The 57671-nt window shown below is 74.5% G+C and carries 45 protein-coding genes (1 of these 45 cut by a window edge); 19 read left to right on the top strand and 26 right to left on the bottom strand.

Annotated features, from left to right (window positions below; translation table 11 throughout):
- Both EYB28_RS19425 and EYB28_RS19420 read right to left on the bottom strand, forming a co-directional pair.
- On the bottom strand, positions 1-2601 hold the 5' portion of the coding sequence (locus EYB28_RS19425; protein ID WP_240930666.1) for an FAD-binding and (Fe-S)-binding domain-containing protein. Its footprint begins 504 nt before the window's first position; 2601 of the gene's 3105 nt are visible here — the first part of the coding sequence; the start codon lies at positions 2599-2601; the stop codon falls past the left edge of the window.
- Positions 2588-4402 carry a thiamine pyrophosphate-requiring protein gene (locus EYB28_RS19420; protein ID WP_166851411.1) on the bottom strand — a complete coding sequence of 605 codons (1815 nt, stop codon included), beginning with the start codon at positions 4400-4402 and terminating at the stop codon, positions 2588-2590. The genes EYB28_RS19425 and EYB28_RS19420 overlap by 14 nt, the downstream gene beginning before the upstream one ends.
- 207 nt (positions 4403-4609) lie before the next feature.
- Here EYB28_RS19420 and EYB28_RS19415 point away from each other — a divergent pair, with 207 nt between their 5' ends.
- Positions 4610-5401 (top strand): hypothetical protein, encoded by a 792-nt coding sequence (locus EYB28_RS19415; RefSeq protein WP_166851408.1) that lies wholly within the window; start codon positions 4610-4612, stop codon positions 5399-5401.
- A 9-nt stretch (positions 5402-5410) separates the two neighbouring features.
- On the opposite strand, the gene EYB28_RS19410 is transcribed toward EYB28_RS19415, so the two are convergent.
- The 12 genes from EYB28_RS19410 to hemE form a co-directional block, all read right to left on the bottom strand.
- The gene (locus tag EYB28_RS19410; RefSeq protein ID WP_166851405.1) at positions 5411-5989 is read right to left on the bottom strand and encodes a hypothetical protein; all 579 of its coding nucleotides are present in this window, start codon (positions 5987-5989) and stop codon (positions 5411-5413) included.
- Positions 5986-6552: a hypothetical protein gene (locus EYB28_RS19405; RefSeq protein ID WP_166851402.1), complete on the bottom strand. Its 567-nt coding sequence runs from the start codon at positions 6550-6552 to the stop codon at positions 5986-5988. Before EYB28_RS19405 ends, EYB28_RS19410 begins: the two co-directional genes overlap by 4 nt.
- A complete protein-coding gene (locus tag EYB28_RS19400) occupies positions 6549-7217 on the bottom strand; it encodes a hypothetical protein (RefSeq protein WP_166851398.1) in 669 nt (222 codons plus the stop codon). Before EYB28_RS19400 ends, EYB28_RS19405 begins: the two co-directional genes overlap by 4 nt.
- On the bottom strand, positions 7214-7798 hold the full coding sequence (locus EYB28_RS19395; protein ID WP_166851396.1) for a hypothetical protein: 585 nt from the start codon (positions 7796-7798) through the stop codon (positions 7214-7216). The genes EYB28_RS19400 and EYB28_RS19395 overlap by 4 nt, the downstream gene beginning before the upstream one ends.
- Positions 7795-9039 (bottom strand): hypothetical protein, encoded by a 1245-nt coding sequence (locus tag EYB28_RS19390; protein ID WP_166851393.1) that lies wholly within the window; start codon positions 9037-9039, stop codon positions 7795-7797. The genes EYB28_RS19395 and EYB28_RS19390 overlap by 4 nt, the downstream gene beginning before the upstream one ends.
- A gap of 185 nt (positions 9040-9224) precedes the next feature.
- The gene (locus EYB28_RS19385; RefSeq protein ID WP_166851390.1) at positions 9225-9515 is read right to left on the bottom strand and encodes a hypothetical protein; all 291 of its coding nucleotides are present in this window, start codon (positions 9513-9515) and stop codon (positions 9225-9227) included.
- A gap of 95 nt (positions 9516-9610) precedes the next feature.
- The gene (hemL, locus tag EYB28_RS19380; RefSeq protein ID WP_166851387.1) at positions 9611-10930 is read right to left on the bottom strand and encodes a glutamate-1-semialdehyde 2,1-aminomutase; all 1320 of its coding nucleotides are present in this window, start codon (positions 10928-10930) and stop codon (positions 9611-9613) included.
- A 58-nt stretch (positions 10931-10988) separates the two neighbouring features.
- A complete protein-coding gene (gene hemB, locus EYB28_RS19375; protein ID WP_166851385.1) occupies positions 10989-11993 on the bottom strand; it encodes a porphobilinogen synthase in 1005 nt (334 codons plus the stop codon).
- Complete coding sequence (locus tag EYB28_RS19370) at positions 11990-12820, bottom strand: uroporphyrinogen-III synthase (protein WP_166851382.1); 831 nt, start codon at positions 12818-12820, stop codon at positions 11990-11992. Before EYB28_RS19370 ends, hemB begins: the two co-directional genes overlap by 4 nt.
- Positions 12817-13917: a hydroxymethylbilane synthase gene (gene hemC, locus EYB28_RS19365; protein ID WP_240930665.1), complete on the bottom strand. Its 1101-nt coding sequence runs from the start codon at positions 13915-13917 to the stop codon at positions 12817-12819. Before hemC ends, EYB28_RS19370 begins: the two co-directional genes overlap by 4 nt.
- Before the next feature lie 163 nt (positions 13918-14080).
- Positions 14081-15586 (bottom strand): NAD(P)/FAD-dependent oxidoreductase, encoded by a 1506-nt coding sequence (locus EYB28_RS19360; RefSeq protein WP_166851379.1) that lies wholly within the window; start codon positions 15584-15586, stop codon positions 14081-14083.
- Positions 15583-16764 (bottom strand): uroporphyrinogen decarboxylase, encoded by a 1182-nt coding sequence (gene hemE / locus EYB28_RS19355; protein ID WP_166851376.1) that lies wholly within the window; start codon positions 16762-16764, stop codon positions 15583-15585. Before hemE ends, EYB28_RS19360 begins: the two co-directional genes overlap by 4 nt.
- A 49-nt stretch (positions 16765-16813) precedes the next feature.
- Between hemE and EYB28_RS19350 the strand changes: the two genes are divergently transcribed.
- From EYB28_RS19350 to EYB28_RS19340, 3 genes are all read left to right on the top strand, one after another.
- A complete protein-coding gene (locus EYB28_RS19350; protein WP_166851373.1) occupies positions 16814-18247 on the top strand; it encodes a glutamyl-tRNA reductase in 1434 nt (477 codons plus the stop codon).
- A 183-nt stretch (positions 18248-18430) separates the two neighbouring features.
- A complete protein-coding gene (locus tag EYB28_RS19345) occupies positions 18431-18811 on the top strand; it encodes an SHOCT domain-containing protein (RefSeq protein ID WP_166851369.1) in 381 nt (126 codons plus the stop codon).
- A 157-nt stretch (positions 18812-18968) separates the two neighbouring features.
- A complete protein-coding gene (locus EYB28_RS19340) occupies positions 18969-19895 on the top strand; it encodes a Ppx/GppA family phosphatase (RefSeq protein ID WP_166851366.1) in 927 nt (308 codons plus the stop codon).
- A 132-nt stretch (positions 19896-20027) separates the two neighbouring features.
- Here EYB28_RS19340 and EYB28_RS19335 read toward each other — a convergent pair whose 3' ends face one another.
- From EYB28_RS19335 to EYB28_RS19320, 4 genes are all read right to left on the bottom strand, one after another.
- Positions 20028-24179, bottom strand: coding sequence for a hypothetical protein (locus tag EYB28_RS19335; RefSeq protein ID WP_166851363.1), 4152 nt, complete (start codon positions 24177-24179; stop codon positions 20028-20030).
- Complete coding sequence (locus tag EYB28_RS19330; protein WP_166851360.1) at positions 24176-25264, bottom strand: choice-of-anchor G family protein; 1089 nt, start codon at positions 25262-25264, stop codon at positions 24176-24178. The genes EYB28_RS19335 and EYB28_RS19330 overlap by 4 nt, the downstream gene beginning before the upstream one ends.
- Before the next feature lie 422 nt (positions 25265-25686).
- Positions 25687-27081: a CoA transferase gene (locus EYB28_RS19325; RefSeq protein WP_166851357.1), complete on the bottom strand. Its 1395-nt coding sequence runs from the start codon at positions 27079-27081 to the stop codon at positions 25687-25689.
- 319 nt (positions 27082-27400) lie between these two features.
- On the bottom strand, positions 27401-28000 hold the full coding sequence (locus tag EYB28_RS19320) for a hypothetical protein (RefSeq protein ID WP_166851354.1): 600 nt from the start codon (positions 27998-28000) through the stop codon (positions 27401-27403).
- A gap of 119 nt (positions 28001-28119) precedes the next feature.
- Here EYB28_RS19320 and EYB28_RS19315 point away from each other — a divergent pair, with 119 nt between their 5' ends.
- Positions 28120-28320, top strand: a complete 201-nt coding sequence (locus tag EYB28_RS19315) for a hypothetical protein (RefSeq protein ID WP_166851351.1) — start codon at positions 28120-28122, stop codon at positions 28318-28320.
- A 61-nt stretch (positions 28321-28381) separates the two neighbouring features.
- Here the strand turns inward: EYB28_RS19315 and EYB28_RS19310 are convergent, their stop codons facing one another.
- Positions 28382-29659, bottom strand: coding sequence for an ATP-binding protein (locus EYB28_RS19310; RefSeq protein WP_166851348.1), 1278 nt, complete (start codon positions 29657-29659; stop codon positions 28382-28384).
- Between the two features lie 273 nt (positions 29660-29932).
- Here EYB28_RS19310 and EYB28_RS19305 point away from each other — a divergent pair, with 273 nt between their 5' ends.
- The 10 genes from EYB28_RS19305 to EYB28_RS19260 all read left to right on the top strand — a co-directional run bounded on the left by EYB28_RS19305 (position 29933) and on the right by EYB28_RS19260 (position 40840).
- Complete coding sequence (locus EYB28_RS19305; protein WP_166851344.1) at positions 29933-30694, top strand: GntR family transcriptional regulator; 762 nt, start codon at positions 29933-29935, stop codon at positions 30692-30694.
- Positions 30691-31674, top strand: a complete 984-nt coding sequence (locus EYB28_RS19300; protein WP_166851341.1) for an N-acetylglucosamine kinase — start codon at positions 30691-30693, stop codon at positions 31672-31674. The genes EYB28_RS19305 and EYB28_RS19300 overlap by 4 nt, the downstream gene beginning before the upstream one ends.
- Entirely contained in the window at positions 31671-32639 is a 969-nt protein-coding gene (murQ, locus tag EYB28_RS19295; RefSeq protein WP_166851338.1) for an N-acetylmuramic acid 6-phosphate etherase, read from the top strand. The genes EYB28_RS19300 and murQ overlap by 4 nt, the downstream gene beginning before the upstream one ends.
- Positions 32636-33814: an anhydro-N-acetylmuramic acid kinase gene (locus EYB28_RS19290; RefSeq protein ID WP_166851335.1), complete on the top strand. Its 1179-nt coding sequence runs from the start codon at positions 32636-32638 to the stop codon at positions 33812-33814. The genes murQ and EYB28_RS19290 overlap by 4 nt, the downstream gene beginning before the upstream one ends.
- Positions 33815-33905: 91 nt before the next feature.
- Positions 33906-35405, top strand: coding sequence for a sodium:solute symporter (locus tag EYB28_RS19285; RefSeq protein WP_166851332.1), 1500 nt, complete (start codon positions 33906-33908; stop codon positions 35403-35405).
- 10 nt (positions 35406-35415) lie between these two features.
- Positions 35416-36246: a DUF5926 family protein gene (locus EYB28_RS19280; RefSeq protein WP_166851330.1), complete on the top strand. Its 831-nt coding sequence runs from the start codon at positions 35416-35418 to the stop codon at positions 36244-36246.
- Positions 36247-36581: 335 nt separating this feature from the next.
- Complete coding sequence (locus tag EYB28_RS19275) at positions 36582-37376, top strand: glycosyltransferase family 2 protein (protein ID WP_370459519.1); 795 nt, start codon at positions 36582-36584, stop codon at positions 37374-37376.
- 151 nt (positions 37377-37527) lie between these two features.
- Positions 37528-38502 carry an ROK family protein gene (locus tag EYB28_RS19270; RefSeq protein ID WP_166851326.1) on the top strand — a complete coding sequence of 325 codons (975 nt, stop codon included), beginning with the start codon at positions 37528-37530 and terminating at the stop codon, positions 38500-38502.
- Positions 38499-39449, top strand: coding sequence for a polysaccharide deacetylase family protein (locus EYB28_RS19265; protein WP_166851325.1), 951 nt, complete (start codon positions 38499-38501; stop codon positions 39447-39449). The genes EYB28_RS19270 and EYB28_RS19265 overlap by 4 nt, the downstream gene beginning before the upstream one ends.
- Entirely contained in the window at positions 39446-40840 is a 1395-nt protein-coding gene (locus tag EYB28_RS19260; RefSeq protein ID WP_240930664.1) for an MFS transporter, read from the top strand. The genes EYB28_RS19265 and EYB28_RS19260 overlap by 4 nt, the downstream gene beginning before the upstream one ends.
- 31 nt (positions 40841-40871) lie before the next feature.
- Here the strand turns inward: EYB28_RS19260 and EYB28_RS19255 are convergent, their stop codons facing one another.
- The 4 genes from EYB28_RS19255 to EYB28_RS19240 form a co-directional block, all read right to left on the bottom strand.
- On the bottom strand, positions 40872-42581 hold the full coding sequence (locus EYB28_RS19255; protein ID WP_166851323.1) for a glycoside hydrolase family 13 protein: 1710 nt from the start codon (positions 42579-42581) through the stop codon (positions 40872-40874).
- A gap of 66 nt (positions 42582-42647) precedes the next feature.
- Positions 42648-43559, bottom strand: a complete 912-nt coding sequence (locus tag EYB28_RS19250; RefSeq protein WP_166851321.1) for a carbohydrate ABC transporter permease — start codon at positions 43557-43559, stop codon at positions 42648-42650.
- Entirely contained in the window at positions 43556-44467 is a 912-nt protein-coding gene (locus tag EYB28_RS19245) for a carbohydrate ABC transporter permease (RefSeq protein ID WP_166851319.1), read from the bottom strand. Before EYB28_RS19245 ends, EYB28_RS19250 begins: the two co-directional genes overlap by 4 nt.
- A 22-nt stretch (positions 44468-44489) precedes the next feature.
- Positions 44490-45806: an ABC transporter substrate-binding protein gene (locus EYB28_RS19240; RefSeq protein WP_166851317.1), complete on the bottom strand. Its 1317-nt coding sequence runs from the start codon at positions 45804-45806 to the stop codon at positions 44490-44492.
- 108 nt (positions 45807-45914) lie between these two features.
- Here EYB28_RS19240 and EYB28_RS19235 point away from each other — a divergent pair, with 108 nt between their 5' ends.
- Entirely contained in the window at positions 45915-47138 is a 1224-nt protein-coding gene (locus EYB28_RS19235; RefSeq protein ID WP_166851314.1) for an ROK family protein, read from the top strand.
- A 128-nt stretch (positions 47139-47266) separates the two neighbouring features.
- Here the strand turns inward: EYB28_RS19235 and EYB28_RS19230 are convergent, their stop codons facing one another.
- Positions 47267-47647: a MerR family transcriptional regulator gene (locus EYB28_RS19230; RefSeq protein ID WP_166851311.1), complete on the bottom strand. Its 381-nt coding sequence runs from the start codon at positions 47645-47647 to the stop codon at positions 47267-47269.
- A 246-nt stretch (positions 47648-47893) separates the two neighbouring features.
- On the opposite strand from EYB28_RS19230, the gene EYB28_RS19225 reads away from it, so the two are divergent.
- Complete coding sequence (locus tag EYB28_RS19225) at positions 47894-49450, top strand: SulP family inorganic anion transporter (RefSeq protein WP_370459500.1); 1557 nt, start codon at positions 47894-47896, stop codon at positions 49448-49450.
- Between the two features lie 35 nt (positions 49451-49485).
- Here EYB28_RS19225 and EYB28_RS19220 read toward each other — a convergent pair whose 3' ends face one another.
- Together EYB28_RS19220 and EYB28_RS19215 are read right to left on the bottom strand one after the other, a co-directional pair.
- Positions 49486-54090 (bottom strand): hypothetical protein, encoded by a 4605-nt coding sequence (locus EYB28_RS19220; protein ID WP_166851308.1) that lies wholly within the window; start codon positions 54088-54090, stop codon positions 49486-49488.
- 147 nt (positions 54091-54237) lie between these two features.
- Positions 54238-55329 carry a diacylglycerol kinase family protein gene (locus tag EYB28_RS19215; protein WP_166851305.1) on the bottom strand — a complete coding sequence of 364 codons (1092 nt, stop codon included), beginning with the start codon at positions 55327-55329 and terminating at the stop codon, positions 54238-54240.
- A 105-nt stretch (positions 55330-55434) separates the two neighbouring features.
- On the opposite strand from EYB28_RS19215, the gene serS reads away from it, so the two are divergent.
- Complete coding sequence (gene serS / locus EYB28_RS19210; RefSeq protein ID WP_166851302.1) at positions 55435-56703, top strand: serine--tRNA ligase; 1269 nt, start codon at positions 55435-55437, stop codon at positions 56701-56703.
- Positions 56700-57560 (top strand): HAD family hydrolase, encoded by an 861-nt coding sequence (locus EYB28_RS19205; RefSeq protein ID WP_370459499.1) that lies wholly within the window; start codon positions 56700-56702, stop codon positions 57558-57560. The genes serS and EYB28_RS19205 overlap by 4 nt, the downstream gene beginning before the upstream one ends.
- Positions 57561-57671: the final 111 nt, after the last annotated feature.

Below are 57671 nucleotides of genomic sequence, written 5' to 3'. Positions count from 1 at the left end.
CGTGCGCGTCGCGTCGCGCAGGCGCGCCACGTCGTGGTCGTGGGGGAGCAGCTCCGGAGCGTCCGAGCGCAGCACGGCCGTGCAGCTCGGCTCCAGCCCCACCACGGGGACGCCGGCGCGGACGGCCGGGGCGAGGTGGGCGGCGGCGCGCCGCAGCGCGCGCTTCGCGACGCCGAGCTGGCCCGTGGAGATCCACGTCAGCCCGCAGCACACGGTCCGCGGCGGCACGCGCACGCGGTACCCCGCGTCCTCGAGCACCTCGACCGCCGCCTCGGCGACGTGCGGGTGCAGCGAGTTGGTGAACGTGTCGGGGAACAGCACCACGTCGCCGTGCCGGCCCGGCGGGCCCGGAGCATCGGCGCGGCGCGGGGCGCGGGCGAAGGCGTCGCTGAAGCGCTCGCCGGCGAAGTAGGGCACGGGACGGTCGGGCTCAACGCCGGCCAGCCGTTGGCCCAGGCGGGTCAGCGGCCCGGCGTGGGCCGCCGCGTTGACCGCCCGCGGGGCGACGGCGGCCAGGCGCGCCCACACGGGGAGCCAGCCCATCGCGTAGTGGGCCGGAGGACGGAGCCGCCCCCGGTAGTGCTGGTGCAGGAACTCCGCCTTGTAGGTGGCCATGTCGACGTCGACCGGGCAGTCGCTCTTGCAGCCCTTGCACGCCAGGCACAGGTCGAGCGCGTCGCGCACCTCGGTGGAGCGCCAGCCGTCCTGGACCGGGCTGTCGGGGTGGTTGGTCATCATCTCGAACAGCAGGCGGGAGCGACCCCGGGTGGAGTGCTCCTCCTCGCCCGTGGCCCGGTACGACGGGCACATCACACCGCCCTCGTGGCTGCGGCAGGAGCCCACGCCGACGCAGCGCAGCACGGCCCGGTCGAACCCGCCACCGTCGTCCGGGTAGGCGAAGCCGAGCCGCCCGGGGAGCGTGGGCGCGAAGTCGGCGCCCAGGCGCAGGTCCTCCGTGACGCCGTGCGGGTCCACGACCTTCCCGGGGTTCATCCGGGCGTCGGGGTCGAAGATCCGCTTGAGGGTGCGGAAGGCCTCGACGACCCGGTCGCCGAACATCACCGGCAGCAGCTCTCCCCGGGCCTGCCCGTCGCCGTGCTCGCCGGACAGCGACCCGCCGTAGCCGGCCACCAGGCGGGCGGCGCGGCCGACGAACTCGCGGAAGTCGGCCACCCCCTCGGCGCGGACGAGGTCGAACGGCACCCGCAGGTGCAGGCAGCCCTCCCCGAAGTGCCCGTAGCGCGAGGCCTTGCCGTAGCCGTACTCGTCGAGGAGCTCACCGAGGTCGGCCAGGTAGTCGCCGAGGCGCTCCGGCGGCACGGCCGAGTCCTCCCACCCCGGCCACGTGTCGTCCATGTCGGGCACGCGGGAGGTGGCCCCCAGACCCGACTCGCGCACCTGCCAGATCTCGTCCTGGTGCGCCTCGTCCTCGAACACCCGGGCGGTCGGGGCGTCCTGGCGGCCGTCGGCGCACACGTCGTCGAGCAGGGCCTTCGCGCGCCGGTCGGCCTCGTCGGTGTCCGTGCCCCCGAACTCGACGAGCAGCCAGCCCTCGCCCTCCGGCAGCAGGTGCAGCGCGGACGCGTTCAGCGCCTTCTCCCGCTCGAAGTGCACGAGGCGCTCGTCCATGCCCTCCAGGACCACCGGGGCGTGCGCCGCGACGCGCGGCACGTCCCGGGCGGCGTCGACGATCGTCGGGTAGCCGAGCACGACGAAGGCCCGCTCCGGCACGACGGGCACGAGCGAGAGCTCCGCCCGCAGGATCGTCACGAGGGTGCCCTCCGACCCGACGAGGGCGCGGGCCACGTCGAAGCCGTGCTCGGGCAGCAGCGAGTCCAGGTCGTAGCCGGAGACGCGGCGCGGGATGTCCGGGAAACGGGCGCGCACGTCGTCCCCGTACTCGGCGACGAGGTCCCGCAGCCCGGCGTAGATCTCCGCACGCCGCCCCCCGGCGGCAAGGATCTCCGCCAGCTCGTCCTCGGACGTCGGCCCCACCCAGGTCCGCAGGCCGTCGTAGGTGAGCACCTCCAGGCGGACCACGTTGTCGACGGTCTTGCCGAACGCCTGCGCGGTGGCACCGCACGAGTTGTTGCCCAGCATGCCCCCGAGCGTGCAGCGGCTGTGGGTGGACGGCCGCGGCCCGTACATCAGCCCGTGCTCGGCCAGCCGGGCGTTCAGGTCGTCGAGCACCACGCCCGGCTCGACGACGACGGTGCGCGCCCCGGGGTCCACGGACGTCACCCGGTGGCAGTACTTCGACCAGTCCAGGACCACGGCCACGTTGCAGGACTGGCCGGCCAGGCTGGTCCCGCCGCCCCGGGAGACGACGGGGACGCCGCGGGCCGCGCAGACCGCGACCGCCGCCGCGCCGTCGTCGACCGTCCGCGGGACCACCACCCCGAGCGGGACCTGGCGGTAGTTCGACGCGTCGGTCGCGTACGTCCCGCGCGAGCCCGCGTCGAAGCGCACCTCGCCGTCCACCGCGTCGGTCAGCGCCCGCTCGAGCTCGCGCAGGTCGAGCCCGGCCAGGTCGGGCCCCGTGCGGCGCACCGGGTCGGGGAGCGCCACGCTCGTCCGGCCGCCCACCTCAGGAGTCGCCACGGCCGAGGGCGTGCTTGGCCTGCGCGAACAGCTGGGCCGCGACCGCCCGCGCGGAGTTCCGGATCACCGACCCCTGGGCCGGGTCGCCCTTGGCGAGCGTCTCGAGGAACGCCGTCGCCTCCTCCCGCGACACGTGCGCCGGCAGCGGCGGCACGTTCGGGTCGGTGTGCACGTCGAGCACGACGGGCCGGTCGGCGGCGAACGCCTGGTCCCAGGCGTCGCCCACCTGCTCCGGACGGTCGACGCGGATGCCGCGCAGACCGAGCAGCTCGGCGTACCCCGCGTAGTCCATGTCCTCCAGGAGCTGCGAGGTGTCGTACCGGGGGTCGCCGGCCTCGCGCATCTCCCAGGAGACCTGCGTCAGGTCGTCGTTGTGCAGCACCAGCACGACGAACCGCGGGTCGGTCCACTCCTGCCAGTGCCGCTTCACGGTGAGCAGCTCGTTCATGCCGAGCATCTGGAACGCGCCGTCCCCGATGGTGCACACCACCGGCCGGTCGGAGTACGCGAACTTGGCCGACAGCGCGTACGGCATGGCGGCCAGCATCGACGCGAGCATGCCGGACAGGTTCCCGCGCATGTCGCGCCCGAGCCGGAGGTGGTGGCCGTACCAGTCCGCCGTCGAGCCGGCGTCGGCCGTGACGATGCAGTTCCGCGGCAGGCGCTCGTTGAGGCGGTGGTACACCAGGCGCGGGTTGACCGGGTCCGCCTCCGCCAGGGCCTGCTTCTCGATGACGTCGTCCCAGACGCGCATGCCCTCGACGACGCCCTCCTGCCAGGTGCGGTCGTCGTGGTGCGCGAGGTACGGCAGCAGTGCCGCGAGGGTGGCGCGCGCGTCGCCCGCGAGGTTGACCTCCATCGGGTACCGCAGGCTGAGGTTGCGGGGGACGAGGTCGATCTGCACGCCGCGGGCCTGCCCCGTGGCGGGCAGGAACTCCGAGTAGGGGTAGTTGCTCCCGGCGACGAGCAGGGTGTCGCAGTCCTGCATCATGTCGTAGGCGGGCTTCGAGCCCAGCAGGCCGAGCTGCTGCACATGGTGCGGCACGTCCCCGGGCACCACGTCCTTGCCGAGCAGCGCGGTCGTGATGCCGGCGCCGAGCCGGTCCGCCACCTCGAGCACCTCGTCGGTGGCGCCGCGGGCGCCCTCGCCGACGAGCATGGCGACCTTCGACCCGGCGTTGAGCACCTCGGCGGCCCGCCGGAGCTCGTCCTCCGGGGGCGTCAGCGCGGTCGAGGAGTGGCCGACGCCGGTGCGCGACACCCAGTGCTCGACGGCGGGCACCTCCATCTCCAGGTCCTGCACGTCGGCCGGCAGGACCACGGCGACGGGGCAGCGCTCGGCGTGCGCGACCCGGACGGCCCGGTCCACGACGAGCTGCGCCTGCATGGGGGTGTTGACGGTCTGCACGTACCCGGCGACGTCGTCGAACGCCCGCTCGAGGTTCAGCACCTGCTGCCCGTCGCTGCCCAGCGCGACGCGGCCCTGCTGGCCCACGACGGCGACCACCGGCTGGTGGTCCATCTTCGCGTCGTACAGGCCGTTGAGCAGGTGGATCGCGCCCGGCCCGGACGTGGCGACGCAGACGCCGACCTCCCCGGTGAACTTGGCGTGGGCAGTCGCCATGAAGGCGGCCACCTCCTCGTGGGTGGGGCGCAGGTAGCGGAAGTCCTTGCCGTCGGACTCGGCGCGCTCCAGGGCGCCGTCGAAGCCCCCGATGCCGTCGCCGGGGAACCCGTACCAGGTGTGCAGGTCCCACTCGATGAGGCGGTCGATGACGAAGTCGCTGACGGTCGTGCTCATGGGCGTGCCTCGCTTCCGGTGCGTGACTCTGCGGTACCTCCACCCCTACACCGGATGCGCTCCGCTCGACACCGCGGGGCTCGCGCCGCGCAGCCCGCGGGTGAAGACGGCGGGCCGCGGGGTGAAGTCGACCGGCGGCGGCCCGGATGCGGCTCGCGCGGGGCTACTGTGCGGGAGCCGACCCGGGCAGGACTCCTCGGAGGAGACATGAAGAAACGATCGTTCGTGGCGTCCGCCCTCGCCGCCGTCCTCACCGTCGGTGTCGTCGCTGCACCCGCCGTCGCCGGCAGCGGGTCGACGTCGGACAGCGACGGCGACCGATCCGCCACGATGACCGTGACGACGCCGAAGTACGTCACCATCCAGCGCGACGGCTACACCAAGATCCCGGTGACGGCGACGCTGTCGTTCCCGGACGGCGGTCGCTTCACGGGCTGGTGGGCCGGTGACGCGGGATGGGCGACGGCGGAGTCCATCAACGGACCCTGGCAGTACACGTACGCGGACTTCACGAACACGGTCGCGAAGACCAAGAAGGTCACGCTCACCTTCCGCAAGTACGACCATCTGGTCCCGCAGCGACTCGCCGTCGGCGCCCAGCTCGCTCCGGAGGTGAGCGGGTCGTGGCTGTACCCGTCGAAGGACCACCTCACCACCGTCTACCTGCGCAACAAGCGCACGGTCGTGGGCGAGAACGCCTACCGCAAGGCCGGCTCGCGCGCCTACGTGCGGATCCGCGGGACGGTGAAGGAGAACGTCTGGACGTCCTCCTGGTCGGACACCGGCACGTGGAAGGGCAAGAAGGGCGTGCGCGTCACGATCCGATTCAACCCGACCGGTCCGAAGACGTGGCGCACCGTCAAGCACGTCACCACGGGTGCCGGGGGCAAGGTCGCGACGCGGGTGAAGAGCTCGAAGGCAGGGACCTACCAGATCGTGGTCCCGGCGACGACTCGGACGACGGGCGCCAGCGGCAAGGACGGCGTCTCCGCCCGCTGACGTCGGCGCTCAGCCCGGCCGGGACCCGGCGTCGTCGGTGAGCGCGGCGAAGGCGTCGTCCGGGTGGGTCCGCCAGGTGTGCGGAACGAGAGCGCTCCGGTCCCCCTGCCATCGCCCGGCGCTGACGAGCGTCAGCACGCCGAGCGCGGCGACGGACGCCCAGCCGACCGCCGACCAGGCGTCGCCGGTTCCGACGTACAGCAGCACGACCGCGGCCCACAGGACGCTGTGGCCGAGCCCTGCGACGGTGATGACGAGGTGCCCGCCGAAGCTCGCGACGACCTGGCCGTCGTCGAAGGGAAGAGTCCCTGGACGACGGCGCGGTCGCAGGGGAACGATCGCCGCATGGGCGACGAGCGCCCCGTACAGCAGGACGCTGATCCAGGGCACGACCGCGAGGCCGAGCGTGCGTGGCGTCCCGCCCTGGAACGTGTGGAACCCGGCGGCGAACAGCAGGTAGACCACCGGCAGAAGCCACCCGGCGAGCGCCATGCCGGTGAAGAAGGTGAGCCCGTCGAGGACCCGGCGCTGGCGAGCGCGGAACCCGTCGGTATCGAGCGCGGGGCCGGGCTCCGTGGGTGCCATCATGCCGCATCCGCCAGGCTGATCGACGCGGCGAACTGATCGAGGACCGGCAGCACCGTGTCGAGGAGCACCAGGTTGGACGTGCCGTACATGACGACCACGTCGCTGCCGCCGGTGCGCCAGGCCCAGTTGACCGACACCACGATGTCGCCGCCCAGGTCGTCGGCACGGGTGTGGCGGACCGCGCGACGGCCCTCGCCGAGGCCACCGGTGACGGAGGTGATCTCGGGATCGCGGGTCATGGCGGGGTCGGGCAGTCCGAGCAGCCGGTCCATGTCGGTGTCGCCGTCGGTGGGGGTCTCCAGGACCTGCACCATCTCGAGCGACCCGTCGGGTGCGCCGAGCAGGGCGAACCGGTGGATGTCCGGGGTCATGCGCGGGTAGGCGAGGAGCTGGCGCAGGAAGTGCTCGAGCTGGTCCGTGGCATCCTCCCCGTACTCGAACGCCTCGGATGCGAGCCGCGAGACCGTCGCGACCCACTCGTCCGCCGTCTCATAGCCGTTCCACGGGAAGTCGCGGGGGACGTAGACCCAGCGGTCGGTGTCGAAGTCCACGCGGAGAGTCATCGAGTTTCCTCCGGATCGGCATCGTGGGGGTCGGTGCTGTTCGGTGGGGCGTCGCGCCAGCGCAGCGAGGCCATCATGGTGTCGCCGAGCTCGGTCAGCTGGTCGACGAGGGGTGCCAGCTCCGGGTCCGCCGACCCGGAGACCGTGAACGTGCCCACCAGCGCCTGGACGTCGGTCGACGGCGGGTCCCAGACGTGGTGCACGGTGCGTAGCGCGCCCCCGGGGGACTCGCCCGGCAGCTCGACGTCCGGCGCCTGCGGGGAACCGTCGTCGTGCTCGACGATCTCCCGGCGGGCCTCGCCCGCCCGGGTGCGGACCGTCGTCGAACCGGGGCCGGCCGCCGGCGCACCACCCTGGCCGGCCGGGGCGAACGCGAGGGCCAGGGACACCGGGGCACGCCACGGGACGCCGAGTGGCAGCACCACATCGACGACGCCACGGTCGCGCGCGGAGTCGACCGTCGCGACCAGCGACCGCTCCAGGCGGCGCACCTGCCCCCGGTTCCGGTCGTCGAGCCGGTCGCGGTAGTGACGCCGGACCACCTCCCGGACGTCGGCCTCGACGTCGCCCTGCGCCGGGATGAGGACGAACCCGGGCGGCAGGACGAGCGCGTACCCCGGGGTGCTCGCGCCGCTCCGAGAGGTGCTCCCAGGGACGGAGGTCATCGAGGACCGTCCGTGTTCGTGGGCCGCGCGGGCGCGAACCTCTGGTCCGGCAGGTCGATCACGCCGTCGTTCGGTGCCTGCGCCGGTGGGACACGCCAGGAGCGGGGGAGAAGCCGCAGGGTGCCCAAGATGATGCGCAAGATGAGCGCACCGATGGCGATCAGCATGACGTAGACGACCCAAACGGTCGACCCAGGGATGGGAGCCCCTTCGGGCAACAGCGAGGCCGCGTGTCCCCACACGCTGAGAAAAAGGAGACCACCGAAGAAGAGCAGCATCCCTCTCCCCATGGGGGGAACCTGAGATCTATCGCTGGGCAACCGCTGCATGTCGCGCCGCCGAAGTCGGGGCAGCGGGAAGCACAAAACCACTGCAGCCACGTAGACGAGCACAGGGCCCCAGGCGAGCCAACGCCATGCCGTGGCGAAGGGGCCAAATGATCCGTAGTTCTCCCTTCCGATTCCGAGCACGACGAACATCTGGACGACGTAGATCAACATCTCGGCGCAGAAGCAGAGCGCGACGATGAACATCAACTTGCCGACTCGCTTCCATGCTCGAGACACCGACTCGAATGTCATGACGATCTCCCTGCCGGATCCCAGTTACCGACGACGTCGAATGTTCCCCCGTCAACCTCGCTCCACCAGTCGCTGTACTGGCCGAGGGCGCGGCCGACCTGGCCGGGAACCTCTCGCATATCAGGAGTGATTCCGAGAATGCCGCCGTTGATGAAGTCGTCGTGCCAGCTGACCGCGGCGTCGGCGACGCCGATGATGTTGTTGGTGAACGCCATGTCTCGCATGGACTGGCCCCCGTAAAGGATGGCGTCGTCGATCATTCCCCCGCTGCCGAGCCGAGCATGCTTCGCGATCGAGGCAAAAGCCGCGCCGTCTGTCCCGCCACCGCGGAACACCTTCCAGACGTCCTCGAGGCTGCGGTAGACCGGACGACCTGCGAGCTCGGCGCCGTTCCTCAGCACCATCCCCTCCGGGAGTGCCCGGGCGAGGTCGTCACCGACCCGGGCGGACGCGGAACCGAACTGCCGGACGGCCCGTGCCGGCCGCGACAGTGCCTTGAGGATGCCGGGCTGCTTGGCTGTCCTCCATGCGAGACGGGACGCACGCGTGGCCTTGAGGGCCCGGACGCCGATCTTGACACCGGAGCCCAGGACAGAGCCGACGCCGAGCGTCGCGAGAGCCACGAAGTCGAGCCCGACGTCGAGCCACGATCCATTCCCCGTGGCCGCCAACGTGCTGCTCGTGACGAGGGTGGCAAGGGCGAAGGCCGCGGCGAAGGGGAGTAGCAGGGGGAAGAAGATGGAGAGCACGCCGAGGGCCGTCGCGATGATCGACAAGGCGTCCTTGAGCACCTTGATCCAGCCCATGTTGTCGGTGACCCAGCTCTTGAAGCTGTCCCATGCCGAGTCGGAGAGGCCGTCGGCGTCGACCGCCTCGGTGATGCGCCGCTCGGCGGCGTCGCCGGCCTCGTGGACGGCGGTGAGCGCCTGGTCGTACGAGGACTGCGCCTGGAGCAGCGAGGTGGTCATCGGCTCCACCGCGTTCTCAAGGCGCACGAGCTCGTCGCGGTACTCCTCGATCTGGTCGGCCGGTGCCCACTGCATCGAGTGCTGGGTCTCGCTGATCTGGGCGTCGTAGGTCGCGATCGTGCCGGACGTGGACTCCCGGACTTCGATCGCCGACGACACGTCCGACTGCGCCCAGTCGAGGACCTCGGCGAACGTGGCGAGGGCCGACCCGGCCGTCTCGTAGCGGTCCTGGATCTGCGCGAGCCGGGGGAGCACCTCGTCGGCCTGGCCCACGAGCTCCGTCATCGCCTCGGACTCGTGCGCCTCGGCGTCGGCGATGGTGCGCCGAAGCTCGGCGACCGCGGTCCCGACATCCTCCGCGACCCGGGTGTAGCGGGAGGCGTGGCGGCGGATGCCGTCGGGGTCTCCCTCGAGAGGCATCATCGAGGACGCCGCCTGCAGCGCTTCGGCACGCCCCGTCACCGGTCGCCCTCCACCGCGGCGGCGAGCTTGCCGTCGACGTCCTCGAAGGTCTGCGCCACGCCGTCCGTGGCCTGGTGCAGGCCGTCGAGCTTCTCGACCAGCGCGGTGCGCGCGACGTCCCAGTCCTTGCCGAACGTCGCCACGGCGTCGGCCAGCCCCCGGTGGGGGATCATGCCCGCCAGCTCGTCGGCCGCCGCCTCGGCGTCGTCCAGGTTGCGCCGGATGCTGCCCAGGCGGGTGGCGGTGTCCCGCACGGCGTCGAGGTCGAGTCGCAGCCGCTCGCCCACGGTAGTCCTTTCGTCGTGCCGTCGATGCGTGCCCGACGATATCGGTGCCGAGCCGCGGGCCGCCGACGTCGTCCACAGCCCCCGGACGAGCGGGCTCAGGCGGTGGCGGCCGCCGCGGCCCGCGCCCCGGCGGGCAGGGCGTCGAGGATGCGCTGCACCGCGGCCTCGTCGTGCGCCGCGGAGACGAACCAGGCCTCGAAGACGGACGGCGGGAGGTTCACGCCCGCCTCCAGCAGGGCGTGGAACAGTGCCCGGTAGCGGAACGCCTCCTGCCCCTGCGCCTGCGCGTAGTCACGCACCCCGTGGGCCGCGGCGTCGGGGCCGAAGAACACGGAGAACAGCGAGCCGGCGCGCTGCACGCGGTGCTCCACGCCCGCGGCGGACAGGGCGTCGCCGAGCGCGGTGGCCAGGGTGTCGGCGACCGCGTCCACCCGCGCGTACACGGCGTCGTCGGCCAGCCGCAGCGTCGTCAGCCCCGCCGCGACGGCGACCGGGTTCCCGGACAGCGTGCCCGCCTGGTACACGGGCCCGGTCGGCGCGAGCTGGTCCATGAGGGCCGCCGGGCCGCCGAGCGCGGCCACCGGCATGCCCCCGCCCACGACCTTGCCGAACGTCAGCAGGTCGGGCTCGTACCCCTCGCCGTCCGAGGCGTTCTCGACGCCCCACCAGCCCGACGGGCCCACGCGGAACCCGGTGAGCACCTCGTCCATGATCATCAGGGCGCCGTGCTCGCGCGTGATCCGCCGCAGGCCCGCGTTGAACCCCGGCTCCGGCGGCACGACACCCATGTTCGCCGGGCTCGCCTCGGTGATCACGGCGGCGATGCGGTCGCCGTGCGCGGCGAACGCGGCCTCGACGGCTGCCAGGTCGTTGTACGGCAGGACGAGGGTCTCGGCCGCGGACGCCTCGGTCACCCCGGCGGTGCCCGGCATGGCGAGGGTCGCGACGCCGGAGCCCGCGTCGGCCAGTAGTGCGTCGACGTGCCCGTGGTAGCAGCCGGCGAACTTCACGACGAGCGGCCGCCCGGTCGCGCCGCGCGCCAGGCGCACCGCCGTCATCGTCGCCTCGGTGCCGGTGGACACCATCCGCACCCGCTCCGCGAGCGGCACGCGGCGGCGGATCTCCTCCGCCAGCTCGACCTCCGCCACCGTCGGCGCGCCGAACGACAGCCCGCGTGCGGCGGCGTCCTGCACGGCCGCGACGACGTCCGGGTGCGCGTGCCCCAGCAGCGCCGGCCCCCACGAGCACACCAGGTCCACGTACTCGCGACCCGCCACGTCGGTGACGTACGGGCCCCGCGCGGAGGCGAGGAACGTGGGGTCGCCGCCCACCGAGCCATACGCCCGCACCGGCGAGTTCACCCCGCCGGGGATCGCGGTCCGGGCACGCTCGAACGCGTCGTGGTTGGTCGTCATCGTGTGTGTCTCCTCGTCGTCTCGCGGCGTCGTGCGGGTCGGTGCGGGTCGGTGCCGGTCAGCCCAACCACTCCGCGATCTCGGTCGCCCAGTACGTCAGCACGACGTCGGTCCCGGCCCTCTTGATCGCCAGCACCGACTCCAGCACGGCGCCCCTGCGGTCGATCCAGCCCTGCGCGGCGGCCGCCTCGATCATCGCGTACTCGCCGCTGACCTGGTACGCCGCGACGGGCACGTCGGCCCGGTCGGCGACGCCGCGCAGCACGTCGAGCGACGTGCCCGCGGGCTTGACCATCACCATGTCCGCGCCCTCGGCGAGGTCCAGGTCGGCCTCGCGCAGCCCCTCGCGGGCGTTGGCGGCGTCCATCTGGTAGGTGCGGCGGTCGCCCTGGAGCGCCGAGTCGACGGCGTCGCGGAACGGCCCGTAGAACGCGCTCGCGTACTTGGCGCTGTAGGCGAGGATGCTCACGTCGGTGAACCCTGCGTCGTCCAGCGCGTCGCGGATGACGGCGACCTGGCCGTCCATCATCCCCGACGGCGACACCACCTCGGCGCCCGCGCGTGCCTGCGCGACCGCCAGGGACGCGTAGCGCTCCAGCGTGGCGTCGTTGTCGACCGTGCCGTCCGCGGTGAGCACGCCGCAGTGGCCGTGGTCGGTGAACTCGTCCAGGCACGTGTCCGCCATGACGACGGGCCCCGGGCGCCCGGTCTCCTCCTCGACGGCGGCGACGGCCTCGCGTGCGACGCGGATCCCGCGCTGCAGGATCCCGTCGGGGGCGTCGCCCGCCGACCCGGTCGCGTCCCGCTCGGCGGGGATGCCGAACAGCATGACGCCGCCCAGCCCCGCGCGGGCCGCGTCGGCGACGGCGTCGCGCAGGCTCGCCTCGGTGTGCTGCACCTGGCCGGGCATGCTCGCGATGGGCGCGGGCTCGGCCAGGCCCTCCTTGACGAACAGCGGCAGCACCAGGTCGCCGGGATGCAGCCGGTGCTCGGCCACGAGGCGGCGCATGCGCGGCGTGGTGCGCAGGCGGCGGGGGCGGTACACGATGCCGGACGTGCTCACGGGTGCTCCTTGCTGGACGGTCGGCTGGGCTGGTCGTGCTGGTCGTGCTGCTGGCCGGAGGGGGCGGCGCCGAGGGCGGTCGACACGGCGGCGGCGAGGCCGTCGTCCGTGGGGCGGGTCGCGACGGCCGCGACGGCGAGCCCGGCGTCGCGCGCGGCGTCGGCGGACGGCCGGCCGATCGCCACGACCGGCGTGGCGGTGCCGCCCTGGCGCGCCACCTCCCGGGCGGCGGAGCCCGAGGCGACGACGACCAGGTCGAAGCCGCCGGCGCGCAGCCGTCCGGCGACGTCGGCGGGCAGGTCGCGGCGCACGGTGCGGTACGCGGTGACGACGTCCGGCCGCCAGCCGCGGGCTGCGAGCCCGTCGGGGAGCGTGGCCGCGGCGAGGTCGCCGAGGGGCAGCAGCACCCGGTCGCCGTCCGTGCCGGGCTCCGCCGTGGCGGGCCGGGGGAACGCGGCGACCAGGCCGGCCGCCGTCGGGTCGCCGTCGGCCGGCAGCAGGTCGGCGCGCAGCGACGACGCCTCCAGGGCGCGTCGCGTCGCGGGCCCGACGGCGGCCCAGCGGGTCGGGCACCGCGCGAGGTCGACCGCGGCGCGGCCCGCGGCGTCGCGCAGCGCGGTGACGGCGTTGACGCTGGTCACCGCCGTCCAGGCGTACGAGCCGGCGGCGAGTCGCCGCACGGCCTCGTTCAGCGCGGCGGGGTCGCCGGCCGGGGCGCGCTCGATCACGGGCGCGGCGACGGCGTCGTGCCCCGAGGCCCGGAGCCGCTCCAGGAGCCCCGCGGCGCGGGCGGGCGCCCGGGCCACGAGCACGGACGCGCCGGTCACGCGCCCTCCGGGTCGTCGGTGCCGGTGGGGGTGTGCAGGGGCGCGACGTCGGCGCGGGCGGCCACGTCGTCGGTCATGTCGTCGCCCGCGCCGGCGGGCACGTCGCCGGGTGCGCCGGCGCCGAGCGTGAGCGGCGCGAGCCGGTGCGCGCCGTCGGCGAGCAGCGCCTCCGCGACGCGCACGCCGAGCCCGGTCGCGGCGGCGTCCTGCGCGGCGAGGTCGCCGTCGAGCGACGCCGTCGCCGTGTGCCGCAGCTGCTCCGTACCGTCGACGCGGGCCACGACGGCGGTGAGCGCCAGCTCGCCCGCGTCCACCCGGGCGTGCGCGCCCACGGGCGCCGCGCAGCCCGCCTCCAGCCGGGCGAGGACGGCCCGCTCGGCGAGGACGGCAAGCCGCGTCGGCCGGTGGTCGAGGGCGGTGAACGCCTCGGCGAGCTCCGACCCGGGGGTGAGGTCCGCTGCGCGCGCCTCGACCGCGAGGGCGCCCTGCCCGGGGGCCGGGGCGACGACGGCCGGGTCGAGGGCCTCGGAGACGACGTCCGTCTTCCCCAGGCGGGCGAGCCCGGCGCAGGCGAGGACCACGGCGTGCAGGTCGGCGTCGTCGCCGAGCGCGCGCGCCAGCCGCGTGCCGACGTTGCCGCGGATGTCCACGATGTCGAGGTCCGGCCGGGCGGCCTGCAGCTGCGCGGCGCGGCGCGGCGAGCCCGTGCCGACGCGGGCCGAGCGCGGCAGCCCGGCCAGGGTGAGGCCGTCGCGCGCGCACAGGGCGTCGCGGGGGTCCTCGCGCTCCGGCGTGACGTAGGCCAGGGATCCAGGCTGCGCCGTCGGCAGGTCCTTGAGCGAGTGCACGGCGACGTCGCAGCGGCCGTCGAGCAGGGCCTCGCGCAGCGCCGCGACGAACACGCCCGTGCCGCCCATGGAGGACAGCGGCGACGTGCGGTCCGCGTCTCCCTGGGTGCGGATCGTCACGAGCTCCACCGGCCGGTCCAGCAGCTCCTCCAGCCGCCGGGCCACCAGACCCGACTGCGTGGTGGCGAGCGCGCTGGCACGGGTGCCCAGGCGCAGCGGTGCGAGGTCGGGCGTCGTGGGGATGCTCACCGGTCCAGTGTCGCGCAGCAGGGCGCCCCGTGGACAACCCGCGTGCCTACGGGCGCCCGATCTCACACGGTTGCTGTCACGCTGTCATGACACTCCGTGCCGACGTAGCGGTTTCTCCCCGTTCCCGGCACCGCAAGGGGGAGCGAGCGCTACGTCGGCACCGTCAGAGGTCGGCGACGGCCGCCTGCGCGTGCCCGACGATCGCCGCCAGGCCGGTGCCCGCGACCCAGCCGCCGGTGACGGCGAGCCCCGGGGTGCGCTCGACGGCCGCGGCGAAGCCGGCGACCTGCGCGCGGTAGGCCGGCGTCGGCGGGGGGAGCGCGCCGTCCCACCGCTGGAGCAGGTGGTCGCGGACGCGGTCGGCGACGTCGACGCCGAGCAGCGCCGACGCGTCGCGCGCCGCCTCGTCCGCCGTCGGGGGCTCGGTCGCCTCGCCGGTCCGCCCGTACGACAGGCGCACCACGTGCACGCCTTCGCCCGCGGCGGCGCGCACCCGGTCGGCCAGCCAGGGCCACTTCGCGGTGGCGTGCGTGAGGGCCTTGGCGCGCACCGGCGTCCCGCCGGGACCGGCGGCGCCCGGCGCGACGAGCATCCCCGACCCGCGGGGCGCGGCGTCGAGCTCGGGGGCGTCCAGCAGCAGCGTGACGAGCCGGATGTCGGCGCCCCGCTCCGGGGACGGCGCCGCGACGGCGTCGTCGTCGCCCGGCTCCAGCCACGGCGCGACCAGGGGCGCGACGGCGGGGGTGGTCACCACCAGCCGCGGCGCCGTCACGACGGCACCCGCCGCGGTCCGCACCCGCCAGCCGGCGTCGTCCCGGGCCACGTCCTCGACCCGCTGCCCGACCCGGACGGCGGCGTGGATGGGGCCCGTGGCGTCCGTGCGGGGGGTGTCCGCGAACTCCTCGGCGCTCGCGGCGATCTCCCCGGTGAGGGCCTCCACGAGGGCGTGCACGCCGCCGTCGATGCCGCGGACGGCGGAGCCGGCGGGGGCGGCGGCGCGCAGCTCGCCGACCGCGCGCGACAGCGACGCCGTCCGGGCGAAGGCGTCGAGGACGCCGGGGGCGACGGCGGCCACGTCGAGGCGGTCGAGGGGTGCGGAGTGGACGCCCGAGGCGACCGGCCCCACGAGGCGCTCCGCGACCCGCCGGCCGAGCCGCGAGCGCACGAAGGTCCCGAGGTCGGTGGTGTCGGCGACCGTGCGGGGGAGTATCCGGTCCAGGGCGGCGCGGGCCACGCCCGGCCAGCCGATCGCGCGGCGCACGTCGGGCGCCCACGGCACGGACGGGATGCCGAGCACCCCGCCCGCCGGCAGCGGGAACGCCCGCCCGGCGGCGTACCCCCAGGCGGCGAGCGGGGCGGGGGCCACGACGTCGAGCCCGAGCTCCGCGGCCAGGTCGGTCACCGCGGTGCCGCGCGCGGCGAACGACTCCGCGCCCAGGTCGAGGCGCAGCCGCGGCAGCGTCTCGAAGGCGCCGCCGCGCACCGGCCCGCCCACCCGGTCGGCGGCCTCGAGGACCACGACCTGCAGGCCCTGGTGGGCCAGGGTCCGGGCGGCCACGAGCCCGCCGATGCCGCCCCCGACGACGACGGCGTCGACGCGCTCGGCCGCTCGCGGGCGCGGCCCGGTGTCGGGCGCGCCGAGCGGGGGGAGGCCCGAGCCGGTGGTCACAACGCGTGCACCAGCTCGACGACGCGGGTCAGGACGGTCGGGTCGGTCTCGGGCGGGACGCCGTGGCCCAGGTTCACGACGTGACCGGGCGCGCCCTTCCCGCGCGCGACGACGTCGCGCACGTGCGCCTCCAGCGCCGGCCATCCCGCCCCGAGGAGGGCCGGGTCGACGTTGCCCTGCACCGGGACGTCGCCGCCGAGCAGCGCGGTGGCCTCGTCGAGCGGGGTGCGGTAGTCGACGCCGACGGTCGGGTGCGTGATCCCGGCGGTGCGCAGCACGTCCCGCATGGCCGGAAGCAGGTGCCCGGTGCCGGTGCCGAAGTGGATCCCGGGCACGCCTTCGTCCGTACCCGGCACGCGCAGGTCGGCGACGTGGGCCAGCGCGCGGGTGGACGACGGCGCGACGTGCGCCAGGTAGTCGGCCAGCGACAGGGAGCCCGCCCAGGAGTCGAACAGCTGGACGGCGGACGCGCCGGCGAGCACCTGCGCGCGCAGGAACCGGCCGGTGAGGTCGGCGGTCCACGCGGTGAGGCGGGCCCACGTCTCCGGGTCGGCGTGCATGAGGGTGCGGGCGGCGAGGTGGTCGCGCGACGGGCGACCCTCCACCAGGTAGGCGGCGAGCGTGAACGGGGCGCCGCCGAACCCGACGAGCGGCACGCTCCCGTCGGTCTCGGGGCCCGGACGGCCCGCGTACCGGTGCTCGGCGGACAGCTCGGCGACGGTGAGCCGCACGGCCTCGGCGATCGGCGCGAGGGCGTCGTCGTCCAGGGTGTGCTCCGTCAGCCGGGCGACGTCCTCCGCGGTGCGGTACGGGCGGTCCATGACGGGCCCGACCCCGGGCTTGATCTCCACGTCGACGCCCGCGAGGCGCAGCGGGATCACGATGTCGCTGAAGAAGACGGCGGCGTCCACCTGGTGCCGCCGCACCGGCTGCAGGGTGATCTCCGCCGCGAGCGGCGGCGTGAGGCAGGCGTCGAGCATCGCGGTGCCGGCGCGCGCCTCCCGGTACTCGGGCAGGGAGCGGCCGGCCTGGCGCATGAACCACACGGGCGTGGTGCCGTCGTCGGGGCGGTCGCCGCGCAGTGCCCGCACGAGCGGCGTGGTGGACGTCCGCCCGTCGACGAGCGGGTGGTCGGCGGGCAGGGGCGTCGTCGGTGCGGGGACCGTGGGCGATGTCACGGTTGACGATTCTGCCTCCCGGGGCGGCCGCCCATAAAGTGGGAGCACTGTGGTTCTGATCTCCCTCACCGCTTCCCACCGCGAGCTGGACCTCGACGCCCTCGAACGGCTGTCCACCGGCTCGGCGTCCGTGGGGCGCACCGTCGTGGGCTCCTGCGGCCCCGTGCAGGGCTCCGTCGTCATCTCGACGTGCAACCGCTTCGAGCTCTACCTGGACGTCGACGCGCCCCTGGACGGCGACGGCGTGCGGCACGCGACCGCGCACGTCGCGGCGCTCGTCGCCGGCAGCTCCGGCGTGAGCACCGAGACCGCCGCCGGGTCGTTCACGGTACGCACGGGCCCGGAGGTCACCGAGCACCTGTTCGCCGTCGCCGCCGGGCTGGACTCGATGGTCGTGGGGGAGCGCGAGATCGCCGGCCAGGTGAAGCGGTCCCTGGCGGAGGCGCGCGAGGACGGCACCACATCCAAGACGCTCGAGCTGCTGTTCCAGACGGCGTCGCGCACCTCCAAGCAGGTCGGCACCCGCACGGCGCTGGGCGCCGCGGGCCGCTCGGTGGTGGCGCTCGGCCTCGACCTCGCCGAGCGCGAGCTCGCCGCGCCCGCCGGCCCGGCATGGCGCGACGCGCGGGTCGTCCTCATCGGCACCGGATCGTACGCGGGGGCCTCCGTGGCCGCGCTGCGCGCCCGCGGGTGCGCCGACGTGCGGGTCTACTCGCGGTCCGGCCGCGCGGAGTCGTTCGCCGCGTCGCACGGCGTCGAGGCGGTCGCCGACGGGCCGGGCGCGCTGATGGCGGCGCTCGCGGACGCGGACGTCGTGGTGTCCTGCTCCGGCGCGCGCGGCCGCGCGGCGACCGACCCGGCGGGTGCGGCCGACGCCGGCCCGGACGCGGCGGGGCGCGCCCCCGAGGCGTCCCTGGAGTACGTGCTGGACGCGGCGGCCGTGGTGCGCGCCCGCGAGCGGGCCGCGGCGGCGGCCGGGGACGAGCCGGAGCCGCGCCCGCTGGTCGTGCTGGACCTGGCGCTGCACCGCGACGTCGACCCCCGCGTGGCCGACGTCGAGGGCGTGCTGCTGTACGACCTGGGCACGCTCAAGGCCCACGCCCCGGCGGCCGTGGCGGGCGTGGACGAGGCCCGCGACATCGTGGCCCGCGCCGTGGCGGCCTTCGAGGAGACCCGGCTGGGCCGGGCCGCGGACGCGGCCGTCGTCGCGCTCCTGGACGAGGCCGAGGTGCGCGTCCGCGCCGAGGTGGAGGCGGCCCGCGCGCGGCTCGCGGCGGAGCTGGCCCCGCGGGGGCAGGAGCCGGACGAGGCGGACCTCGACGCGATCGCGCGCGGCGTGCGCCGGCGCGCGCACTCGGCCCTGCACGAGCAGATCGTCGCGGTGCGCGCGGAGGCGCTGGCCCAGGCGCGCGCGGACGAGGCCGCCGTCGTCGCGGGAGCCCAGGAGCTGGTGTCGGGGGCCGCGCGCCCCGTCGTCCGCTGACGCCGTCCCGTCGCGCCGCACCCTTCGCCGCGATTCGTACCGACTGACCGGTTCGGCGCGCGGAACCCAGATCACCCCGTTTTCGACGCGCGCGTCCGGCTCTGTGGGGCTAACGTCCGAATCGCGGAGTACCGGTCCGGGCCGGACCCGCGGACTCTGACCCGCGCACGGAAGGACGCCGACATGGACGGCTTCTGGGACTTCTTCTGGTTCCTCGTCTGGATCTTCCTGTTCATGGCCTACCTGATGGTCCTGTTCCAGATCCTCACGGACCTGTTCCGGGACCGGGAGCTCAACGGCTGGTGGAAGGCCCTGTGGGTCGTGCTGCTGATCTTCCTCCCGCTGCTCACGGCCCTGGTGTACCTCATCGCCCGCGGCCGGGGGATGGCCGAGCGCCAGGTGGCCGCCGTGAAGACCGCGAAGGCGGACACCGACGCGTACATCCAGTCGGTCGCGTCACAGGCGTCGCCGGCCGACCAGATCGCCTCGGCGAAGTCCCTCCTGGACGCGGGCACCATCTCCGCCGAGGAGTTCGAGCGACTGAAGGCGAAGGCGCTCTCCTGACGCCACGGCACGGCTGAGCGGGGCGACGCGCCCGGTGCCCGACGACGGCGCCCTCCTGCCCGGGAGGGCGCCGTCGTCGTCTCGACGGCCGGGACGGGCGGGGGCCGGTGTGCCATCCTTGCTCGCTCTCGGACAGGAACGACCCACGGAGGCCCGGATGCGGCTCGGCGTGATCGACATCGGCTCCAACACGGTGCACGTGCTCGTCATGGAGGCGCGGCACGGGGCGCGCCCGGTGCCGCAGGCGTCGCAGAAGTCGACGGTGCGGCTGATGCGCTACCTGCGCCCTGACGGGTCCATCTCGCCGGACGGCGTCGCGGCGCTCGCCGACGCGGTCTCGAGCGCCGCCGCCGTGGGCCGCGAGCACGGCACCGACGGGACGCTCGCGCTCGCGACGTCGGCGCTGCGGGAGGCGGCGAACGGGCCGGAGGTGCTGGCGACGCTCGCGGAGCGGGCCGGCGTGGAGATCACCGTGCTGGGCGGCGACGACGAGGCCCGCCTGACGTTCCTCGCCGCGCGCCGCTGGTACGGCTGGGGCGCGGGGCGCCTGCTGCTCCTGGACATCGGCGGCGGCTCGCTGGAGATCGCGACGGGCGTGGACGAGGAGCCCGACGTGGCGCTGTCGGTGCCGCTCGGCGCGGGGCGGGTGACGCGCGAGCTGCTGTACGCCGCCGACCCGCCGCTGCCGGACGACGTCGAGCACGCGCGCAAGCACGCCCGCAAGGTGCTGCGCGCCGCCGTCGACCCGGTGCGGGACGCGCCCGCGCCCGACCACGTGGTGGCGACCTCGAAGACGTTCCGGTCGCTGGCGCGGCTGGCCGGGATGCCGCGCGACGTGCTCGGGCCGACGGGGCGCTGGCGGATGCGCCGCGAGCACCTGGAGGACTGGGTGCCGCGGCTGGCCCGGCTGTCGTCGGGGGACCGCACGGTGCTGCCGGGCATCGGCCCGGGCCGGGCGCTGCAGATCGTCGCGGGCGGCATCGTCGCGGAGGAGGCGATGCGGGCGCTGGACGTCGCGGAGGTCGAGATCTGCCCCTGGGCCCTGCGCGAGGGCGCGATCCTGCAGCGCCTCGACCGCATGTGAGCCGCCGTCGTCCCGGCCGCCGCGGACCCCGGCCGGTGTCGGCACGACCGGGCACGCGCCGGTCCCGACGACGAGGAACGGCGGCCCGGGTGTCCCGGACCGCCGTTCCCCGTGCTCGGGAGGAGCGGGCGACTACTCGTCCGCCGCGCCCACCCGTCGCCGGGCCGAGACCACCATCGTCGTGCCGAGCAGCAGGACGAACAGCGCGACGGGGATGCCCGCCAGCCACAGGTCACCACCCGTGACGGGCAGCTGACCGCCGCCGGTGCTGGTCCCGGTCCCCGTGCCGGTCCCGGTGCCGGTCCCGGTCCCGCCCGTGCCGTCGTCGGACGCGGCGGTCACGGTCAGCGGGGCGTCCGCCGCGCCACCGTCGCCGTCCTCGCCCACGATGACGTAGTCGCCGGGTGCGAGGTCGTCGGGGATCGGCGCGCACAGGTCGGCGGCGAGGTCCCCGTTCTCGTCGGCGGTGACCGTGGTCGTGACCCCGGTCGGGTTCCCGTCGGCGTCGGTGATCCGGAGCGTCACCTCCGCACCGGGGGCCCAGCCGCCGGAGGCGATGGCCGCGCAGTCGCCCGGCTCCACCGGGGACTCCGCCTCCAGGGACGGCGAGTACACCTCGAGGTCGTCCGAGGCCGTGCGGCCGTCCCCGTCCTCGCCCGTCAGCGTGTAGACGCCGGCGGCGGCTCCCTCGGGCACCGGGACCGTGGTGCCGGCGGGAACGTTGCCGTCCCCGTCGGTGGTCACGGTCACGGGGTCGCCCACCGGGTTGCCCTCGGCGTCCGTGAGCTGCAGCGTGACCTCGGTGTCGGCGGGCCAGCCCGACGACGTGACCGTGGTCTCGCCGCCCGCGGGCACCGGCGACGACGCGTCGAGCACGGGCTCACCCGCCGCGATCACGTCGACGTCGGCCGACGCCTCGGCGCCGCCGGCGTCCGTGCCGACGACCGTCAGGGTCGTCCCCGCCGGCATGTCGGCGGGGACGGCGAGCACGGTGCCCGCCGGGACGTCGCCGTCCGCGTCGGTCGTCACCGTGACCAGGTCACCGGCGGCGTTGCCGTCGGAGTCGGTCAGCTGCAGCGTCACCTCGGACTCCGGCAGCCAGCCGGACGACGTCACACCCGTCTGGCCCCCGGCGGGAACCGGCGACGTCGCCTCGAGCGACGGCGCGTAGACCTCGACGTCCCCGGAGGCGCTGCCGCCGTCCGGCTCGGTGCCGACGACCGTGTAGGCGCCGGCCGGCGCGTCGGCGGGGACCGGGACGGTCGTGCCGTCGGGGACGTTGCCGTCCGCGTCCGTCGTGACGGTGACCGGGTCGCCGACGGCGTCTCCGTCCGGGCCGGTGAGCTGCAGCGTGACCTCGGTGTCGGCGGGCCAGCCCGACGACGTCACCGTGGTCTCCCCACCGGCGGGCACCGGGGAGGTGGCGTCGAGCGTGGGCTCGACGGCACCGACGTCGTCCGACACCTCGAGCGGTGCCGAGACCTCGGCGCCGTTGTCGTCGGTGCCGACCACGGTGTAGTCACCGGGAGCGGCGTCGTCGGGCACGGCGATCGTGGTGCCGTCGGGGACGTTGCCGTCCGCGTCGGTCGTCACGACCACCGGGTCGCCGACGGGGTTGCCGTCCGGGTCGGTGAGCTGCAGCGTGATCTCGGACTCCGGCTGCCAGCCGCCGGAGGTGATCGCCGACTCGTCGCCGGGCGCGACCGGGGTCTCGGCCTCCAGGACCGGTGCGTACACCTCGATCGTGTCCGAGACGGCGTTGCCGTCGGGGTCCTCACCGGTGACGGTGTAGTCGCCCGGGGCGGCGTCGTCGGGCACGGGGATCGTGGTGCCGTCGGGGACGTTGCCGTCCGCGTCGGTCGTCACGACCACCGGGTCACCCATGGTGTTTCCGTCCGGGTCGGTGAGCATCAGCGTCACCTCGGTGTCACCGGGCCAGCCCTGCGACGAGACGGTCGTCTCGCCACCGGCCGGGACCGGGGACGAGGCGTCCAGCACCGTGGTGCCGGCCGCGACGACCTCGATGGTGTCCGAGGCGGTGTTCCCGTCGGCGTCCTCGCCGGTGACGGCGTAGCCGTCGCCGGGCGTGGTGCCCTCGGGTACCGGGATCGTGGTGCCGTCGGGGACGTTGCCGTCACCGTCGGTCGTGACCGTGACCGGGTCTCCGACGGCGTTGCCGTCCGGGTCGGTCAGGGTGAGCGTCACGTCGGAGTCCGGGTTCCAGCCCGAGGACGTGATCGTGGTCTCGCCGCCCGCGGGAACCGGCGAGGACGCGTCGAGCGTGGGCTCGACGGCGGCGTCGGACACCTCGAGCGGTGCCGTGACCTCGGCACCGTTGTCGTCGGTGCCGACCACGGTGTAGTCGCCGGGGGCGGCGTCGTCGGGGACCGGGACGCACGTGTCGGCGGGGAGGTTGCCGTCCGCGTCGGCCGTGACGGTGACCGGGTCGCCCACGGCGTTGCCGTCGGCGTCGGTCAGCTGCAGGGTCACCTCGCTGCCCGGCACCCAGCCGCCCGAGGTCACCACGGAGCAGTCACCGGGAGCCACCGGCGTCTCGGCGTCCAGCGTCGGGGCGTAGACCTCGATGGCGTCCGACGCCGTGTTGCCCTCGGTGTCCTCGCCGGTGACGGTGAAGCCGTCGCCGGGCGTGGTGCCCTCGGGTACGGGGATCGTGGTGCCGTCGGGCAGGTTGCCGTCCGCGTCGGCGGTCACGGTCACCGGGTCGCCGACGGCGTTGCCGTCGGGATCGGTGAGGGTGAGCGTCACGTCGGCGTCCGGGGCCCAGCCCGTGGAGGCGATGATCTCCGTCTCGCCACCGGCGGGGACCGGGGACGAGGCGTCCAGCACGGTGGTGCCGGCCTCGACCACCTCGATCGTGTCCGACGCGGTGGTGCCGTCGGGGTCCTCACCGGTGACGGTGTAGTCGCCCGGGGTGGCGCCGTCGGGCACGGGGACCGTGGTGCCGTCGGGGACGTTGCCGTCCGCGTCGGTCGTCACGACCACCGGGTCACCCACGGTGTTGCCGTCGGGGTCGGTGAGCGTCAGCGTCACCTCGGTGTCGCCGGGCCAACCCGACGACGTCACCGTGGTCTCGCCACCGGCCGGGACCGGGGACGAGGCGTCCAGCACCGGCGCGGCGGCCTCGACGACCTCGACGGGCGAGGTCACCTCGGCGCCGTTGCCGTCCGTGCCGACGACCGTGTAGTCGCCGGGCGCGGTGCCGTCGGGGACCGGGACGCAGGTGTCGGCGGGGACGTTGCCGTCCGCGTCGATGGTCACGGTGACGGGGTCGCCCACCGGGTTGCCGTCGGCGTCGGTGAGCTGGAGCGTCACGTCGGACTCGGGCAGCCAGCCGCCGGAGGTGATGTCCGAGCAGTCGCCCGGCGCGACCGGCGTGGCGGCCTCGAGCGTCGGGGCGTAGACCTGCAGCGGCGCCTCGGCGGTGTTGTCGTCCGGGTCGGTGCCGACCACGGTGTAGTCGCCGGGGGCGGCGCCGTCGGGGATCGGGACCGTGGTGCCGTCGGGGACGTTGCCGTCCGCGTCGGTGGTCACGACCACCGGGTCACCGGCCGGGTTGCCGTCCGGGTCCGTGAGCTGCAGCGTCACCTCGGTGTCCGCGGGCCAGCCGCCCGAGGTGATCTCGGTCTCGCCGCCTGCAGGCTCCGGCGACGTCGCCTCGAGCGTCGGCGTGACGGCCGCGAGGTCGCAGGCGTCGATGCGGGCGCCGGCGTTGCCGAAGTTGAGCCGCGCCGCGTCCGCCGACTGCACGAGGCCGAGGCTGAGGGCCGAGACCTCGAGGCTGCCCGGCAGCTCGGCGCCGTCACCCGTGGTGCAGGTCGCGGTCACCTGGTGGTTCAGCTGCACCGACACGACCTGCGCGAGGAGCTCGATGAACGGCTCCAGCGCCTGGCGGATCGGCACCGTGATGGCGCCGGTCTTGATGTCCCGGATGAGCAGGTCGAACACCTGCTGGCCGGCGTCGCCGACGACGAAGTCGCGCACCGGCACCAGCGCCTGGTCGACGACCGGGCCGACCAGCCCGATCGCGGTGGTCAGCGTGGTGCAGAGCGCCGCGCCGCCCAGGCCGGTCGACTCGCACGTGACGTCCGTGAGGTCCTCGCCCATGAGGTTCACGTCCCAGGTGGCGCGGGCGCTGCTCCCTGTCAGGGGCTCGTCCAGCGTCGCCACGAAGTGCACCGTCACGCTCGCCAGCGCGCCCTCGATGGCGCCGACGACGATGTTCGTCGCCTCCTCCATCACGTCGTGGACGCTCTCGGCGATCATCGGGTAGATCTCGTCGTCGATGAGCTCCGTGTTCGGGTTCTGCGCCTCTCGGCGATCATCGGGTAGATCTCGTCGTCGATGAGCTCCGTGTTCGGGTTCTGCGCGTTCAGCCCGGTCGGCTGGTCGGGGCGCAACTCGCCCGACAGCAGCTGGTCGAGGTGGAACGTCGCCGTCCCGGTCGAGAAGTCGACCGTGAGGAACTCGTTGTTCGTGGTGATCGGCTGGTCCAGCAGCGCCGCGAAGATCTCGTCCTGCATGTTGGACTCGATGGTCGTCTCGCTGAGGTCGACGCCGGCGGGCAGGTCGCCCGTGATGGACGTCAGGTCGAGCAGGCTGCCGACCTGGTTCTCCATCTCGTCGTCGATCAGGCCGATCGTGTCGTAGATCTGTCCGGCGGCCTGCTCGATGAGCGGGGAGTGCACGAAGGCGCTGGCCTCCGCGACGCGGTACTGGCCGGCTCCGCCGACGCCGTCGGGGTCGAGGAACTCGCCGTTCTCCGCGATGACCTCCGCGCCACCGGCGCCGAGGCGCAGCAGCGCCTGGTCGACGATCTCGTCGGTCAGGGTGTTCACCCCGGCCTCGTCGAACAGCGAGAGGAGGTCGATCTCCGCGGCGCCGAAGTCGGCGTCGTCGCCGTCGAGCGTGACGGAACCGTCGCCGCTCAGCAGGCCCGAGATCGCGTGGGCGTTGAGCTCGTCGGTCGCCGTGGACTCGCTGTACAGCGCTCCGAGCTGGCCGAAGTCGATGAGCTGGTCGGCCGGGATCGAGAGACCGCCGAGATCGATGACCTCGCCGCCGAGGATGTCCAGGCTGAGGCCCTCCTGGTTCGGGCCGGGGTCCGTCGGGAACCCTGCCTCCGAATGTGCAGCACCCGCCAGGTCCGTCCCCAGGAGGCTCGAGTCGATGACGCTCGCCTCTGCCTCGGACGGATCTGACGGGTAGCTGTCGAGACCGGCCGCGTACGCGGCCCCGGTGGACCCGACCATCGCGCCGACGACCCCTATCGCGACGCCTGCCGCCACGGCTCGTGACCGCTTCAGCCGGATCCGGGGGCGCTCCCCGGCGCCCCGCATCGTGCTCTTCATACTTCCCCCCTGGTTGTATGTCGAAGGTCAACGTTCCTCGGCCGCATCATTGCGATCGAGGATTCATTGACCCGCCAAGGACTATCGCAACTCCTCTCGAGGTTGTCCACGGCACATTCACCCCGCCCGAAGTCGTGATCGTTTCGAGATCTTCGGGCGGCGGAGGGAATCGGCGGGGGCGCGGGTGAAAAAAGGTCTCTGACGTGCGAAGAGAATTTTTGCGGCGGCCTGTTTCTGCTTCTCATGTCAGGCATGTTCGCTTTTCTCGGCGATATCTGTCGAGAGGAATAATCCGGACACAAGGTACGTATTTTTTCACCCGCTCGGCGGGCTCGCCGAAGCGTCGTGATGGTGCGTTCGCGCGTGGGCGCCGACGAGTGCGGCGAGCGGGGCGCGGGTGAGTCGGACGGGCCGGTCGGGCGTCACCAGGTGGCGTGGTCGCTGCCCCACGGGTGCGCGGGCGCGCGGTGGTCGTCGGCGCGGGGCAGGGCGGGGCGTGCCGTCGTGACGCACGGCCGGTGCCCGTGGCTGACCGTGGCTCCCGGTCCCGGGACGGCGGGCGCGGGGTGCTCCGGGTCGCGGCCGCCGGCGTCGAGCAGCCAGACGGCGGTGCGCGCGAGGGCGGCGGTGACGTCGCTGCCGTGCCCGTCGCGGGCCCGGGCGGCGAGCGCGTCGACGACGCCGGCCGCCAGCAGGTAGCCGGTCGCGTGGTCGAGCGCCTGCGCGGGCAGCGCCCCGGGGGTTCGGCCGTCGGCGGACTCGAGGAGGGCGATGCCGGACGCCGCCTGGACGATCGAGTCGAAGCCGCGGCGGCCCGCCCAGGGGCCGTCGTCGCCCCAGGCGCTGACGCGGGCGCGCACGATCCCCGGCGGCGGGCGCAGCCCGAACCGGTCGAGCGCGCCGGGCCGGTAGCCCGTGACGAGGACGTCGGCGCCGTCGAGCAGCTCCTGGGCGTGCCGGCGGTCGCCGGCGTCGTGCAGATCGAGCAGGGCGCTGCGCTTGCTCTGGCCGGTGTCGAGGTGCTGCCACCGGATCTCCGCGGGCACGGGCGGGTCGACGCGCAGGACGTCGGCGCCGAGCTGCGCGAGCGCCCGGGTGGCGACGGGTCCGGCGATGACGCGCGTGAGGTCGAGCACCCGCACGCCCTCCAAGGGTCGCGACCATGTCCTTTCCATGGGCCGAACATGCGCAAGCTCCGGGACTCGTTCCCTGGATCCCGGAGAAAGCACATGTTCGGCGACGTGCTCGCGGCGCCGGACCCGCACGAGCGGGCCGCCGCGCGCGGCGTCGCCGGGGCCGGACGCCCGCCATTCCTCCGGGGTGCGCACGCGGGCGACGATCGCCCCCGCGCGCGCGGCATCGTCCTCCAGGGCGGCGCCGGAGGTGCCGGCGAGACGCGCGGCGAGCTCCTCGCGGTCGGCGCCGTCGTGCAGGTCCAGCAGGCGCAGCAGGCGCGTGCGGTGGTGCGGGTAGTTGGCGTGCGTGCGGACCCAGCCGTCGGCGGTGCGGAAGAACCCGGACAACGGGGCGAAGCCGTCGACGGGACGGCCGTCGAGCCGCAGCAGCCGGTCCGAGGCGAAGGAGGCCGCGACCCGCGCCGGGTCGGGGCCCCGCTCGGTCAGGGGTCCGCGGGCGCCGGCCCGGCCCGCGGCGCGGCACAGGGCGGACACCGCGCCGAGGGCGAGGTCGAGGGCGGGCAGCGTGGCCGCGAGCCAGGCGCCGCGGTCGCCGCCGGGCGCGGGCGCCTCGCCGGGGGGCGTGATCAAGTTGCCGAGCCCGGTCTCGTACTCCGCCACCAGGCGGCGCCACTGCTCCATCCCCCGACGCTAGCCCAACCGCTTGGTGAAGGGCATTCTCGTGGGGATGACGGAGAAGTTGAGCGTCAGGTCGGCCCCGAGGTCAAACATGGCGATCCTATAACGATATATGTCCGGTGGGTAGCGATGGGTCCTGTGTCGGCCATCTATCCCGATAGAGGTCTTGTGTCTATGACTCTTCGTTCTGCGCATGTTCGACGGTCGAGGGTGAATTCCATCTGCGGGAAAGTGAAGTTCGGGGCCCGTCGAAAGCGCGTGACCGAAACGTGGCCGCCGAGGAAGCGCAGGAATCGCTCGCGAACCTGCCCGACGGTCTCCTTCAGGCGGCCAGCACGAAGGGCACGCGTGCAGCAGTCACGTCGAAGGCTTCCGACGGTGTCAATCTGGACGCGGGACACGCCGCGATCGTCGTCGCGCTTCCCGGTGGCGAGTCGATGGCTGAAGGTGAGCACTCGGTGGCGGCTCGACTGTGTTCCCCTCCGATGAGGGGTTCGCCACGGTCGTGCGTCCCACCCGCGATGGCTTCCAAGCCGCGACCTCGATCGCGAATGCTCGGGCGCCCGAGTGATTTGAGTATGAGATGGACCTCGAGTCCGGTCAGGAACTCGTCAAGACGTCGTTCGGCGGCGTTCAGATCGTCGACCGCGAGGCAGACCCCGTGGTCGTCATCGCCGCTCCGTGGGCGTGCGACGCCGAGGGGCAGTCGATCCCGACCCGATACGAGGTCGAGGGTGACACGCTCGTGCAGTACGTTCAGCATGCGAACGCCGGTGTCACCTATCCTGTTGTCGCGGACCACCACATACGCGTACTGGTGGGGCGGGGGAAAGTCGTTCTCGAACGATGTTGTTGCCTCGGGGCAGGTCGTCACTGCAATGGCTGCGCTTGTCCCCATAGCGACTTCCTCTGTCGAGCTCACCTCGACCGCTTTGCAACTGTAACCGGAACGGCAAATGACATCTGGTCTACTGGACCTGGGCGGGTCAGGTCTGGTGCGCTACTCGATAACCGGCCACGAGAAGAATGAAGGGAGCGCGGATGGTCAAGCGCTTGCAGCTGGCGATTCGAATCATCGCGGCCGTACTTGTTGTCGTCGCAGCTGCGGTGTACTGGGGTGAATGGACATCTCTGACGATCTCTCTCTTGGCGATCGTTGTCGTCGCCATCTCCGTCCTGTATTCCCTGGAGCGTCGACGACCTGAAACGAGTGCAGACCAGGCGCCGAATCCGCAGGCGTAGGCAGGGCGTGCTGCCGCCCCATCACTCACACTTTTCACGCGGCCGTTGCTCGGTGGGACGCTCAGCGCCAGATGGCCGCGATGGGCAGGGCCCACACCCGGTCGGTGATCGGGTAGGCCGTGTCTCCGGTGTGGAAGACGATGCCGCACCGGAACTCGTCGCCGATCTCGTCGCGGAGCCAGATCAGGTGCTTCGCGTCCCGCGGCGTCGCCCCGGCGGCCGCCTTGACCTCGATCCCCACGATCTGCCCGCCGCGGTCCTCGAGGACGAGGTCCACCTCACGGCGGTTGTCCGCGTCGCGCAGGTGGTAGGCCGTGGCGCGGGTGGGACCGATCCGCAGCAAGGGGCGCAGCTGCGCGGCCACGAAGGACTCGAGGAGTCGCCCTCGCAGGTCGTCGTCCCGGAGTAGCGACGCGGTGTCGACGCGGGCGAGGTGTGCCGCCATCCCGGTGTCGATGAGATGGATCTTCGGGAGCTTGACCATGCGACGGAGCCGGTTGGTGCCCCACGCGGGCAACCGGTCGATCATGCCGAGCTCTTCCAGCAGGCCGACGTAGCGGTCCATCGTCTTGTGGTCGACCCCCGAGGCGCGTGCCAGCGCGGCCTTGGTCGGTGTGCCTGCGGTCGACAGCGCCAGCGCCCGGAGCAGCGACTCCAGGCGTCGGGGCTCGCGCACGTCGGCGATCTGCCTGACGTCCCGCCCGACGAGCTGCTCGACGTATCCGTCGAACCAGTCACCGCGCAGGTCCGGCGGCAGGTCGACCGACTCGGGGAACCCGCCGGAGGCCGCGTACGACACGTAGTCGAAGATCGTCGGAGCGTCGGTGAGTCGTTCCACAGAAATCTCTCGGGCGAAGACGCGCTCGACGAACGACCTCGCCCGCCCGGCACTGCCGAGCTCCCCCCGCGCCAGCGGGTACATCGGTACCGGAGTGACCCTGCCCGTGCCCGGCCAGGTGACGCCCGTGTGCCGGGCGCGGACACTGCCGGTGATCAGGAAGCGCCCTGCTCCCGAGCCGGTGTCGACGGCGCGCTTGACCGCGCCGAGCGACTCCGCGGCCTCCTGCCATTCGTCGATCAGCACCGGGGACTGGAGTGCGGCGAGCACGGTGTCCGGCTGCCCCGCGAAGAGCGATGCCTGCCCCGGGTCGTCGAGCGACAGCACCGACGCGGCACGCCTCGTGGCCGTCGTCGTCTTCCCGCAGGCACGCGGGCCCGTGATCATGAAGGCGGGCAGGTGCTCCATCGCGCGGTCGAGATAGTCGTCCACGTACCGGCGAAGATACGCGTCCGTCGCCACCGCGCCCGCCTCGTCGCTGCCCGTCCCTGGTGACCGCACTCGCTCCTCCTCGGTCGACGCCGCTACGTGTTCCCAAGATGACGCGCCATGTCATCCCAGATTACCGCGATTACTCTTCCCTGTTTACCGCACCCTCTGCTCCTGTTCCACCGCAGTCGAGCGCCGTCGGATCGCGTCGGGTGTCTCGGGTCGACCGGTGGTCCAGGTCTGCCGGTCAGGCTGGACGAATGTGATCGGTTCCTACGGCTGCAGGGGAGGCATTTCTAGTCCACTGGTCTTGATTTGCGCTCGCGTCTGTGTGTCAATGGTCCGGTGACCAAGTACCACGCGGTGCGCGAGCAGCTCCTCGACCGGCTCGACCAGATGGCCGCCGGAGAGCAGCTCCCCCCGGAGCGCGAGCTGTCTGCGAGCCTCGGCGTCTCGCGCATGACGCTGCGGCGCGCGATCGACGATCTCGTCGCGCGCGGCGCGGTGCGTCGCCGGCAGGGGTCCGGCGTCTTCGCGCTCGGCCCCAAGCTCGACACCGGGCTGGTCGCCACGTCCTTCACCGCCGACATGCGGTCCCGTGGGCTGCGTCCCGGCGCCCGCACGCTCGCCTTCGAGCGCCGCCCCGCGGGCGCCCGCGTCGGTCGCCGGCTGCGGATCTCGCCCACGGCCGGCGTCGTGCGGGTCACCCGGCTGCGCCTCGCCGACGGCGAGCCCATGGCCATCGAGCAGCTGCACGTGCCCGACGCCCTCGTCCCCGGGCTGGGCGCGGCCGACCTGCAGGACGCCTCCTTTTACGACCTGCTGCGCACCCGCTACGGCGTCACCGTGGTGCGCGGCGTGCAGACGATCGAGCCCACCGTGCTCGACGGCGACGAGTCCGCGTCGCTCGACGTGCCCGTGCACTCGCCCGCCCTGCAGTTCGAGCGGACCTCCTGGGGCGAGCGCGGCGCGGCGGACGGCGACGTCGGGATCGTCGAGTTCGTGCGCTCGGTCTACCGCGGGGACCGCTACCAGATCCGCACCGAGCTGTCCGTGCCCTCCGCGTCGTCCACGCCCCCCGGGGGCGGCACGGAGGGTGCGGCATGAGGGTGCTCACCTTCGACGTCGGCAAGACGGGCTGCCGGGCAGCCCTGTGGGTCGACGGCGCACGGGGCCACGACGCCGAGGGGCCGGGGCCGGTCGGCCTCGCCAACGCCGACGGCTCCCGCGCCGCGCTGCGCAGCATGACCGACGTCGCCGCGCGCCTGGACGGTCTCGGCCACCCGGTCGACGCCGTCGTCGCCGGCCTCGCCGGACTCCTCAGCGCGCCCGAGCAGGCGCCCCCGCTCCTCGACGGGCTCGCCGCCGCGTTCGGCGGTGCGCGTGTCGTCGTCACCAGCGACGCGATCACCTCCCACGCCGGAGCGCTGTCCGGGCGTCCCGGGGTCGTCCTCGCCGCCGGGACCGGGACCAGCGTCGTCGGGCTCGGCCACGACGGCGCCGTGCACCTCGTCGACGGCTGGGGCTACCTGCTCGGCGACGCCGGCAGCGGGTACGCCATCGGACGCGCCGGCATCGACGACGCGATGCGCGCGCACGACGGTCGCGGCGGCAGCGCCGCCCTGCTGGCACGCCTGGAGGCGCGCTGGGGCGCCCCGCGCGACGTCCCCCGCCTGGTGCAGGGCGCCGACAACCCCGCCCGCGTCGTGGCCTCCTTCGCCCGCGACGTCTTCGACGCCGCCCGGGCGGGCGACGCCGGGGCGGCCTCGATCTGCGAGCGGGCGGCCGCCGACCTCGCCGACAGCACCGCCGCCGCGGCCCGGCGGGCCGGGCTCGGCGACGCCCCCGTCGTCGCCACGACCGGGGGGCTGCTGCACGCCGGCCCGGTGCTCACCGAGCCCTTCGACCGCGCGCTCGCCGCCCGGCTGCCCGGCGCCCACCGGCAGGAGCCCGACGACGACGCCCTCGCCGGCGGGCACCTGCTGGCCACCCGCCCCGACCTGCCCCACCTGCGCGCGTCGAGCACGCACGCCCACGACCCGGCCGACCGGCGCACGGCCGGCCCGAACCGACCGGAGACGCGATGACCACTGGACCGACCACCGGACCGGACGCCGGGCGGGACGCGGCGGCGGGCTCCGCCCGCGACCTGGGCCGCGAGCTCGACCGCCTCGACACCGAGCGCTCCCGCCCGGGCGTCCGTCTGGACGCCATGGACGTGCCCGCGCTCGTCGCCGCCCAGCTCGAGAACGACCGGGACGTGCAGCGGGCCGTCGAGGCCGCCGCGCCCCAGATCACCGCCGCGCTGGAGACGGTCGTCGAGCGGCTGGCCTCCGGCGGGCGCCTGATCCACGTCGGCGCGGGCACCCCCGGGCGCCTCGGCGTGCTCGACGCCGCCGAGTGCCTGCCGACCTTCGGGGTCGGCCCCGACACGGTCACCGCCCTCATCGCCGGGGGCGAGACCGCGATGGTCAACGCCGTCGAGGGCGCCGAGGACGACGTCGACGCCGGCGCCGCGGACGTGCGCGCGCTGGACGTCGGCCCGCGGGACGTCGTCGTCGGCATCACCGCCTCCGGCCGCACCCCCTACGTCGTCGCCGCCGTCACGGCCGCCCGCGAGGCCGGGGCCGCCACCGTCGGCATCGCGAACAACGCGGGCACCGCGCTCGCCGCCGCCGTCGACCACCCGATCGAGACCCTCACCGGGCCCGAGTTCGTCACCGGCTCCACGCGCCTCAAGGCGGGCAGCGCGCAGAAGCAGGTGCTCAACATGCTCTCCACGATCGCGATGATCCGCCTCGGCAAGGTCTACGGCACCCTCATGGTCGACGTGCACGTGACCAACGCCAAGCTCCGCCACCGCGGCCGGCGCATCGTCATGGAGGCGACCGGCGCCGCCCCCGAGGAGGCCGAGCGGGCGCTCGCCGCCGCGGACGGCAACGCGAAGGCCGCCGTCGCCGCGCTGCTCCTCGGTGTCGCCCCCGACGAGGCCCGCGCGCGGCTCGCCGCCGCCGACGGCCGGCTCGGCGCCGTCCTGGGCGGTGACGCATGATCGTCGTCGGACTCATGACCGGGACGTCCGCGGACGGGCTCGACGTCGCCGTCGCCGACCTCGCCCTCGACGGGGACGAGCTCGCGCTGCGGGTGCTCGACCACCGGGAGGTCGCGTTCCCCGACGACCTCGCCGACGACATCCTGCGCCTGCTCGAGCCGCGGGACGTGCCCCTCAGCCTCGTCAGCGGCGTCGACGCCCGGCTCGGCCGGTTCTGCGCCGACGCCGTGGCCGACGTCCTCGCCGAGACCGGGGTCGTCGCCGACCTCGTCGTGTCGCACGGGCAGACGGTGCGCCACGACGTGACGGACGGGCAGGTCACCGGAACGTTCCAGATCGGTCAGCCGGCGTGGATCGCCGAGCGCACGGGCGTGCCGGTGCTGTCGGACGTGCGGTCGCACGACGTCGCCGCGGGCGGGCAGGGCGCGCCGCTGGCGAGCGTCCTCGACCACCTGCTGCTCGCCGACGCGGAGATCCCGACGGCGGCGCTCAACCTCGGCGGCATCGCGAACATCACCGTCGTCGCGCCGGGCCGACCCACGGTCGCCTACGACACCGGCCCCGCCAACGCGCTGATCGACCTCATGGCGCGGCGTATCACCGGCGAGCCGCGCGCCTACGACCGCGACGGGGCGCTCGCCGCGGCCGGCGAGGTGCTGCCCGCCCTGCTCGACGACCTGCTCGCGGAGCCGTACTACGCGCTGGACGCCCCCAAGTCGACCGGCAAGGAGCTGTTCCACGCCGCGTACCTGGACGAGCACCTCTCCCGGTACGCCGCCGCCCACGGCGAGCCCGACCCGCACGACGTCGTCGCCACGCTCACCGTGCTCACGGCACGGACCGTCGTCGACCAGTGCCGCGCCCGCGGCGTCGGCGCCGTCGTCGCCTCCGGCGGCGGCACCCGCAACCCGGTCCTCATGGCCGCGCTGCGCCGCGAGCTCGGCGCCGCCCCCGTGCGGACCACCGACGAGCTCGGGCTGCCCGAGGGGGCCAAGGAGGCGACGCTCATGGCGCTCCTCGGCTGGCTCACCTGGCACGGGCTGCCCGGCACCCTGCCCGGCGTCACCGGGGCCACCCACGGGACGCTCGCCGGGAGGATCACGCCCGGCGCCGGCCCCCTGCGGCTCGGCGAGCCGCCGGCGGCGCCGCCCGCCCGGCTGCGGGTGGTGCGCTGACCGGCGCGAGCGCGCCGCTCCCCGTACCACCCGCAGCACCACCACCGACCACCGGACACGTACCACCGCATACCGCCGAAGGAGTCACGGCATGCAGACCGTCGACCTGATCGTCATCGTCGCCTACCTGGCGGCCACCGCATGGCTGGGCCTCAGGCTCAGCGGCAAGCAGAAGGGCCTGAAGGACTACTTCCTGGGGGGCCGCAACCTGCCCTGGTGGGCCGTGTGCCTGTCGGTCGTCGCGACCGAGACCAGCGCGCTGACCGTCATCGGCATCCCCGTGATGAGCTACCTGGGGAACATCTCCTACCTGCAGCTCGCGCTCGGCTACATCCTCGGCCGGATCGTGGTGGCGTTCTTCATGCTGCCGCGGTACTACGACGGCGAGATGGTCACCGCGTACGCCTACCTGGGCAAGCGGTTCGGGCAGAGCACGCAGACCACGGCCGGCGTGACGTTCCTGTTCACGCGCCTGCTGGCCGACGGCATCCGCGTGCTGGCCGCCGCCATCCCGCTCAAGCTGATCCTCGACGGCATGGGCGTCCACACCAACTACTTCACGATCATCGTCGTGCTGGCCGTGGTGACGATCCTGTACACCTTCATCGGCGGCATCAAGGCCGTCGTGTGGGTCGACGTCGCGCAGATGTTCCTCTACGTCCTCGGCGGGGTGCTGGCGATCGTGGTCATCACCGCGCAGACGGGCGGCGGCTGGTTCGCCGACGCCGCCGACGCCGGCAAGCTGCAGATGTTCGTCTTCTCCGGCAACCCGATCTCGGACGCCTCCGCCTTCGTCCCGTCGCTGATCGGTGGTGCCGTCTTCGCGATGGCCTCGCACGGCTCCGACCAGCTCGTCGTGCAGCGGCTGCTCACCTGCCGCTCCAAGGTCGAGGCGCAGAAGGCCCTCATCTGGTCCGGCGTGATCGTGTTCGTCCAGTTCGCCGTGTTCCTGCTCGTCGGCCTGGCGCTGTGGGGCTACTACGGCGGCGCCACGGCGGCCGACCTCGGGCTGACCCGCGACGACGAGATCTTCCCGATGTTCATCATCGAGGGGCTGCCGCAGGGCGTCTCGGGGCTCCTGCTCGCCGGCATCCTCGCCGCGGCGATGTCCACGCTGTCGTCCTCGCTGTCCGCGCTGTCCTCCTCGACCGTCACGGACGTGTACGGCCGGCTGAAGAAGACCCCGATGACGGACGAGCAGGGGCTGCGCGCGGGCCGCTGGGCGACGATCGGCTGGGGGCTGGCGTTCATCGCCCCGGCCACGGTGTTCCAGTCCGACGAGGGCAACATCGTCGTCCTCGCGCTGGGCGTCGCGGGCATCACCTACGGTGGCCTGCTCGGCGCGTTCGTCTTCGGGATCGTCAACAAGCGGGCCCGGGCGCTGGACGCGAACGTCGCCTTCGTGGCCGCCGTCGCCGTCAACGCCTTCTTCTTCGTGCAGGAGAAGTACATCACCGGCGAGGTGTGGGTGGCGTGGCAGTGGTACCCGCTGCTCGGCGTCATCGTGACGTTCGTGGTGGGCGGTCTGCTGTCGCTGCGGAACCGTGCACCCGAGCTCGAGGCGGCCGTCCGCGAACCCGCGAACCGCTAGGATCCGACGCATGGCCTCCAGCACCAAGTCCGACCTCGTCCTGCGTCCGTTCGAAGGCCTCCCGGGGGAGGCGGACTGGGTCGCGCTGCGCGAGATCGTCCCGGCCGCCACCGCGACGGCGCGCACGACGGCTGACCACGGCGGGCGCGACGTCGTCGTCACGACGGTGCTGCCCGGCGGCTGGGTGTCGCTGCACCGCGAGGACGGCACGGTCCTCCTCGCGGTGCAGGGCGTGCTCGGCTCGGACGACCTGAGCCGCGACCTTGCCGCGGCGCTCCTGGCCGCGTTCGACGTGGAGCCGGGCACCGGGGTCACCCCCGACCGTGCCCAGGTGACCGACGCGACGCCGCGGCTGCAGGACGTGCTCGACCTCGACGTCCCGTTCGAGGTGACGGTGCACGACGGGTACGACTACTGGCTGGACTCCTCGTCCGAGGTCACGGACGAGATCCGCGCCTCCCTGGAGGACGCGGCCGAGGCCTCGATCCCGACGGTCCGGCTCGACGCCGTGCCGGCCGCGTACTGGTGCCGCATGTCGCGGGAGTTCCTGCGGTGGGCGCGCACGGAGGACGAGGACCGCGTGGTCGACGCGATCGCGCGCCTGCACGCCCGCCGGGAGTCCGGCCTCGCGGGAGGCAAGTTCCTCGGCATGTTCCGGGCCTGCGGCCTCGTGGTCCCCGTCTGGGAGCTGCCGCGCGGCACGGAGGCGGCGGACCTCGAGGAGCCGGTGGCGGACCTCGCCGCCCGCCTCGACGAGGCGCTGTCCACCGACGCGCCGCTGGATGCGAACGAGCGGCGGGCGCGGGCCGGTATCGTGTCCCGACAGGTGACGCTGCGCTGACCGGCGTCGCCGCCACCATCCGGCACGACTCGGAGACGACGAGGTCATGACGAGCCCGGTCCTGTTCCGCGAGATCTTCACCTCATGTCCTGACCGACACCGTTTCTTGACCAGGTTTGGTCACGCCGGGGGAGTACAGTCGGGGCGGGAATACCTCGCACATGCGAACCCCGGTGATTCGACCAAGAATCACTGTCGAGCAACGTCATGAGGGCAACGGGCAGGGAGTCGTGAACACGGACCAGGGCGCCACCTCCACGGGCGCCGACGTGGCCGCCGCGGACGACGGGACGGCAGGCCACGGTGCAGGGGCAGGGAACACGGCACGCACGAGCGTGCTGCCGGTCGCCAAGACGCCGCGGCCGCCCACCGGCCAGAACCGGCGCAACCCGCAGCGCGTCGCCGTCATCGTCCCGGCGAAGGACGAGGCGGACCGGATCGCCGCGACGGTGCGCGCGGCGCGGGCCATCCCGCACGTCGACCTGGTGCTGGTCGTCGACGACGGGTCGACCGACGAGACGCAGCACGTCGCCCGCGACGCCGGCGCCGTGGTGGTGCGGCACTCGCACAACCGCGGCAAGGCCGCGGCGATGGAGACCGGCGCCGCCGTCGTCGCCATGCGCGACGCGGACGGGCGGGCACCGCGCCTGCTCCTCTTCGTCGACGGCGACCTCGGCGACACGGCGGTGAACACCGCGCCGCTCGTCGCGCCCGTCCGCGAGGGCGTGGCGGACCTGGCGATCGCGCTGCTGCCGAAGCAGACCGGCGCCGGCGGCCGGGGCATCGTCGTCGGCACCGCGCGCCGCGCCGTCTACCACCTCACGGGATGGTCGCCCACGCAGCCGCTGTCCGGGATGCGCTGCCTGACGCGCGAGGCCTTCGAGGCCGCGACGCCGCTCGCGCACGGCTGGGGCGTGGAGACGGGGATGACGATCGACCTGCTGCGCCAGGGGTACGTCGCCGTCGAGGTGCCGTGCGACCTCAAGCACCGCGCGTCGTCGAACAGCCTCGCCGGGCAGATCCACCGCGCCGGCCAGTACCGCGACGTCGTCCTGGCGGTGAACGCCCGTCGGGTGCGCGGCGCCGTCGACGCGGTCCGCGGCATCGGCCGCGACCGCGCCCGCAGCTGACGCGTCCGTCGGGGCCGACCGGCCGCTGAGCAGGAGTGACACGGTCGCGGCCGCGTCGACGTCGCCACGCCCCGTGACTACGCTCGGAACGTCGACGGGGTCGTGACGGCCGCGCCGGACCCTGCACGCCCGACCGTTCGACGGAGGCTCCATGGACACTCCCCCCGCGGCACCGACCCCCGCGTCGCCCGACCACCACCAGGAGGCCCCGGCGACGCGGCCCGACCCGGGAGCGGCCGAGGACCACGCGCTCGGCGTCGACGTCGCGCGGGACCGCGTGCGCGTGGCGCTCGTCGACGCGACGGGGGCGCTGCGTGCCCGCGCGGAGCGTCGCGACGTGCCCACCGCGCCGCCCGCCCGGGCCCGCGCGGTCGCGGGCCTGGCCCGTGCGGCGTCGGAGGACGTCGAGGCGCGTCTCGACGGGGGCCGCCGGGTGCGGCTGCGGCACGCGGTCGTCGGCGTGCCCTCGGTCGTGGCGCCGGACCACGCGAGCCTCCGCCGGGTGCCGGGCTACGAGAAGGGCGGCACCGGGCTGCGCGACGCCCTCGTGGACGCGCTGGGGTGCCCCGTGGACGTCGAGAACGACGTCAACCTCGCGGCCCTCGCCGAGGTGCACCACGGCGCGGGGCGCGACGCCCGCAGCGTCGTGACCCTCGTGCTCGGCACGGGGTTCGGCGCGGGCATCGTGCTCGACGGCCGCGTCCACCGGGGGCACGCCGGCCTCGCGGGCGAGGTCGACTTCCTCCCGCAGCCCGGGCTCGCCCTCGGGTCGCCGGTGCTGGGGGAGACCGCCCTCGCGGCGCTGGCCAAGGAGCACGGGCTGTCGCCGTCCTCGACCGTCGGCGGGATCGTCGACCGCACCGAGGCGGGCGACGCCACGGCGGCGGAGGTGCTCGACGTGATCGCCCACCGGGTGGCCGTGTCGGCCGCGTCGCTGGCCCTCGTGCTGGACCCCGAGCTCTTCGTGCTCGGCGACCAGGCGGCGCGCCCCGCCCTCCACGACCGGGTCGCGCGCTACCTGCGCGAGCAGATCGCGGTCCTGCCGGTCCGGGTGGCCGCGTCGCCGCTGGGCGCGGACGGCGTGGTGCTGGGCGCGGCCCACCTCGCGGGCGAGGCCCTGCGGTGACGGCCGGCCCGCCGTCGGACCTGGTCGAGCGGCTCGGCCTGGACGCCGGCGCCCGCGCGATCATCCTCAACGCCGACGACTTCGGCATGTGCCGCGCGGCGAACCGTGCCGTCGTGCCGCTGCTCGCGGGCGGGCACCTGGACTCCGCGACGGTCATGGTGCCGTGCGCGTGGGCGCCCGACGCGCTGGCGGCCGCGGCCGCGGACCCCGGCGCCGACGTCGGTGTGCACCTGGTGCTGACCAGCGAGTGGACCCGGTACCGGTGGCGGCCGCTCACCGGGACGGGGACGTCCCTGGTCGACGGCGCGGGCTGGTTCCCCGCCGACGTCGAGGCGGTCGAGCGGCACGCGGACGCCGGCGACGTCGTCGCCGAGCTCACCGCCCAGGTGGACGCTGCGCTGGCGGCCGGGGTCGACGTCAGCCACCTCGACAACCACATGGGCTCGGTCTACGGCCTGGTGACGGGCCGCTCGTTCCTGCCGCAGGCGCTCGAGCTCGCGGCGTCGTACCGGCTGCCGTTCCGGCTGCCACGCTCCCCGGAGGGGCTGGACGTGCTGGGCGCCGACCCGTCGTCGCCGGCGCTGGTGCAGGCGCTCGGCGCCGCGGCGGCCGCGGCTGACGCCCTCGGGGTCGTCGTCCCCGACCGGCTGTGGACGCACCCGTTCGAGCTGGCGGGGGAGGGCACGCCCGACGAGGAGGACTACGAGACGGTCAAGGCGGGCTTCGTGGACCTGCTGCGCGCGGTCCACCCCGGCGTCACGGAGATCTTCCTGCACCCCATGGTGGACGACGACGAGCTGCGCGCGACCGTCGACCGCGCGGCGCCCAAGCGCGGGTACGAGCGCCGGCTCCTCACCGACCCGGACGTCGCCGCCGTGGTCGCGGAGGAGGGCCTCGTGCGGGTCGGGTGGCGCGACCTGCGGGCGGTGCAGCGGGGCGAGCGGTGACGTCCGCCCCCGCCCCGGCCGGCTCCCCGCTGTCGCGGCTGCGCGACCGGCGGCTGCACGGGGCCCCGACGCGGGCGCAGGCGGTCGCGTACGGGGCCTCGGCGTTCCCCGCCACCCTCATGCTGCAGACGTTCTCCGCGTTCGTCGTCTACTTCTACGTCGACCACCTGGGGGTCCCCGCCGGCTGGGTCGCCGGCGCCATGGTGGCGCACGGCGTGCTGAACGCGCTGCTCAACCCGGTGGTCGGCGCGGCCTCCGACCGGCGGCGCACCCGGTGGGGCAGGCGCGTGCCGTGGATCGGCCTGGGGATCGTGCCGCTGGTCGTCGCGTTCGCCCTCGTGTGGGTGCCCCCGCCGCTGCCCCCGAGCGGCCTCGTCGTGTGGTTCGTCGTGGTCGTGGCGGTGTTCGACGTCGCGTACGTCGCGGTGGTGCTGAACGTGGCCGCGCTCTTCCCGGAGATCTTCCGGACGACGGCGGAGCGGGCCCGCGGCAACTCGCCGCGGCAGGTCTTCGCGCTGGTGGGCATGATCCTCGGCACGGCGGGCGCGCCGCTGCTGTACGGGTCGGTCGGGTGGCCGGGGATGGCCCTGGTCCTCGCCGTGGTGTGCCTGGCGTTCTTCGGCTGGGCCGCGGCCGGCATGGTGGAGCGCCCGGCGGACGAGGCGGTGCACGCGCGGGAGAGCGCGCTGAGCCTGCGCGACCAGCTGCGGTACACGTTCGCCCACCGCGCGTTCGTCACGTACGTGGTCGGGTCGCTGCTGCTGCAGAGCACGACCGCCGTCCTGCTCGCAGGCGTCCCGTTCTACGTGCGCTACACCCTCGGCGGGTCCGAGGCGGACGCCACCCTGCTGCTCGCGCCGATCTTCGTGGCCGCCGTCCCGGCGATCCTCGGCTGGTCGTGGGTGGTGCGCCGGGTCGGCCCCCGCACCGCGATGCTCGCCGTCGTCGCCGTCTACGGCCTCGCGACCTGCCTCTACCTGCTCCCGACGACGGTCCTGGGCGCCGCGGCCGCCGGGCTCGCGGTGGGGGTCGGCGTCGCGGGCCTCATGCAGGTGCTGGAGGTGGCCCTGGCGCAGGTGATCGACGACGACGCGCGGCGCACGGGGCTGCGGCGCGAGGGCATGTACGTCGGCGCGAACGGCTTCGTGGTCCGCGGGTCGGTGGTCGTGCAGGCCGTCGTCGTGGCGGGGGTGCTCGCCGCCAGCGGCTACGTCGAGGGTGCCGCCACGCAGACGCCGGAGGTCGCGACGGGCGTGCGGCTGCTGCTGGGCGGCGTCCCGGTGGTCCTGGCGGCGCTCGCGTTCGTCAGCTTCTGGCTGTACCCGCTGCGGGGGCGGGACGGCGACCGGTCGTCCGTCTCCGTTCGTCAGGACCGAGGTGCCGGATCCTGACGGACGGAGACGGACGATCCGCGTGGCGGCGTCAGGACGCGAGCCACACGGTGCTCGCGCCGGGCAGCATGCCCTCGTCGAGCGGGCCGCTGGTGAGCAGGACGTCGCCGGCAGGCAGCGGCACGGGCGAACTGCCGAAGTTGGTGATGCACGTCCAGCCGTTCGGCCGGCGGAACGCGAGCACGTCGTCCGAGCCGGTGTCGAGCCACTCGAGCCGCTCGGCCGTGCGCAGCCGGTGCCGCAGCTCCAGGGCGGCGCGGTACATCGACAGGGTGGAGCCCTCGGCGCCGTCCTGGACCTCGGCCGCGTGGTCGGCGAACCATGCCGGCTGCGGCAGGTGCGCGGTCGCGTCGCCGAAGCCGAACGACGGGCCCTCCGCCGTCCACGGCAGCGGCACGCGGCAGCCGTCGCGGCCCTTGTCGACGCCGGGGCTGCGGAAGAACGTCGGGTCCTGCCGGGCGTCGTCGGGGATGTCCCCGACCTCGTGCAGCCCCAGCTCCTCGCCCTGGTAGAGGTACGCCGAGCCGGGCAGCGCCAGCTCGAACAGCGTCGCGGCCCGCGCCTTGCGCTCGCCCGCCGCGCGGTCGAGCGAGTCCTCCGGAGCCCCGGCGAGCACCCACGCCCGGCCCTGCTTCTCGTCCGACTCGGTGCTGCCCGCCCGCGCCGGCAGCGGCGGCAGGCCGTACCGGGTGGCGTGGCGCACGACGTCGTGGTTGGACAGCACCCAGGTGGACGACGAGCCGGACTCCGCCGCGAGCTCCAGGCTGTCGGTGACGACCTCGCGGAACGCGGCGGCGTCGAAGTCGGCGACGAGCAGGTCGAACTCGAACGCCTGCCCGAGCCCCTCGGCGCTGGCGTACCGCGGGCGGCGGTGCCGCTCGACCCACGCCTCGGCGACGGCGGTGCGCGGCGGGTCGTAGGAGTCGAAGACCCGGCGCCACTCGGCGTAGATCTCGTGCACCTCGTCGCGGTCCCAGATGGGGTGGTCCCCGCCGCGCGGGTGCGCGTCGAGCTCGGCCGCCGTGGGCAGCGGGTCGGACAGGTCCTTGGTGAGGGCGTGGGCCACGTCCACGCGGAACCCGTCGACGCCGCGGTCCGACCAGAACCGCAGCGTGTGCAGGAAGTCGGCCCGCACCTCGGGGTTGGCCCAGTTGAAGTCCGGCTGCTCGGGGGCGAACAGGTGCAGGTACCACTGGCCCGGCGTGCCGTCGGGCTCGGTGACGCGCGTCCACGCGGGGCCGCCGAACATGCTCGTCCAGTCGGTCGGCGGCTCGGCGCCGTCCGGGCCGGCGCCGTCGCGGAAGATGTAGCGCTCCCGCTCGGCGCTGCCCGGCCCGGCAGCGAGGGCCGCGGCGAACCAGGCGTGCTCGTCCGAGGAGTGGTTCGGCACGATGTCGACGACCACGCGGATCCCGGCGGCGTGCAGCGCCGCCACCATCTCGTCGAAGTCCTCCAGCGTCCCGATGCGCGGGTCGACGTCGCGGTAGTCGGCCACGTCGTAGCCGCCGTCGGCGAGGCCGGACGGGTAGAAGGGGCTCAGCCACACGGCGTCGATCCCCAGGGCGGCCAGGTAGCCGACGCGGGAGGTGATGCCGCGCAGGTCGCCGATGCCGTCGCCGTTGCTGTCGGCGAAGCTGCGCGGGTAGATCTGGTAGACGGCGGCCTGGCGCCACCAGGTGGGGTCGGGCGCCGCGCCGCTGCGGTCGGAGGCGACGGCGGGGCGGTCGAGCAGGTCTGACATGTCGGGTCCCTTGCTTCTCTGGTGCGTGGTTCTCGGGTGCGGTCGGACGGTCGGGTGCGGGGCGGGTCAGCCCTTCACGGCTCCCTGGGTGACGCCGGACATCACCCAGCGCTGCGCGAACAGGTAGGCGACGATCGCGGGCGCCATCGCCATGAGGTACGACGCGAAGGAGACGTGGTAGTTGTTGCTGAACTGCGTCTGGAAGAGCTGCTGGCGCACGGGCAGCGTCTGCAGCGCGGGGTCGGAGATGATGAGCGACGGCATCATGAAGTCGTTCCAGGCGTAGAGGAACGCGAAGATGCCGACCGTGGCGCTCATCGGGGCGAGCAGCGGGAAGACGATCCGCCAGAACGTCTGCCACGTCGTCGCGCCGTCGATGCGCGCGCTCTGCTCGAGCTCGGCCGGGACGGACCGCAGGAACGCGGTGAACAGCAGCACGCTGAAGCTGAGCTGGAACATCGTGGCGAGCAGGATCACGCCCAGCGGGTTGTCGAGGCCGGCGCGCCCGGTGAGCTGGATCTGCGGCAGCGCGACCACGGGGAACGGGATGAACATCGCCGCCAGCAGGTAGAAGAACGACCAGCGGAACAGGCGGCGCTCCCAGTTGCGCATGATCGCGTAGGACGCGAGCGCCGCCAGCAGGATCGTCGCGGCGACCGTCCCCGCCGTCACCAGGAGCGACATCGCGAGGCCGACCGGGAAGCGGGTGAGCTGCCACGCCTCGACGAAGCCCTGCACGCTGACCGGCACCGGCAGGGAGAAGGCGTTGCCGTCGGCGGCCTGGCCCGGCGTCTTGAACGCCATCGCGACGGTCACGTACAGGGGGAGCAGCACCGTGACGGCGCACAGGACCAGGACGACGGTGCCGGGCCGGTTGGTCCGCTCCGCCCTGGCCCGCCGCGGTCGGCGCCCGCCGGACGGGCCCGCGCCGGGGCTCCGCGTGGTGGTGGCCGGTGCTGCCTGCGTCGTCGTCGTCACAGTGCGCTCCTTCCGCGCGTCATCGTCAGCTGCGCCACGGCGATGAGCACGGCGACGACGAAGAAGATCGTCGCGTTGGCCATCTGGTAGGCGTAGTCGCCGCCGTTGAAGCCGGAGATGATGGTCATGGCGATGCTGCGGGTGGCGGTGCCGGGCCCGCCGCCGGTGAGGCCGACGATGATGTCGTAGGCGTTGAGGAAGTTCTTGAACCCGAGGATCACGTTGATGGCGACGTAGCCGGTCATGAGCGGCAGCGTGATCCGCGTCAGGCGCTGCGTCCGGCCGGCGCCGTCGATGTCGGCGGCCTCGTACACGTCGCCGGGGATGGCGAGCAGCCCGGCGATGTAGATGAGCAGGGCCCCGGGGATCGCCTGCCAGGCCGTCACCACGACGATCGCGGTCCAGGCGAGGTCGGGGTTCGCGAGCAGGCTCGTCTCCAGGAAGCCGATGCCGAGCGCCTGCCCGGCGGCGGGCAGCGAGTTCGAGAACAGGAAGTTGAAGACGTAGGCGATGATGATGCCGGAGACGACCATGGGGATGACGAAGACGGCCCGCAGGCCCACCTTCATCCGGATGCGCGAGGTCAGCCCGACCGCCAGGCCGAAGGCGACCACGTTCACCACGAGCACGGTCACGAGCGAGAAGCCGAACGTGAACAGGTAGCTCTGCACGATGGCGGGGTCGCTCAGGGCCGCGACGTAGTTGGTGAGGCCGACGAGCTCCCAGTCGCCGATGCCGATGGAGTTCGTGAAGCTGAAGAAGATGCCGATGATCCCGGGGACCGTGATCGCGAGGGTGAACAGGACCAGGCTCGGCAGCAGGAAGAGGTAGTAGACGGGTTCGACGCGTCGCGCGCGTCGGCGCACGAGGCGGTCGCCGCCGGTCGGGGTCGCGGTGGTGGTGGTCATGAGTCGCACTCCTTCGTGCCGCTCACTGGCGCATGGCCAGGCGGGCCCAGTCGGCGTCGAGGCTGCGCAGCCAGGGCGCCGGGTCCTCGTCGAGGACGATCGCCTGGGCGTAGCTGAAGACGGGGATGGTCTTGGGCACGAGCACCGACGCGCCCTGGTAGACCTGCCCGGCGTCGTAGTAGCGGGTCATGCCCTCGATCCGGGGGTCGGAGGGCGGCGGGGCGTCCGCCGTCGGCGTGAAGCCGAGCTGGGACTCGTTGTAGGCCTCGATGATCTCGGGCCGGTACAGGTGCTCGAGGAAGTCGCGGGCGGCCTCCGGGTGGGCCGCGCCCTGAGGGATCATGGCGGCCAGGTCCACGTTGACGCGCACCTTGAGGTCGTCCGGGTCCTCGGTCATCGGCAGCGGGAACGTGCCGACGTCGAGGTCGGGCGACGTCTTGGCGATCTCCCCGAGGGCCCACGGGCCCTGCAGGTACATGGCGGCCTTCCCCTGCGCGAAGGCGAGGTTGCCGTCGCCGTACGCGCGGCTCGCGGCGTCGTCGTTGACGTAGGTGGTCGTGAGCTCGGTCATCCGTGCCAGAGGCTCCGCGAGGTCCTGCTGGAACGACGTGGCGGAACCGGGGCCGACGTCGGTGCCCTCGGCGGCGAGCCGGTCGAAGAAGCCGAGGGTGTCGACCTGGCCGCCCACGGCGTAGTCGAACCAGCCCTGGCCGACCGTCCAGTCGTCCTTGAAGGTGCCGTAGAACGGGGTCACGCCCGCGTCCTGCAGGGTGTCGGCCACGTCGAGCAGCTCGCTCCAGGTGCGCGGCACCTCGAGGTCGTGCGCGGCGAAGATCTCCTTGTTGTAGATCACCGCGGACGCCATCACCGAGTAGGGCAGGGCGCTCGTGCGGCCTGCGCAGCGGCCGTACTGGTCCATGAGCGGCTGCAGATCCTCGCGGACGCCGCCCGCGGCCTCGGTGTCCGACAGGTCGCTGAGCGTGCAGCGCTCGACGAACCGCGAGACCTCCATGTTGTAGTTCGCGAGCATGAGGTCGGGCGGGTTGCCCCGCACGAAGCTCGCGGAGACGACGTCGACCCCCGAGGTGTCGAGCACGACCTCGACGTCGTCCTGCGAGGCGTTGTAGTCGTCCACCACGCCGGTCATGAAGCCGATCGCCTCGCGCTTGCTGAAGGTGAAGCGGACGGTCTCCGGCTCGTCGTCCCCGGGCCCGCAGCCGGTGAGGAGGGCGCCGGCCAGCGCGATGCCCAGGCACCCCGCCACGGCGCTCGCGGCACGTCCCGGTCCGGCGGACGCCCTCGCCCGGGCGGCGGTCGTCCGCCGCGTCCCAGCCCTCATGCTCGCTCCGTTCGTCGTCGAACTTCGTTGGCGACAAAAATCTAGCACGTAAATCTAATGCTCGACCATACTGGTAGCCACGATCCGAGACGACCGAGGTGGAGCACGATGACCGACGGCCCGGAGGCGGCGACGCCCTCGACGCACCTTCTGCGGCGGCTCAACGCCGACCGCGTGCTGGGGGAGGTGTGGGACGGCGAGCCGGTGACCGCCAGCGGCCTCATGGCCGCCACGGGGCTGTCCCGCTCGACCGTGCTGGCCCTGTGCCGGGAGCTGACCGAGCGGGGCTGGCTCGTCGAGCTGGACGACGCCCGCGCGGCGGGCTCCTACACGAAGGGGCGCCCCGCGCTGCGGTACGCGTTCCGCCCCGACGCGGCGCTGGTCGTGGGGGTGGACGCGGGGCAGCACCGGGTCTCGGCCGCCGTCGCCGACCTGCACGGGCGGGTGCTCGCCGAGGAGGCCGTCCACCTGGACCCGGCGAGCGACGCCGGCGCCCGCCGCGACGCCGTCCGGGGCGCCGTCGACGCCGCCGTCGCCCGCACCGGCCGGTCCGGGGCCGACGTCGCCGCCGCCGTGGTCGGTGTCCCCGCTCCCGTGGAGGCGGCAGGCGTGCCGTCGGGGGAGCGCAACCCCTTCTGGGCGCGGATGAACCCCGGGCTCGGCGACCTCCTCGCCGACCGTGGCTGGGACGCCGTCGTGGAGAACGACGCGAACCTGGCCGCGGTCGCCGAGGCCGAGCACGGGGGAGGGGCGGCCGCGTACGCCGCGCTCCTCGTCGGCGAGCGGTTCGGCGCGGGCGTCGTCCTCGACGGCGCGCTCCGGCGCGGGCCGCGCGGCGCGATCGGGGAGATGCGGATCCTCGACCTGGTGGAGGGCGTCGGGTCCAGCGACGGTCTCGGTGCGCTGGCGCGGGACGAGGCCCGCCGGGCGCTGGCCCGCGGCGACGGCGAGCCGAGCACGCTGGCCCGTGTGCCCGCCGCGCGGCTGGACGCCGCGCACGTGCTCGCGGCGGCCGACGACGGCGACCCCCTCGCGCTGCGCGTCCGCGAACGCCTCGCGGACCGGCTGTCCCGGGTGTGCGCCGTCCTCGCGGGGCTGCTCGACCTGGACCGCGTCATCGTCACCGGGGCGATGGCCCCGGCGCTGGGGGCGGTCGTCGAGCGGGCCCGCGCGCTCCTGCCCGGCCACCTCCACGACCCGGCCGTCGAGATCGTGGTCTCCGACCTGGGGCCCGAGGTGGTGCGGGCCGGGGCCGTGCGGATGGCCGTGGACCACGTCCGGTCGCACGCGCTCGACCGCGACCTGGCCGGCGTCGGCCCGGTGGGAGCCTGAGCCTGGCGGGACGGCGCTGGTCTACTGGAAGATCTGCCCGCACAGGACGGATGCTGTGGGCGTGATTCTGGTGCTATTTCCGCGGAAATAGCGCCAGAATCACGCCCACAACACCCGGGGGTGGGCGCTCAGCGGGAGCGGAGCAGCGCGATGAACTCGTCGGCCATGTCGAGCTTGCGGGCGAGGTCCGCCCGCCGCTCCTCGGCGGCGGCGCGGTAGCCGTCCAGGCGTTCACGCGCGTCGCCGTCGACGGCCCCGCCCTCCAGCGCGTCGGTGATCTCCAGGAGCTCGGCCATCTGCTCGAGCGTGAAGCCGAGCGGCTTCATGCGGCGCACCAGGAGCAGCCGCTCGACGTCCGGCTCGGTGTAGAGCCGGAACCCGCCCTCGGACCGCGCCGACGGGCGGACCAGCCCCACCTCGTCGTAGTGCCGCAGCGTCCGCAGCGAGAGCCCGGTGCGGGTCGCCACGGCGCCGATGTGCAGGGTCGCGGCGGGGGAGCGGTCGGTCATGGGCTCCAGTCTGACGGATCGGCGGAGGGCTCGGCGTTGGAACTCTACCCTCACGTGAGGGTAGAGTTGCCGCGCGCCGCGGACGCTCGTGCCCCGAGCCGTGCGCGGCGCCCACCGACGTCCCTGCGCGACGACGCGCGCCCCGAGACCCCGACCCCGACCATCGGGCCGGAGCGTGCCGTCGCCCCGACGGCGAGCCCCGGCCCGGGTGTGCCATCGCGCCGCCCCGAGCGAACGGAGCCCCGCGTGCCGAACGACGACCCGCGCGCCTCGCTGCCCGACCCCGCCCCCGCACCGGCCCCCGTGACCGGCGCCCCCGAGGCCACGTCCTCGGGATCCTTCCGGGCGGCGTTCTCGTCGATGACCCGCCTGCGGACCGAGGTGCTGGCCGGCCTCGTCGTCGCGCTGGCCCTCATCCCCGAGGCGATCGCCTTCTCGATCATCGCGGGCGTCGACCCGCGGATCGGTCTCTTCGCTGCCTTCACCATGGCCGTGACCATCTCGTTCGTCGGAGGGCGCCCGGCGATGATCTCGGCCGCGACCGGCGCGGTCGCCCTCGTCGTCGCGCCCGTGGTGCGCGACCACGGCCTGGACTACCTCGTCGCCACCGTCATCCTGGGCGGCGTCATCCAGGTGGTGCTGGGCGTGCTCGGCGTCGCCCGCCTCATGCGGTTCATCCCCCGCTCCGTGATGGTCGGCTTCGTCAACGCCCTCGCGATCCTCATCTTCTCCTCGCAGCTGCCGCACCTGCAGGGCGTCCCCGTCGCCGTGTACCCGATGGTCGTCGCCGGCGTCGCGATCATCGTGCTGTTCCCGCGGCTGACCAAGGTCGTCCCGGCCCCTCTCGTCGCGATCGTGCTGCTCACGCTCGTCACGGTCGCGGCCTCGATCGCCGTGCCGACCGTCGGCGACGAGGGCGCCCTGCCCGAGTCGCTGCCCACCCTGCTCCTCCCCGACGTGCCGCTGAACCTCGAGACGCTGCAGATCATCGCCCCGTACGCACTGGCGATGGCGCTCGTCGGCCTCATCGAGTCGCTGCTGACGGCCAAGCTCGTCGACGACATCACCGACACGCACTCGAACAAGACCCGTGAGTCCTGGGGCCAGGGCGTCGCGAACGTCGTCACCGGCTTCTTCGGCGGCATGGGCGGCTGCGCCATGATCGGCCAGACGATGATCAACGTGAAGGCCTCGGGCGCCCGCACCCGCCTGTCGACGTTCCTCGCCGGCGTCCTCCTGCTGATCCTCGTCGTCGGCCTGGGCGACGTCGTCGCGATCATGCCGATGGCCGCGCTCGTCGCCGTCATGATCATGGTCTCCGTCGGCACGTTCGACTGGCACTCGGTCCGACCGTCCACGCTCAGGCGGATGCCGAAGTCGGAGACCGCGGTCATGCTGTCGACCGTCGTCGTCACCGTCGCGACGCACAACCTCGCGTACGGCGTCGTCGTCGGCGTGGTGGTCGCCGCGATCCTGTTCCTGCAGCGGGTCGCGCACCTGACCACGGTGACCCGGCTGGATGCCTCGGACGAGGACGACGAGCGGGTCTACGCCGTCTCCGGGGAGCTGTTCTTCGCCTCGTCGAACGACCTCGTCTACCAGTTCGACTACGCGGGCGACCCGCACCACGTCGTCGTCGACATGTCGGACACCCACGTGTGGGACGCTTCCACGGTCGCCGCGCTGGACGCCGTCCAGCACAAGTACGCCCAGCACGGCAAGACCGTCGAGTTCCGCGGGCTCGACCCCGACAGCCTCGCGCGGCTGGACCGCCTCGCCGGGGAGCTCGGCGCCGCCCACTGACCCCCCGGGGAGGTGTTGTGGGCGCCCACAACGGGTCATCCGGCAGGGTCGTGCTGCCTCGGCCAGGAGGCGTGGAGGACCGCGATCGTGAGCAGCGGCACCGCCGGGACGAGCGCGACCACCGCGATCCGCACGCCGAAGTCGTTGACGGCGGAGCCGAGCACGCACACGATCCACAGGGCCAGCACCGTGGGCCGCAGCAGCGGCCACGCGTCGCCCGTGCGGGCGAACCAGCGCGGCGTGAACCGGCCCGGCGCGAAGAGCAGCAGCGCGCACGCGACGAGCACCAGCAGGGTCAGCCACACCGGCACCCCGCCGAGCACCGACCGCGCGGCGTAGCCGGCCTTGCGCGCGAGGGTCTCCCACGCCTCGCCCGCGATGACCTCGTCGACGAAGCGGCCCAGGTGCGAGCGCTCCTCGGCGGGGCGCATCCAGTCGAGGAGGCCCACGGCCGCCACCGCCCCCACGCCGGCCGCCGCCACCCCGAAGAACCGGCGCCAGGTGAGCCGCGCCCCGGACGCCGCCAGCCCGAGCACCGCGAAGGCCGGCACGACGACCAGCCCGCCGCCGAGGTCGGCACCCAGCGTGGGCCAGACGTCGACGACCATGGTGACCAGGCCGATCACCCCGACGGCGGTCGCGGCCCACCAGCGGCGCCCGCGTCGGACCAGCGCCTGCGCGACGACCGCCGCGACGACGAGCGCGGCGACCGCGTACACCGAGAAGGTGGGGTTGCCGAACCCGTAGAAGCGCGCCCCGAACGTCGGCGCCGCCCCGAGCGGGCTGGCGCGGTTGAGCGGCGTGCCGATGAGGGCGTCCAGCGTGAGGATCACGAACGTGAGCCCCGCGACGATCCCGGGGCCCAGCCACACGGGCCGCCGCGGCGCGAGCGCGCCCAGACCGGCCACCACGGCGGTGGTGCCCACGATCGAGGCGATCGCGGCGAGGGTGGGCTGGTCGAAGCGCCACCAGCCGGTGAGCGAGACCAGGAACGCGGACGCCGGCAGCGCCGCGAGGACGAGGGCCGCGCCCCGGGCCCACCCCCACAGCCGGCGACGCCGGGCCCGGGCGCGCGCCGGCGCCGCGCCGCGCCCGACCAGGAGACAGGCGCCGGCCAGCGCGAGCCCGGCGTACAGGGGCAGGTCCACGAACACCGTGTACACCGTGCGGCGCACGTGGTCGAGCGCCGTGAGGTCGGCCAGCGCCCCGGCCGCGGCCGACGCCTGCTGCGGCCGCGGCGAGCCCCACGCCAGCGGCGTGTCCTGCACCGGGGCCGTCGGCGTCACGCCCGCCGCGTCGAGCACCGTGGCCGGCACGTCCAGCACGCGCGCGACGCCGTCGGTGCGGGTCGCGGCGCTCGTGAGGTACCGGGGCTGGTCCGGCCCCCCGGTCCCCGGGCGTGCGACGGCGACACCGAGCACGGGCCGGGTCCCCGGCGTGCCCGCCACGTCGACGACCAGCACGGTCGCGGAGGCCGGCGCGGCGGCGAGCACCCGGCGGACGGTGGCGTCGACGGCGCGCAGCCGCTCGGTGCGCTGCCGCTCCTGCAGCGCCGTGGCCTCGTCCTCCGGCAGCGTCTCGTCGAGCGTCGGCGCGGTGGCGTCCCCCGCGTCGACCACCGTGACGGGGCACGCGAACGCGTCCGTGCCGGACGCCGTCGCCGCGTCGACGTCGCGGTACCGGGCGACGTCCCCCTCCGGCCCCGCGAGCGCCAGCGCCGCGCCCGGACCGACCGCCGTCGTGCAGCGGGCGGGGGCGAGCGCGGCTCCGAGGCTCCCGAGCCGTGCCTGGTACGTCGACGACGTCTGGAGGGCGGTGAGGTCGTCCCACCCCTCGACGGTCGCGCCGTCCCCGTCCGGGACCGGGCGCGGCGCGAGGCAGTTCCAGGTGCCGTCCGGTGATCGTCCGTCGGCGGCCTCGGCGAGCGTGCCGGCCGAGAGGGCGAGCCACCCGGTGACCACGCAGCGGCCGGCCGCCCCCGTCGGCTGGGCGACGCCGCCCGCGCCGGCCCCGTCGGAGACCAGTCGGTGCAGCGCGGGGGTGTGCCCGTCGGCCACGTCCTCCCACCGCACGCCGGTGGTGCCCACGACGACGACCGGCGCGTCCTGCACGAGCGCGTCCGCCTGGCTGGGCGTGACCTGCGCGCCCGCCTGCGCGGTGTCGGAGTCGGGCCGCAGCCCGGCCGCCGTCATCACCTGGGACGCGAGGAGCAGCAGCAGGAGCACCGCCCCGGCGGCGGTGACCAGCATCGTCGGGATACGGCGGATGCCCGGCTCGGCCGACGTGCGGGTCTCGGCGGAGCGCGCCGCGACCGGCGCCAGGTGACCGGCCAGCAGCGCGGGCGTGGCCAGCACCAGCATGAGGAACGCGATCGCCACCCCCGAGTCGTTGAGGAGCGTCCCGGCGGCGGCGGTCACCACGAGCGCGACCACGAGGCGGCGCAGCAGCGGGTCGTGGCGGTACGCGGCGGCGAGCCCCCCGAGCCGCCAGCGTTCCGGGGCCAGGACCGCCCAGGCGGCCGCGGCGCACGCGACCAGCGCGGCGGCACCCGCCGGGTTCGCGATCGTCGCCCACGCACCCGCCGCCTTGCCCGCGAGGACGCCCACGGCGTGCCCGTCGACGACGGACTGCACGAACCCGCCCAGGTGGCTGCCCGGCCCGGGCAGCAGCCAGTCCGCCACCGCGACCACCGCCACCACGGCGACGGTCACGCCCGCGACGAGCGCGGCCCGCCGCACCGTGACGCGGATCCCGGCGATCCCCAGCACGAGCACCGCGACGCCGGGCAGCAGAGCGAGGATGCCGCCCAGATCGGCCCCGAACAGCGGCAGGCCGTCCACCAGCACCGTCACGACGCCGACAGCTCCCGCCACCCACGCGGCGCGGGTCCGGCCGGCGTCCCGCCCGTACCGGGAACGCACGGCCGCCGCGAGCCCCGCGGCCAGCACGAGCCCGGCCACCGCGTACACCGCGAACATCGTGTTGGAGAACCCGTAGAACCGGGCGCCCAGCGACGGCGCCGGCCCCAGCAGCGACCCCTGCTGCAGCGTGGTGCCGGTCAGCCCGTCGACCGTCGTGACCAGCCAGGTGACGCCCGCGAGGCTCGTCGCCAGCCGCCAGCGGGACGGGGGCAGCAGCAGGCGGCCGAACCACGCCAGCAGCGACGCGACCAGCGCCGCGGCGGCGAGCGAGAGCAGCAGGGCGGTCACCGGGGCCGGCGCCGCCCACCACCGGGAGAGGGTCGCCAGCTCCGCCGCCACGGGCAGGCTCGCCGCCATGACGAGCGCGGCGAGGGCGAGGCGCCGCCACGTGAGCCCGGTGCCGGTCGTCGCCGGCGTGCCCTGCGACGACGCCCGGCGCCGGGCGACCAGCAGGGCGGCGACCACGATCACGCCCACCAGCGCCACGAGGCCGAGCAGCATCGGCGCCAGCCGCGGCACCGTCTCGGTGAGCACGCTGACGTACTGCCGGTTCTCCACCGTGCGCGCCACCGACAGCCGCCGGTCGTCCCCGCGCTCCAGCGGGGACCCGGTGAACGGCGCCAGCGCCGACGCGAGCTCCGCCGAGGGCTCCTCGCCCTCGCCGTCCCCGCCGTCGCCCGGTCCCGCCTCCGGCGCCGTCCCCGACAGTGCGCCCCCGGCCACCGCGTCCGCCACCGTCGCGGACAGGTCCGCGAGCACGACGACGCCGGACCAGCGCGACGACGTCGACGTCAGCCACGTGGCGACGCCGCCCGGCGCCGTCCAGTCGACGACCACCTGCAGGTCGGACGGCCCCAGCGGGGTGTCGGACACGCCCGCGACGACCAGCCGCCCGCCGGCCGGCAGCAGGTCCGCCAGCGTCCCGACCCGGTCGTCGAGGTCCTCGATCGCGGCAGCACGCTCGCTGGTGGTGTCCGGCAGCACGCCGAGGTCGACCACGGTGGCCGGGCACGACGCCACCACCTCCGGCGACAACCCGTCCACGTCCGGCACGTACCGGCTCACGTCCCCGTCGCGGTCGGCCAGCGCGACCGCGGCGCCGGGGCCGACGGCGGTCGTGCACCCGCCCGCCACGGAGGAGAGCTCGCCGATCGCCCCGGGCTCCGCCGTCGCCGGCACCACCGGGTCCGTCGTCGTCAGCCGGGACCAGCCGGGCACCATCGCGGGCGTGACCGTGTCCGCCTCCGGCGTGCCCGCGCGGGCCGGGTCGCCGCCCGCCGGCGTCGGGGACGGCAGGGACGGGCAGCCGGCGGCCCAGTCGTCGCCCGCCTCCTCCGGGTCCTGGCCGTCCCCGTCGCCCTCCTCGTCGCCCGGCTCCTCCGGCTCGGCGACGACCCGGCCGCCCGCCGAGACCGTCAGCCACGCGTCCAGCGGGCAGGACGGCGCCAGCGTCCGTACCGAGATCGACGCCACGGACCCGCCGCCGACGAGCCGCCACAGGTTCGGCGTCCGGGCCCGGTCGACGTCGGACCACTGCAGCCCCGAGACCCCCGCCAGGACCAGCGGCGTCTGCGGGGGCGTCGCGTCCTCGTCGCCGTGCGCCGCCGCACGCGTGGGGCCCGCGCCCCCGAGGACCGCGAGCAGCACGAGCAGGGCCACCGCGAGCACACCGGGCAGGCGGGCGGAGCGCGTGGCGAACGGGGTGGCGGTGCTGGTCACACGGGCCACCCTAAGCGGGCCGTCCCGCCGCATCCCGGCCCCGCGGCGGCGACCGGGCGGGTCGCCCGCGTGCGCTCACCGAGGCTTCACAGGATCAGCCCGAGCACGTCGCGACCGAAGCCCCGCCCGGGCGCCTCGTGCGGGTGGTCAGCCGGTGCGCACGACGAGGGCGCCCGGCTCCACCCACGTCTCCAGCTCGACCGCACGGCCCAGCGGGTCGCCGTCCGCCTGCGCCTGCTCCCCGTCGTCGACCCTGATCACGGCACGCCGCGCCCGGATGTGGTCGATGCGGCCGATCTTGCCCGGCATGTCGTTCTGCACACCGAGCCCCTGCGCGACCACCTCCCCGAAGAGCTGCGCCCAGCCGGCCAGCCCGCCGCGCGTGTCGACCGCGGCGACGTCCAGCTCGCCGTCGTCGATCACGGCGTCCGGGAGCAGGTTGATGCCGCCGGGGAGGCGGCCGCAGTTGCCGACCATGATGCTCCGCAGCCGGGCCTCGACCGCCTCGGAGTCGTCGAGGCGGATCGTGGCACGCATCCGCCGGCCGTGCAGGTGCCGCATCCCGGCGAAGAAGTAGGCCACCCACCCCACCCGCGCCTTGAGCTGGTCGTCCGCGTCGGCGACCATCGCCGCGTCGAAGCCGAGCCCCGCGATGACGAGGAAGATGTGCGCGGTCTCCGGGTCCTCGGGCACCTCCGCGTCCGGCGCGTACTCCGTGACCCGCGCCCGCCCGACGTCGATCCGGCGGTCGTGACCGCCGAGCACCACCGCGAGAGCCTCCGCGACCGACGCCAGCGGGATGTCGAGGTTGCGGGCCAGCAGGTTGCCCGTCCCCACCGGCAGCAGGCCCATCGGGCAGTCCGTGCCGACCAGGGCCTCGGCCACCGCGCGCACCGTGCCGTCGCCGCCCGCGGCCACCACCACGTCCGCGCCGTCGGCGAGCGCCGCACGAGCCTGCCCCGTGCCCGGGTCGTCCACCGTCGTGTCGTAGAACGCCGGCGGCGGCATCGCGGCGTCCGCGCACACGTGCTCCACGACCGCCCGCACCTCCGCGGCACCCTCCTTCGACGGGTTGATGACGACCGCCAGGCGCAGCCCGCCCGTCGCGGTCGAGGCCGACCCCTCGGCGTCCGGCGCCGCCGTCCGGGTGCGCGCACGCCGCCACAGCAGCAGCGCGACGCCGAGCGCGGCCACGGCCACCACCAGCGCGACGATCCCCAACGTGAGCTCCCACGGCATGGGGGCAACCTATGGGGAACTTCCCGCGACCGCGAGGCCTGGGGCCACCGTGGCGGTGTGAGCTCCCTCGCGGGCCCGGCACGCCCGACCGTTAGGCTTGCGGGCGTGATCGACCTCCGTCTCCTGCGCGACAACCCCGACGCCGTCCGCGCGAGCCAGCAGGCCCGCGGCGACGATCCCGCCCTCGTGGACGCGGTGCTCGACGCCGACGCCCGCCGGCGCTCCTCCCTGACGGACTTCGAGTCGCTGCGGGCCGAGCAGAAGGCGCTCGGCAAGAAGGTGGCGAAGGCGGCCGGCGAGGAGAAGGCGGAGCTGCTGGCCCACACCAAGCAGCTCGCCGAGCGGGTCAAGGCGCGCCAGGCCGACGCGAACGACGCCGAGCGCGAGGTCGACGAGCTGCTCTACCGGCTCCCCAACGTCGTCGAGGGCGCGCCCCCCGGCGGCGAGGACGACTACCTCGTCCTGCGCCACGAGGGCCGGATCCGGGACTTCGCCGCCGAGGGGTTCACCCCCCGCGACCACCTGGACCTGGGCGAAGGGCTCGGCGCGATCGACACCGCGCGCGGTGCCAAGGTCTCCGGCTCGCGCTTCTACTTCCTCACCGGCGTCGGCGCGCGGCTCGAGCTCGCGCTCCTCAACGCCGCCATGGACCAGGCGGTCGCCGAGGGCTTCACCCCGATGATCACCCCCACCCTCGTCAAGCCCGAGACCATGCGCGGCACCGGCTTCCTCGGCGCGCACGCCGACGAGATCTACCGGCTCGAGAAGGACGACCTGTACCTGGTCGGCACCTCGGAGGTGGCGCTCGCGGGCTACCACGCCGACGAGATCCTCGACCTCGCCGACGGCCCCCGGCGGTACGCCGGGTGGAGCGCCTGCTACCGCCGGGAGGCCGGCTCGCACGGGAAGGACGTGCGCGGCATCATCCGCGTCCACCAGTTCCACAAGGTGGAGATGTTCAGCTACTGCGCCGTCGAGGACGCCGCCGCCGAGCACGAGCGGCTGCTCGCCTGGGAGGAGGCGATGCTCCGCAAGGTCGAGCTGCCGTACCGGGTCATCGACACCGCCGCCGGCGACCTCGGGACGTCCGCCGCGCGCAAGTTCGACTGCGAGGCGTGGCTCCCGACGCAGGACCGGTACCTCGAGCTGACGTCCACGTCGAACTGCACCACCTACCAGGCGCGCCGACTCGGGGTGCGCGAGCGCACCGAGACCGGCACCCGCCCCGTCGCCACGCTCAACGGCACCCTCGGCACCACCCGGTGGATCGTCGCCATCCTGGAGAACCACCAGCAGCCCGACGGGTCGGTGCGGGTTCCCGAGGGCCTGCGCCCCTACCTCGGCGGGCTCGAGGTGCTCGAGCCGGTCGCGTGAGCGCCGTGCCCGACGCCGCCGCGACCGGCCCCGAACCGGTCGCGCCCGCGCCCCCGGCCGCCCGCACCACGCACCTGGTCGCGCTCGACATCGACGGCACCCTGCTCACGCAGGACAGCGGCATGTCGGCCGCCGTGCGCGACGCCGTCGCCGCCGTGCGGGACGCCGGCCACCACGTCGTGCTGGCGTCCGGGCGGTCGCTCACCGCGATGACGTCCGTGGCCGACATGCTCGGCATCGGCACCGGGTGGATGGTGTGCTCCAACGGGTCGGTCACCGTCCGCCTCGACCCCGCCCTGCCTGCCGGCTGGGAGCTCGACCAGGTGGTGACGTTCGACCCCGAGCCCGCGTTGCGCCTGCTGCGCGCCGAGCTGCCCGACGGCCGCTACGCGGTCGAGGACATCGGTGTCGGTTTCCGCATGAACGCCCTCTTCCCCGAGGGGGAGCTCGACGGCGAGCACCGCGTCGTCGACTTCGAGCAGCTCTGGTCGCGCGAGGTGACGCGCGTCGTCGTGCGCAGCCCCGAGCACACCCCCGACGACTTCAGCGCCATGGCCGCCCGCATCGGGCTCGACGACGTCACCTACGCCGTCGGCTGGACGGCGTGGATGGACCTCGCGCCCCGCGGCGTCACCAAGGCGTCCGGCCTGGAGCGCCTGCGCGACCGGCTCGGCGTCGCGCCCGCCGCGACCGTCGCCGTCGGGGACGGCCGCAACGACATCGACATGCTCCGCTGGGCCGGCCGGGGCGTCGCCATGGGGGACGCGGACGACGTCGTCCGCGACGCCGCCGACGAGGTCACCGGGACGGTCGAGGAGGACGGTGCCGCTGCTGTCCTTCGGTCGCTCCTTCGGTAGCCCTTTGTAGCCCTTGCTCGGCTCGGGGGCGCGGGGGCGGGGGACTCTCGTCGCGAGGCACGCCATCCGCCGCTCGTTCCTCGCGGCTCCCGCCAGGCCCGACCAGCCTCT

Source organism: Isoptericola sp. BMS4 (assembly GCF_011634835.1).
GTDB lineage: Bacteria > Actinomycetota > Actinomycetes > Actinomycetales > Cellulomonadaceae > Isoptericola.
The sequence above is the reverse complement of the archived record's forward strand: the minus strand, read 5'-3'. Positions and strand labels throughout refer to the sequence as shown.

What these genes read in the sequence shown, in the direction of transcription:
- EYB28_RS19285 (WP_166851332.1), top strand. Translation starts at nt 33,906, where the DNA reads ATGCAGACCGTCGACCTGATCGTCATCGTCGCCTACCTGGCGGCCACC.
- EYB28_RS19235 (WP_166851314.1), top strand. Translation starts at nt 45,915, where the DNA reads ATGACCGACGGCCCGGAGGCGGCGACGCCCTCGACGCACCTTCTGCGG.
- EYB28_RS19335 (WP_166851363.1), bottom strand. Translation starts at nt 24,179, where the DNA reads ATGATCGCCGAGAGCGTCCACGACGTGATGGAGGAGGCGACGAACATC.
- EYB28_RS19325 (WP_166851357.1), bottom strand. Translation starts at nt 27,081, where the DNA reads ATGGAGCAGTGGCGCCGCCTGGTGGCGGAGTACGAGACCGGGCTCGGC.
- EYB28_RS19395 (WP_166851396.1), bottom strand. Translation starts at nt 7,798, where the DNA reads ATGACATTCGAGTCGGTGTCTCGAGCATGGAAGCGAGTCGGCAAGTTG.
- EYB28_RS19340 (WP_166851366.1), top strand. Translation starts at nt 18,969, where the DNA reads ATGCGGCTCGGCGTGATCGACATCGGCTCCAACACGGTGCACGTGCTC.
- EYB28_RS19280 (WP_166851330.1), top strand. Translation starts at nt 35,416, where the DNA reads ATGGCCTCCAGCACCAAGTCCGACCTCGTCCTGCGTCCGTTCGAAGGC.
- EYB28_RS19330 (WP_166851360.1), bottom strand. Translation starts at nt 25,264, where the DNA reads ATGAAGAGCACGATGCGGGGCGCCGGGGAGCGCCCCCGGATCCGGCTG.
- EYB28_RS19415 (WP_166851408.1), top strand. Translation starts at nt 4,610, where the DNA reads ATGAAGAAACGATCGTTCGTGGCGTCCGCCCTCGCCGCCGTCCTCACC.
- EYB28_RS19270 (WP_166851326.1), top strand. Translation starts at nt 37,528, where the DNA reads ATGGACACTCCCCCCGCGGCACCGACCCCCGCGTCGCCCGACCACCAC.
- EYB28_RS19405 (WP_166851402.1), bottom strand. Translation starts at nt 6,552, where the DNA reads ATGACTCTCCGCGTGGACTTCGACACCGACCGCTGGGTCTACGTCCCC.
- EYB28_RS19245 (WP_166851319.1), bottom strand. Translation starts at nt 44,467, where the DNA reads ATGACCACCACCACCGCGACCCCGACCGGCGGCGACCGCCTCGTGCGC.
- hemL (WP_166851387.1), bottom strand. Translation starts at nt 10,930, where the DNA reads ATGACGACCAACCACGACGCGTTCGAGCGTGCCCGGACCGCGATCCCC.
- EYB28_RS19230 (WP_166851311.1), bottom strand. Translation starts at nt 47,647, where the DNA reads ATGACCGACCGCTCCCCCGCCGCGACCCTGCACATCGGCGCCGTGGCG.
- EYB28_RS19215 (WP_166851305.1), bottom strand. Translation starts at nt 55,329, where the DNA reads ATGCCGTGGGAGCTCACGTTGGGGATCGTCGCGCTGGTGGTGGCCGTG.
- EYB28_RS19410 (WP_166851405.1), bottom strand. Translation starts at nt 5,989, where the DNA reads ATGATGGCACCCACGGAGCCCGGCCCCGCGCTCGATACCGACGGGTTC.
- EYB28_RS19300 (WP_166851341.1), top strand. Translation starts at nt 30,691, where the DNA reads ATGAGGGTGCTCACCTTCGACGTCGGCAAGACGGGCTGCCGGGCAGCC.
- EYB28_RS19315 (WP_166851351.1), top strand. Translation starts at nt 28,120, where the DNA reads ATGGTCAAGCGCTTGCAGCTGGCGATTCGAATCATCGCGGCCGTACTT.
- EYB28_RS19400 (WP_166851398.1), bottom strand. Translation starts at nt 7,217, where the DNA reads ATGACCTCCGTCCCTGGGAGCACCTCTCGGAGCGGCGCGAGCACCCCG.
- EYB28_RS19420 (WP_166851411.1), bottom strand. Translation starts at nt 4,402, where the DNA reads ATGAGCACGACCGTCAGCGACTTCGTCATCGACCGCCTCATCGAGTGG.
- EYB28_RS19255 (WP_166851323.1), bottom strand. Translation starts at nt 42,581, where the DNA reads ATGTCAGACCTGCTCGACCGCCCCGCCGTCGCCTCCGACCGCAGCGGC.
- murQ (WP_166851338.1), top strand. Translation starts at nt 31,671, where the DNA reads ATGACCACTGGACCGACCACCGGACCGGACGCCGGGCGGGACGCGGCG.
- EYB28_RS19290 (WP_166851335.1), top strand. Translation starts at nt 32,636, where the DNA reads ATGATCGTCGTCGGACTCATGACCGGGACGTCCGCGGACGGGCTCGAC.
- EYB28_RS19345 (WP_166851369.1), top strand. Translation starts at nt 18,431, where the DNA reads ATGGACGGCTTCTGGGACTTCTTCTGGTTCCTCGTCTGGATCTTCCTG.
- EYB28_RS19240 (WP_166851317.1), bottom strand. Translation starts at nt 45,806, where the DNA reads ATGAGGGCTGGGACGCGGCGGACGACCGCCGCCCGGGCGAGGGCGTCC.